The 57,671-nt window shown below is 56.7% G+C and carries 48 protein-coding genes (1 of these 48 running past the window's edge); 20 read left to right on the top strand and 28 right to left on the bottom strand.

The window, feature by feature from the left end; all coding sequences use genetic code 11:
* The 3 genes from arnC to AA74_RS0100500 all read right to left on the bottom strand — a co-directional run.
* Positions 1 to 534: the 5' portion of an undecaprenyl-phosphate 4-deoxy-4-formamido-L-arabinose transferase gene (arnC, locus tag AA74_RS0100510; protein ID WP_008503101.1), read on the bottom strand. It extends 450 nt beyond the left edge of the window; only the first 534 of its 984 coding nucleotides appear in the window; the start codon lies at positions 532 to 534; its stop codon lies beyond the left edge, outside the window.
* 1 nt (position 535) lies between these two features.
* Positions 536 to 1,675: a UDP-4-amino-4-deoxy-L-arabinose aminotransferase gene (gene arnB, locus AA74_RS0100505; protein WP_025910240.1), complete on the bottom strand. Its 1,140-nt coding sequence runs from the start codon at positions 1,673 to 1,675 to the stop codon at positions 536 to 538.
* A gap of 326 nt (positions 1,676 to 2,001) precedes the next feature.
* Positions 2,002 to 2,505, bottom strand: coding sequence for a phenolic acid decarboxylase (locus AA74_RS0100500; protein ID WP_008503103.1), 504 nt, complete (start codon positions 2,503 to 2,505; stop codon positions 2,002 to 2,004).
* A 99-nt stretch (positions 2,506 to 2,604) separates the two neighbouring features.
* Between AA74_RS0100500 and AA74_RS0100495 the strand changes: the two genes are divergently transcribed.
* Together AA74_RS0100495 and AA74_RS0100490 are read left to right on the top strand one after the other, a co-directional pair.
* Positions 2,605 to 3,486, top strand: coding sequence for a LysR family transcriptional regulator (locus AA74_RS0100495; RefSeq protein WP_025910236.1), 882 nt, complete (start codon positions 2,605 to 2,607; stop codon positions 3,484 to 3,486).
* Between the two features lie 32 nt (positions 3,487 to 3,518).
* On the top strand, positions 3,519 to 4,313 hold the full coding sequence (locus AA74_RS0100490; RefSeq protein ID WP_021242161.1) for an SDR family NAD(P)-dependent oxidoreductase: 795 nt from the start codon (positions 3,519 to 3,521) through the stop codon (positions 4,311 to 4,313).
* Between the two features lie 5 nt (positions 4,314 to 4,318).
* Here the strand turns inward: AA74_RS0100490 and AA74_RS0100485 are convergent, their stop codons facing one another.
* On the bottom strand, positions 4,319 to 4,765 hold the full coding sequence (locus AA74_RS0100485) for an NlpC/P60 family protein (RefSeq protein ID WP_008503106.1): 447 nt from the start codon (positions 4,763 to 4,765) through the stop codon (positions 4,319 to 4,321).
* A 321-nt stretch (positions 4,766 to 5,086) separates the two neighbouring features.
* Here AA74_RS0100485 and AA74_RS0100480 point away from each other — a divergent pair, with 321 nt between their 5' ends.
* Positions 5,087 to 5,746 carry an HAD family hydrolase gene (locus AA74_RS0100480; RefSeq protein ID WP_023294747.1) on the top strand — a complete coding sequence of 220 codons (660 nt, stop codon included), beginning with the start codon at positions 5,087 to 5,089 and terminating at the stop codon, positions 5,744 to 5,746.
* Between the two features lie 84 nt (positions 5,747 to 5,830).
* Here AA74_RS0100480 and AA74_RS0100475 read toward each other — a convergent pair whose 3' ends face one another.
* Both AA74_RS0100475 and AA74_RS0100470 read right to left on the bottom strand, forming a co-directional pair.
* A complete protein-coding gene (locus AA74_RS0100475; protein WP_025910228.1) occupies positions 5,831 to 6,856 on the bottom strand; it encodes a TerC/Alx family metal homeostasis membrane protein in 1,026 nt (341 codons plus the stop codon).
* A gap of 163 nt (positions 6,857 to 7,019) precedes the next feature.
* Entirely contained in the window at positions 7,020 to 7,418 is a 399-nt protein-coding gene (locus AA74_RS0100470) for a potassium channel family protein (RefSeq protein ID WP_008503110.1), read from the bottom strand.
* Between the two features lie 315 nt (positions 7,419 to 7,733).
* Here AA74_RS0100470 and AA74_RS0100465 point away from each other — a divergent pair, with 315 nt between their 5' ends.
* A complete protein-coding gene (locus AA74_RS0100465) occupies positions 7,734 to 9,071 on the top strand; it encodes an MFS transporter (protein WP_025910226.1) in 1,338 nt (445 codons plus the stop codon).
* A gap of 34 nt (positions 9,072 to 9,105) precedes the next feature.
* On the opposite strand, the gene AA74_RS0100460 is transcribed toward AA74_RS0100465, so the two are convergent.
* Complete coding sequence (locus AA74_RS0100460) at positions 9,106 to 9,843, bottom strand: IclR family transcriptional regulator (protein ID WP_025910224.1); 738 nt, start codon at positions 9,841 to 9,843, stop codon at positions 9,106 to 9,108.
* 169 nt (positions 9,844 to 10,012) lie between these two features.
* On the opposite strand from AA74_RS0100460, the gene AA74_RS0100455 reads away from it, so the two are divergent.
* Complete coding sequence (locus AA74_RS0100455; protein ID WP_025910222.1) at positions 10,013 to 10,705, top strand: RraA family protein; 693 nt, start codon at positions 10,013 to 10,015, stop codon at positions 10,703 to 10,705.
* Positions 10,705 to 11,643, top strand: coding sequence for an NAD(P)-dependent oxidoreductase (locus AA74_RS0100450; protein ID WP_008503114.1), 939 nt, complete (start codon positions 10,705 to 10,707; stop codon positions 11,641 to 11,643). Before AA74_RS0100455 ends, AA74_RS0100450 begins: the two co-directional genes overlap by 1 nt.
* Positions 11,644 to 11,675: 32 nt before the next feature.
* Here AA74_RS0100450 and AA74_RS0100445 read toward each other — a convergent pair whose 3' ends face one another.
* Positions 11,676 to 12,872 (bottom strand): NAD(P)/FAD-dependent oxidoreductase, encoded by a 1,197-nt coding sequence (locus AA74_RS0100445; protein ID WP_025910219.1) that lies wholly within the window; start codon positions 12,870 to 12,872, stop codon positions 11,676 to 11,678.
* Between the two features lie 228 nt (positions 12,873 to 13,100).
* Here AA74_RS0100445 and pitA point away from each other — a divergent pair, with 228 nt between their 5' ends.
* Positions 13,101 to 14,600 (top strand): inorganic phosphate transporter PitA, encoded by a 1,500-nt coding sequence (pitA, locus tag AA74_RS0100440; protein WP_008503116.1) that lies wholly within the window; start codon positions 13,101 to 13,103, stop codon positions 14,598 to 14,600.
* Positions 14,601 to 14,654: 54 nt separating this feature from the next.
* Here pitA and uspB read toward each other — a convergent pair whose 3' ends face one another.
* Entirely contained in the window at positions 14,655 to 14,990 is a 336-nt protein-coding gene (gene uspB, locus AA74_RS0100435) for a universal stress protein UspB (protein WP_003861224.1), read from the bottom strand.
* A gap of 283 nt (positions 14,991 to 15,273) precedes the next feature.
* Between uspB and uspA the strand changes: the two genes are divergently transcribed.
* The gene (gene uspA / locus AA74_RS0100430) at positions 15,274 to 15,711 is read left to right on the top strand and encodes a universal stress protein UspA (protein ID WP_003861223.1); all 438 of its coding nucleotides are present in this window, start codon (positions 15,274 to 15,276) and stop codon (positions 15,709 to 15,711) included.
* Positions 15,712 to 15,802: 91 nt separating this feature from the next.
* Here uspA and rsmJ read toward each other — a convergent pair whose 3' ends face one another.
* Entirely contained in the window at positions 15,803 to 16,555 is a 753-nt protein-coding gene (rsmJ, locus tag AA74_RS0100425; RefSeq protein WP_025910206.1) for a 16S rRNA (guanine(1516)-N(2))-methyltransferase RsmJ, read from the bottom strand.
* Between the two features lie 7 nt (positions 16,556 to 16,562).
* Positions 16,563 to 18,605 carry an oligopeptidase A gene (gene prlC, locus AA74_RS0100420; RefSeq protein ID WP_021242152.1) on the bottom strand — a complete coding sequence of 681 codons (2,043 nt, stop codon included), beginning with the start codon at positions 18,603 to 18,605 and terminating at the stop codon, positions 16,563 to 16,565.
* 207 nt (positions 18,606 to 18,812) lie between these two features.
* On the opposite strand from prlC, the gene AA74_RS0100415 reads away from it, so the two are divergent.
* The 3 genes from AA74_RS0100415 (at position 18,813) to AA74_RS0100405 (ending at position 22,912) form a co-directional block, all read left to right on the top strand.
* Positions 18,813 to 19,655, top strand: coding sequence for a 23S rRNA (adenine(2030)-N(6))-methyltransferase RlmJ (locus tag AA74_RS0100415; RefSeq protein ID WP_021242151.1), 843 nt, complete (start codon positions 18,813 to 18,815; stop codon positions 19,653 to 19,655).
* A 71-nt stretch (positions 19,656 to 19,726) separates the two neighbouring features.
* The gene (gorA, locus tag AA74_RS0100410) at positions 19,727 to 21,079 is read left to right on the top strand and encodes a glutathione-disulfide reductase (protein ID WP_023345065.1); all 1,353 of its coding nucleotides are present in this window, start codon (positions 19,727 to 19,729) and stop codon (positions 21,077 to 21,079) included.
* Between the two features lie 183 nt (positions 21,080 to 21,262).
* Positions 21,263 to 22,912, top strand: a complete 1,650-nt coding sequence (locus tag AA74_RS0100405) for an alpha,alpha-trehalase (RefSeq protein ID WP_008503121.1) — start codon at positions 21,263 to 21,265, stop codon at positions 22,910 to 22,912.
* A 47-nt stretch (positions 22,913 to 22,959) separates the two neighbouring features.
* Here the strand turns inward: AA74_RS0100405 and AA74_RS0100400 are convergent, their stop codons facing one another.
* Complete coding sequence (locus AA74_RS0100400; protein WP_025910201.1) at positions 22,960 to 24,549, bottom strand: STY4199 family HEPN domain-containing protein; 1,590 nt, start codon at positions 24,547 to 24,549, stop codon at positions 22,960 to 22,962.
* Between the two features lie 147 nt (positions 24,550 to 24,696).
* Here AA74_RS0100400 and AA74_RS0100395 point away from each other — a divergent pair, with 147 nt between their 5' ends.
* Together AA74_RS0100395 and AA74_RS0100390 are read left to right on the top strand one after the other, a co-directional pair.
* Positions 24,697 to 25,236 carry a GNAT family N-acetyltransferase gene (locus AA74_RS0100395; RefSeq protein WP_025910199.1) on the top strand — a complete coding sequence of 180 codons (540 nt, stop codon included), beginning with the start codon at positions 24,697 to 24,699 and terminating at the stop codon, positions 25,234 to 25,236.
* Between the two features lie 71 nt (positions 25,237 to 25,307).
* Positions 25,308 to 25,646, top strand: a complete 339-nt coding sequence (locus tag AA74_RS0100390) for a lysozyme (RefSeq protein WP_008503124.1) — start codon at positions 25,308 to 25,310, stop codon at positions 25,644 to 25,646.
* Here AA74_RS0100390 and AA74_RS0100385 read toward each other — a convergent pair.
* A complete protein-coding gene (locus AA74_RS0100385; RefSeq protein ID WP_025910195.1) occupies positions 25,625 to 26,227 on the bottom strand; it encodes a response regulator transcription factor in 603 nt (200 codons plus the stop codon). The genes AA74_RS0100390 and AA74_RS0100385 overlap by 22 nt on opposite strands.
* A gap of 154 nt (positions 26,228 to 26,381) precedes the next feature.
* Positions 26,382 to 27,140, bottom strand: a complete 759-nt coding sequence (locus tag AA74_RS0100380; RefSeq protein ID WP_025910193.1) for an SDR family NAD(P)-dependent oxidoreductase — start codon at positions 27,138 to 27,140, stop codon at positions 26,382 to 26,384.
* A gap of 119 nt (positions 27,141 to 27,259) precedes the next feature.
* Here AA74_RS0100380 and AA74_RS0100375 point away from each other — a divergent pair, with 119 nt between their 5' ends.
* The 3 genes from AA74_RS0100375 (at position 27,260) to AA74_RS0100365 (ending at position 30,818) form a co-directional block, all read left to right on the top strand.
* On the top strand, positions 27,260 to 28,159 hold the full coding sequence (locus AA74_RS0100375; protein ID WP_025910191.1) for a LysR family transcriptional regulator: 900 nt from the start codon (positions 27,260 to 27,262) through the stop codon (positions 28,157 to 28,159).
* Between the two features lie 50 nt (positions 28,160 to 28,209).
* Complete coding sequence (yhjD, locus tag AA74_RS0100370) at positions 28,210 to 29,235, top strand: inner membrane protein YhjD (RefSeq protein ID WP_025910189.1); 1,026 nt, start codon at positions 28,210 to 28,212, stop codon at positions 29,233 to 29,235.
* 260 nt (positions 29,236 to 29,495) lie between these two features.
* The gene (locus AA74_RS0100365; protein ID WP_025910187.1) at positions 29,496 to 30,818 is read left to right on the top strand and encodes an MFS transporter; all 1,323 of its coding nucleotides are present in this window, start codon (positions 29,496 to 29,498) and stop codon (positions 30,816 to 30,818) included.
* 93 nt (positions 30,819 to 30,911) lie between these two features.
* Here the strand turns inward: AA74_RS0100365 and AA74_RS0100360 are convergent, their stop codons facing one another.
* Complete coding sequence (locus AA74_RS0100360) at positions 30,912 to 32,954, bottom strand: AsmA family protein (protein ID WP_025910185.1); 2,043 nt, start codon at positions 32,952 to 32,954, stop codon at positions 30,912 to 30,914.
* Between the two features lie 65 nt (positions 32,955 to 33,019).
* Positions 33,020 to 33,793, bottom strand: coding sequence for a cyclic-guanylate-specific phosphodiesterase (gene pdeH, locus AA74_RS0100355; protein ID WP_021242143.1), 774 nt, complete (start codon positions 33,791 to 33,793; stop codon positions 33,020 to 33,022).
* A 229-nt stretch (positions 33,794 to 34,022) separates the two neighbouring features.
* On the opposite strand from pdeH, the gene AA74_RS0100350 reads away from it, so the two are divergent.
* Positions 34,023 to 34,952, top strand: coding sequence for a sugar kinase (locus AA74_RS0100350; RefSeq protein WP_025910181.1), 930 nt, complete (start codon positions 34,023 to 34,025; stop codon positions 34,950 to 34,952).
* A gap of 57 nt (positions 34,953 to 35,009) precedes the next feature.
* Here AA74_RS0100350 and AA74_RS0100345 read toward each other — a convergent pair whose 3' ends face one another.
* The 9 genes from AA74_RS0100345 to bcsR form a co-directional block, all read right to left on the bottom strand.
* Complete coding sequence (locus tag AA74_RS0100345; protein ID WP_008503229.1) at positions 35,010 to 36,503, bottom strand: pitrilysin family protein; 1,494 nt, start codon at positions 36,501 to 36,503, stop codon at positions 35,010 to 35,012.
* Positions 36,504 to 36,730: 227 nt separating this feature from the next.
* Positions 36,731 to 38,017 carry a dicarboxylate/amino acid:cation symporter gene (locus AA74_RS0100340; protein ID WP_021242141.1) on the bottom strand — a complete coding sequence of 429 codons (1,287 nt, stop codon included), beginning with the start codon at positions 38,015 to 38,017 and terminating at the stop codon, positions 36,731 to 36,733.
* A gap of 159 nt (positions 38,018 to 38,176) precedes the next feature.
* Positions 38,177 to 40,183, bottom strand: a complete 2,007-nt coding sequence (gene hmsP / locus AA74_RS0100335) for a biofilm formation regulator HmsP (RefSeq protein ID WP_023345069.1) — start codon at positions 40,181 to 40,183, stop codon at positions 38,177 to 38,179.
* A gap of 119 nt (positions 40,184 to 40,302) precedes the next feature.
* Entirely contained in the window at positions 40,303 to 43,785 is a 3,483-nt protein-coding gene (bcsC, locus tag AA74_RS0100330) for a cellulose synthase complex outer membrane protein BcsC (protein WP_025910175.1), read from the bottom strand.
* Complete coding sequence (gene bcsZ, locus AA74_RS0100325) at positions 43,767 to 44,873, bottom strand: cellulose synthase complex periplasmic endoglucanase BcsZ (protein ID WP_025910173.1); 1,107 nt, start codon at positions 44,871 to 44,873, stop codon at positions 43,767 to 43,769. Before bcsZ ends, bcsC begins: the two co-directional genes overlap by 19 nt.
* Positions 44,874 to 44,879: 6 nt before the next feature.
* Entirely contained in the window at positions 44,880 to 47,300 is a 2,421-nt protein-coding gene (gene bcsB / locus AA74_RS0100320; RefSeq protein WP_025910171.1) for a cellulose biosynthesis cyclic di-GMP-binding regulatory protein BcsB, read from the bottom strand.
* A 10-nt stretch (positions 47,301 to 47,310) separates the two neighbouring features.
* Positions 47,311 to 49,926: a UDP-forming cellulose synthase catalytic subunit gene (gene bcsA / locus AA74_RS0100315; protein WP_025910169.1), complete on the bottom strand. Its 2,616-nt coding sequence runs from the start codon at positions 49,924 to 49,926 to the stop codon at positions 47,311 to 47,313.
* Positions 49,923 to 50,675 (bottom strand): cellulose biosynthesis protein BcsQ, encoded by a 753-nt coding sequence (gene bcsQ, locus AA74_RS0100310; RefSeq protein WP_025910167.1) that lies wholly within the window; start codon positions 50,673 to 50,675, stop codon positions 49,923 to 49,925. The genes bcsA and bcsQ overlap by 4 nt, the downstream gene beginning before the upstream one ends.
* 11 nt (positions 50,676 to 50,686) lie before the next feature.
* Positions 50,687 to 50,875, bottom strand: a complete 189-nt coding sequence (gene bcsR, locus AA74_RS0100305) for a cellulose biosynthesis protein BcsR (RefSeq protein WP_008503237.1) — start codon at positions 50,873 to 50,875, stop codon at positions 50,687 to 50,689.
* A gap of 174 nt (positions 50,876 to 51,049) precedes the next feature.
* On the opposite strand from bcsR, the gene bcsE reads away from it, so the two are divergent.
* The 3 genes from bcsE to bcsG are packed head-to-tail and all read left to right on the top strand — an operon-like array spanning position 51,050 to position 54,475.
* Positions 51,050 to 52,612 carry a cellulose biosynthesis c-di-GMP-binding protein BcsE gene (bcsE, locus tag AA74_RS0100300; protein WP_025910162.1) on the top strand — a complete coding sequence of 521 codons (1,563 nt, stop codon included), beginning with the start codon at positions 51,050 to 51,052 and terminating at the stop codon, positions 52,610 to 52,612.
* The gene (gene bcsF, locus AA74_RS01000000121870) at positions 52,606 to 52,803 is read left to right on the top strand and encodes a cellulose biosynthesis protein BcsF (protein ID WP_024908822.1); all 198 of its coding nucleotides are present in this window, start codon (positions 52,606 to 52,608) and stop codon (positions 52,801 to 52,803) included. The genes bcsE and bcsF overlap by 7 nt, the downstream gene beginning before the upstream one ends.
* On the top strand, positions 52,796 to 54,475 hold the full coding sequence (bcsG, locus tag AA74_RS0100295) for a cellulose biosynthesis protein BcsG (protein ID WP_008503239.1): 1,680 nt from the start codon (positions 52,796 to 52,798) through the stop codon (positions 54,473 to 54,475). The genes bcsF and bcsG overlap by 8 nt, the downstream gene beginning before the upstream one ends.
* A 54-nt stretch (positions 54,476 to 54,529) precedes the next feature.
* On the opposite strand, the gene AA74_RS0100290 is transcribed toward bcsG, so the two are convergent.
* The 3 genes from AA74_RS0100290 to murB are packed head-to-tail and all read right to left on the bottom strand — an operon-like array spanning position 54,530 to position 57,526.
* The gene (locus AA74_RS0100290) at positions 54,530 to 55,522 is read right to left on the bottom strand and encodes a glycosyl hydrolase family 8 (protein ID WP_025910160.1); all 993 of its coding nucleotides are present in this window, start codon (positions 55,520 to 55,522) and stop codon (positions 54,530 to 54,532) included.
* Positions 55,523 to 55,538: 16 nt separating this feature from the next.
* Positions 55,539 to 56,501 (bottom strand): bifunctional biotin--[acetyl-CoA-carboxylase] ligase/biotin operon repressor BirA, encoded by a 963-nt coding sequence (gene birA / locus AA74_RS0100285; protein WP_008503241.1) that lies wholly within the window; start codon positions 56,499 to 56,501, stop codon positions 55,539 to 55,541.
* The gene (gene murB, locus AA74_RS0100280; RefSeq protein WP_025910154.1) at positions 56,498 to 57,526 is read right to left on the bottom strand and encodes a UDP-N-acetylmuramate dehydrogenase; all 1,029 of its coding nucleotides are present in this window, start codon (positions 57,524 to 57,526) and stop codon (positions 56,498 to 56,500) included. Before murB ends, birA begins: the two co-directional genes overlap by 4 nt.
* Positions 57,527 to 57,671 lie beyond the last annotated feature (145 nt).

Raw genomic sequence — 57,671 nt, 5'->3', positions numbered from 1 at the left:
GTGGCAATGCAGCATGGCGTCGACGATATGGCGGCGGTAGGCGCGCAGCATGCAGCCGTAATCGCCCATCGCTTTACCGGTCGTACGCTGGATCAGACGGTTGATGGTGCGCGAGGCCAGCTTGCGGAACAGGCTGTCCTGACGGTTCTGACGGACCGTGCCGACCACGTCATAGCCTTCGTCGGCTTTGGCCACCAGGCGCGGGATCTCTTCCGGCGGGTTTTGCAGATCCGCGTCCAGGGTGATAATCAGATCGCCCGTGACGTGGCTAAACCCCGCCATAATCGCCGAGTGCTGGCCGTAGTTACGGTTGAGCAGCACGGCAACGATGTGGCTGCCTTCGGCCTGCGCGGCTTCGGTCATCATCAGCGCGGAATTATCGCTACTGCCATCATCCACCAGCAGAATTTCGTAGGCCTTGCCCATCGTGTCACAGGCGGCCGTTGTGCGGCGGATCAGTTCGGGCAGGCTCTCCTGCTCGTTATAAACCGGGATGACCACGGATACTTTTTGTACAGGCGGTGCGCTGAACATATCAATGTCCTGCAAGCTGATGGAGCGCGGTAATGACGCGGGTTGTGTCGTCATGAGTCATGTCCGGGAAAAGAGGGAGAGAACAAATACGCGCGCTGTTCCATTCCGAATTCGGAAGCGATACATCAGGAAAACGCTCGCGGTAGTATTTTTGGGTGTGCGCCGCGCGGAAATGAAGGCCGGTGCCGATGCCTTGCTCCTTCAGTGCCGCCATCAGGTTGTCGCGTGAGATCCCGCAGCGCGCTTCATCAACGCGAATAATAAACAGGTGCCAGGCGTGAACGTGTGGCCATGACGGAATGCTCAGCGGCTGGAACGGCGTATCGGCAAGCTCGCGCAGGTAGCGTTGTGCTATTTCCTCACGGCGCCTGTTGGCCTCTTTCAGTTTGCCTAACTGCACCAGCGCCAGCGCGGCGTTGATGTCCGCCAGGTTGTATTTATAGCCCGGCGCGATCACTTCCGCCTGCGGCGCGCGACCGTGCGTCTGGCGATCATAGGCATCTACGCCGAGGCCATGGAATTTCAGACTGCGGATCCGCTGTGCCAGCTGGGCATTATCCGTGACCACCAGGCCGCCTTCCGCGCAGGTCATGTTTTTAATGGCGTGGAAGGAGAAAATTGCCGTTCCTTTCCAGCCCACGTGACGGTTTTTGTAATACGTTCCGGCGGCATGGGCCGCATCTTCAATCACCGGAATACCGTGACGTTCACCGATGGCATGAATTGCGTCGATATCACACGGCGCGCCGGCATAGTGAACGGGAATAATGGCTTTAGTGCGCGGAGTAATAGCGGCTTCCACGGCTTCTGGCGTCACCATTAATGTATCTTTATCCACATCAATCATGACCGGCGTGGCGCCCAGCAATACGATCATATTCAGCGTGGAGACCCAGGTCTGGGAAGGGGTAATAACTTCATCGCCCGGGCCAATATCCAGCGCCATCAGCGTAACGTGCATGCCCGCGGTGGCGGAACAGACGGCAATCGCATGCTGATTCCCGGTAAGTTGACAGAATGCCTCTTCAAGTTGCTGATTCTTAGGCCCTGTGGTGATCCAGCCCGACATCAAAACGTCCTGAAGCGCCGCAATTTCCTCAGCGCCCATCGACGGCCGCGAAAAAGGCAGAAAATCACTCATTATTAATTTCCTTGCAATCAAAATGGCATGTTTTTGATATTAACCAAATGCCAGCCCGCTTATTTCAACGAACCATAAACTCATATCAAAGTAGCTCTCTTTCCTTAGGGAAAAATTAAGACAACGTTTACAACGTTATAAGACAACTAGCAGCCAATTGAAAAACAACAAGTTAATTTTATATTAAATATTTTTGATGTGATCTTCCGCAACATTTTGAAATGGAAACATTTAAACCAATCCTCAACAAACAAAAAAAATCCCGGCTATTTCAAAATAATATGAAATAGCCGGGAACTTTTCTATTTAGTTAATTGTCGCGCTTATTACAGGTTATCTGGAAAGTTTTTCGGTAATTCACTGGCCGCACAGGCGATCACGCTTTCATTATTGGCACCGCAGTCGCGTACAAAAGTGATTGTGGCAAATTCATCAATCACTTCGGTTGGATACGCCGGGCCCGCATCACGGTAGCTGTTCATCAGCGGAATATGATCGTTCTGGAAGCAGACGGTTTTTTCCGGGTTGTTCATGACCCAGCGCGGGAAGAAGATGGTGCCGTGGAACAGTTTGTCGCCCAGGTTCACAATCAGGCTGACGTCGGTACCGGTTGGCTCGGTCCAGGAAATTTTATAGATGCTCTCCCCTACCCGCACGATGTAAGCCTGCTGATCTTTCACCCAACGGTTTGCCACCAGACCGCTGTGAATACGGTAATCCAGGGTCGTCTCGTTTTTGACGTAAATCTCGTAGTTCCAGCCGTTGTCGTAGGTGTAAACAAGGTGTTTGCCAACGAAGCCGCTTAAGTCGTGTTTGTCGAAGGTGTTCATAAGATGTCTCCTTTGTTTTGATGAGACGATCGTACCCCTTCAAAAATTGAATGAATAACGCTATGTTTTAATAAAATTCATCCAAATTTTAGATAAATTATGCATAAGACGACGCTGGAACAATGGTCTTTACTGGAAAGAGTGGTCGAGGCGGGCAGCTTTGCCAAAGCCGCAGAAGAAACCCACCGCAGCCAGTCCTCGGTGAGCTATAACCTGTCGCTGCTGCAGGAGCGGCTGGGCGTGACCCTCCTGGTGCCGGAAGGACGACGGGCGGTGTTAACGCCGGCAGGAGAACTGCTGCTCAACCAGGTGAAACCGCTGCTGAAAGCCTTTTCGTACGTTGAGACGCGCGCAGCGACCCTTCGCAACGGAATGCGCACGCGGCTGGATCTGGTGGTGGATTCCATTTTCCCTCGCCGCCGCCTGTTTGCCATTCTGCGCCAGTTCCAGCAGCAGTATCCGCAAACCCAGGTACGCCTCACCGAGGTGCTGGAAAACACCCGGGACGATGCCATTAACGACGAAGCCGATGTGATGGTCCTCACCCGCCGCCAGGACATGACCGGGCTCGGCGAATGGCTGATGAATATCGACTTTGTTGCCGTGGCCCACCATCAGCATCCTCTCTTTCACCTCGACGCGCCGCTTAACGACGACATGCTACGCCCGTGGCCGCTCATTCAGATTGCGGACAGCCAGCCCGCCGCGCGCGCGGCCGGTGAGTCATGGACCTTCTCCACCATCGATGCCGCCATTGAGGCCGTCCTCTCTCAGGTCGGCTACGGCTGGCTGCCAGAGGAACGCATCCTGACCCAGCTGGATCAAGGCATCCTGAAACGCCTGCCGCTGAGCCACGGTGCACGCAGAGCGACGCCGCTTCACCTGATTGTTAAGCGCTCCCTCGCCCCGCTTGACGAGCAGGTGGAGACGCTGCTGCGCCTTTTTAGCCAGGAGCAGTCATCCTCACCTGCTACGCTTTAAGGTCCGAACGTTAAAACGATAAGGAGCGGATGATGAAAATCGACTTTACGGGGAAAGTGGCGCTGGTGACCGCCTCAACCGGCGGGATCGGGTTCGCCATTGCCAGAGGGCTGGCAGAAAGCGGTGCCGAGGTGATCGTTAATGGCCGCAGCACGGAATCGGTGAATAAAGGCATCCAGCAGCTGCAGCAGGTGGTGCCGGGCGTGCAGGTGCGCGCCGCGATTGCCGATCTCAGCACGGCGGAAGGGGTCGAGTCGCTGCTGAAGGTGGCGAATAACGTCGATATTCTGGTTAACAACGCCGGGATTTACGGCCCGCAGGATTTCTATGCCACCGACGATGAAACCTGGGAGCGTTACTGGCAGACCAACGTGATGTCCGGCGTGCGTCTTTCCCGCGCCCTCCTGCCGGGCATGGTGCAAAAGGGCTGGGGACGGGTGGTGTTTATCTCCTCCGAGTCGGCCTGCAATATCCCGGCGGATATGATCCACTACGGCGTGACCAAAACGGCGCAGCTCTCCCTGGCGCGCGGGCTGGCGAAGTTCGTGGCGGGAAGCGGCGTGACGGTCAACAGCGTCTTGCCGGGGCCAACGATGTCGGACGGTTTCGCAGAGATGATGAAGGATGAAATCGAAAAAACCGGTAAATCGCTGGAGCAGCTGGCGAAAGAGTTTGTGATGGCCAACCGCCCCAGCTCGGTGATCCAGCGCGCGGCCACGGTTGAAGAGGTGGCCAATATGGTGATTTATGTCTGTTCGCCCCAGGCTTCCGCCACCTCGGGCGCGGCGCTGCGCGTCGATGGCGGCGTCGTGGATGACATCATCTGAGGCTGTCAGGCTGCACTGCCTGCAACCCGACGGGCAGTAATGTAGTGCGCCTGCCAGTAAGCATCCGTCAGGGTTGATACCGTGACGCCCTGGCTGCTTGAGGCATGAATAAACTGGCTATTGCCAATATACACGCCGACATGCCTGCGGTTCGGACCCGTCTGGAAGAACACCAGATCTCCGGGCCTCAGGCGGTATTGCGTCACCTGCACCCCGCGGTGGATCTGCTCGCCGGTCGTGCGCGGTAAGTTAAGATGCGCCACATCGCTGAACAGGTGCTGCATGAGCGCGGAGCAGTCCACCCCGCGGCGCGTGGTACCGCCCCACTGGTACTGGGTCCCCTTCCACTTTTGGTATTGATCAAGGATGCGCGCGCGCAGCGGGCCCGTATCCTGTTGCATCAGTGCAGATTTCGCTGGCGAGACGGCCAGGTCACTGTTCATCGATAGCATCGACGCGGGGAGTTGAAAACTTAATGCAGAAAACGAAGCAAAACTTAACGTCAGGATTGAAATAAACGATCTAAGAGTCATATCAAGAAAGCAGTAGTGAGTGAGTTTTTCCTTACCTGTGGGGGCCAAAGGGTTCCCCTGAATATCGTGCGATGTGGCGATAATATAGACAGATCGTTTTTTCACCAATTCTTATCGAGGCCAAAAATGGACTCACTTTGAGATCGCAAGATCGAGAAAAAAATGGTGGTGATGTAAGGACTGTCCTGGTAAAGCAGGTAAACTGATCCACAGAATGTGTATTTCAGCTAAGACGTATTTATGACCAATATGATTGCCGACGAGACGGTGGCGAAATCCAGCGTGCTCTCTGTCTTTGACTTTGATGGGACGTTAACACACCACGACAGCTTTATTCCTTTCCTGCGCTTTGCCTTCGGGAAACGCTACTTCGCGGGCCGTCTGGTGCGTATGGCGCTGCCTACGCTCCACTGCGTGCGTCGCAAGCTGACGCGCGATGAGCTAAAGGAAGTGCTGATCAAAACGTTCCTGACGGGCGTGGATGAACGCTGGTTGCGCCAGCAGGCGGAAGCGTTTTGCGAAAAATACTGGAGCAAGCTGATGCGCCCCGAAGGGGTTCTGGCCGTGGCGGCCGAGGTGAATTCCGGTGCGGAGGTGACCATCTGTTCCGCGTCTCCGGCGCTGGTGCTTCAGCCGTGGGCTGACAAACTGGGCATTAAGCTGATTGGCACGCAGCTGGAAGTGAAAGACGGCAAGCTGACGGGGCGCATCACGGGCCACAACTGCCGCTGCGCCCAGAAGGTGGCCAGGCTGGAAAAAGTGTATGGCGATCTGAACGCCTATCACCTGCGCGCCTGGGGGGACACCCGCGGTGACCACGAGCTGCTGGCGGCGGCGCAGGATCCGCACTGGCGGCACTTCCACCCGCCGCGCAAGCGCCGGAATTCACCCATCAAGTAGCCTTTTTGCCGGGTGGCGGCTGCGCCTTACCCGGCCTACATTCGAACTGTAGGTCCGGTAAGCGAAGCGCCACCGGGCGGTACATCAGGCTTCTCGTTTCCCCGGGAACATCACGCTCGCAATAATTCCCAGCGCCAGCACGCCCAATACCACAAACAGGCTGGCCGTCGCGCCAATGCTGTAACCGTGATGCCAGAAGTGATCGGTGGCATTTAACCCCAGCTTGAACGCCACGAAGAACAGCAGCAGCACCACCGCTTTCTCGAGATGCACCAGATACTGCTTCAGCGCTTCCAGCACGAAGTAAAGGGTACGCAGGCCGAGGATAGCGAACATCATGGCGCTGTAGATAATCAGCGGCTCGCGGCTGACGGCGATAATGGCCGGCACGGAGTCAAACGCGAACATCACGTCTGAGAGTTCCACCACCGCCACGCAGAGCAGCAGCGGGGTCGCATAGCGCTTCGCCTTCTTCACGCGCCCAACCATCACGTCCTGGTTTTCCGGCTTTTCAAGCTCCACATCCACCTCTTTCTGCGTCAGAATAAAGGCGTTGCTGCTGATTTTCGGCCAGACCGGATAGAAGCGTTTTACCAGGCGATAGGCGAGATGACCCGAGTAATCTTCCACTTCGTCACTCTCTTCATTGCGTCGGAGCATCATCACCGCCGTCCAGCCGACGACCAGCGCGAAAATCACCTCGACGTAGGGCCCCAGACTTAACAGGCTGGTGCCGATAGCCACGAAAATACCGCGGAAGACAATCGCCCCCAGCACGCCCCAGTAGAGCACGCGGTGACGGTACTTATCCGGCACGCCGAACCAGGCGAAGATCGCCATCATCACAAACAGGTTATCGACGGAGAGCACCTCCTCCAGCGCATAACCGGTGAGGAACAGGCTCGCCATCTCGGCGCCGTGGTGAACGTACAGGAACCCGGCGAAGGCCATCGCCATCATGACCCAGAAGAGGGACCACATTGCGGCGCTTTTCAGCGAGATCGGTTTTTCGTGACGGTGCATAAAGAGGTCGATAAACATCGCCCCAACGGCCATCACCACAAAGACAACAACGGTTTCCGTCGGGAAACCGAGATGAGCAGCAGACATACAAAACCCTTTTATAGAGGCAAAGCACAGCACCATGCAGGCTGGCGTAAACCAGCAGAGAAAAAGGGTGGGCTGTTTATCACATCCACCCTCAAAACCGCAGCGCGACGGCCGCGTAAGGGGTGTACTTTACCTTACCAGATGGGGATTGCACATCTACCGTTTAGGCGCTCATGCCACGCAAACGCTGCAGCACTGCGACCAGAACCGCCACAGACCAGCCTACCATCAACGCGCCCACCAGTCCTTCCACCCCGCCGATGAGCCGCCAGTGCTGGGGTAACGTGACGTCGCCGTACCCTACCGTCGCATAGCTCACCAGCGAAAAGTAGAAGCTGGTGTTCCAGTCATTAAACGCGTCGATGACAAAATAAAAGGCAGCAAACAGCCCGGCCTCCAGGAGATGGGCGAAAATCATAGAGATAACGATACCGACATTGCGTAAAACAATGCGTACCGCAGAATCGACGTCTAACGTGATGAATTTTAAAACGCCAAACATCCACAGCGAATGAATGACCACGGTTAGGGTAAGCAAAATAATAATGCTGAGTAGCTGCATGGTACGTGCTCTGACCAAAAGGAGTATGGCCCCGCGAACGCGGCGTGGCATCTGGTCGAAGCTTAGTTGAATGGAGAGGAAAAGTTGGTGCAATAATTGCGTTACGTGATTATTTCTCTGCCAGCACGTCATGCTTGCGGCTGGTCAGCAGCCTTGAGCGATATCCGCAGCGCACTATCTGTGAGTCACCTCTTATTTACATCATTTAAACCTTCCATTAACTGGATAAAAAGAACGCACCGTCGCTATAGTGGTTTTGTTTAATAAAACCAAGTTGTACCTAATAAAACAAAGAACACACCCTGCGAGGATACAATGACAGAACATTTACGTAACGGCGCGACCGCCACCGAGGACATAGAAAGAGAGACGATGCGGAAGGTGATCTGGCGTATTCTCCCGTTTCTGATTGTCAGTTACCTGGTCTCGATTATCGATCGCGGGAATATCGGCATGGCTTCGCTGCAGATGAATGAGGACCTTGGCCTCAGCAAAGCGGCGTTTGGCTTCGCCAGCAGCCTTTACTTCGTGGCCTATTTCCTGTTTGAGGTGCCGAGCAACCTGGCCATGCAGAAAGTCGGCGCCCGGCTGTGGATCCCGCGCATTATGATCAGCTGGGGCATCGTCTCCATGGGCATGGCGCTGGTTCAAAATACCACGTCGCTCTATATCGTCCGTTTTCTCCTCGGGGCAGCGGAAGCAGGCTTCTTCCCCGGCGTCGTGCTGTATCTGACCTGGTGGATCCCTGCCCGCTACCGCGCGCGCATTATTGCGTCCTTTATGGTCGCCATCCCGCTCGCTAACTTCATCGGCTCCCCGCTTTCCGGATTGATACTGTCGCTGGATGGCTGGCTGGGTCTTCGCGGCTGGCATCTGCTGTTCATTATTGAAGGCTTACCTGCGGTGCTGCTGGGTATTGCGGCCTGGTTTATTCTCCGGGATCGCCCTCATCAGGCGAAATGGCTCAGCGATGAACAGAAAAAGTGGCTGGAAACCACCCTTGAGACCGAGCGTAGCCAGCAAAAGAACATTGGACACCAGACGACGTGGCAGCTGCTGAAGCATCGCCAAATCTGGCTGATGGCGCTGATTTACGCGGGCGCATCGTCCGCGGGCACCACTATTAGCGTCTGGTCTCCTCAGCTGCTGAAATCCTTCCATCTTGATAATCTGCAAACCGGTCTGTTTAACGCCATTCCTTACGGTCTGGCATCGGTTCTGATGATTGTCTGGGGACGACACTCCGATCGCACCAATGAACGCCGCTGGCATACTGCGCTGACGCTGTTCATGATTGCTGCCGGTGTGTTCGCTGCCTTTGTCAGCGTCTCGCTCTTTGCCACTATTGTGATCCTGAGCATTATCCTGACGGGCGCATATTCGATGAAAGGGCCTTTCTGGGCGCTGGCGTCCGGCTGGATGAGCAGCTCCTCGGCGGCGGCAGGGCTGGCCGCAATTGGCGCCATCGCGAACCTGATTGGCGGGGCGGTCATGGTAAATGCCTACGGCATGATCAGCGAGCAAACGGGCAGCTACACGTTGGCTATGCTTCCGCTGGCCGCGCTGTGCCTGGCCGGGGGTATCGCGGTACTCATTATGGGACGACAGGCACGCAACGCTCAGCTACACGAAAAACAGGTCACACATTCGTGATGACAGAAGCGGGACACATGTCCCGCTTCTGCGTTTAAAGATTTTCTTCCGCCGCGTCGCTCGTTTCACCAAAGAACTGCTGACAGAAGGGCTTACTGGCTCCCATTTTCTGCGACAGACGGCTGGCCGCCACCTTCATCAACGGGCCTATCTCCTTCTCACGACGATCTTCCGTCAGCCGTGAGATGGGGCCGGTCAGGGCTAACGCCGCAACCAGCTTGTCGTGAACGCCGAAGACAGGCATCGCAAACGCCGCGGTGTGGGGATCGCGTGCGCCTGACGTGTAGAAAGGGAGTTCAGCGTCTCCCTCTGGCAGGCTCTCATTGAGCCCCCAATGGCGCAAGACCTTACTGATGGCCGAATTATCGAGCGGGAACTGGCTGCCGGGAAGATTGCTGTGTCGCAGGCCGTGCGACGCTTCCGCGCGAAACAGGCAAAGGCGCTGCCCACCCTCCAGCACATACCAGCTGGCGCTCTCCTGAGACGCCAGGGAGAGCGCCTGAAGCTCTGGCTGAACCACCCGCGAAAGATGGAAAGATTGTTCATACAGCTTACCGAGGTAAAGCAGACGTGGGCCAAGCGCATAATTGCCGTCTTCATGCCTGACGACGTAATTCATCCGTTCAAGAGAATTCATCAAGCGGTAAACCGTGGTTTTGTGATAACCCGACAGCTGTGCCAGCGCGGTCAGCGTCAGGCTCTCATCCCCAGGACGGAAGCAATCCAGTAAAGCCAGCGCTTTTTCAACCGCTACAACGCCTTCATTCCCCATCATTATCTCCTTGTTAGCCCGGCAGTGAGTGTACCTCAAATTTTGTGAGTCACTTCGTGTTTACATCACAAACGCCACCTCGGGTCTGGCTAAAAGGAAAGCAACACCGCTATAGTTGTTTTGTTCTGTACACCTGCATTGTACTCAGTAAAACAATATGGAGGCATTCATGTCCGTTCCTGAAAAAAAACCGATTAATCGCCAGTTCGAACGCGTTTCTGCCGAGGACGTTCGTCGGGCTGCCGAGTATCAGGCAGCCATTCTGGCCGACGTGGCCGGTCGCCGCGGTACGCTTCACGGCCGCATCAAACCGCTGGCTCCTCACATGTCCGTTGCGGGTCCGGCCATCACCGTGGAAGTCCGTCCGGGTGATAATCTGGCGATTCATGCCGCGATGGCGGTTGCGCAACCCGGCGATGTCCTGGTCGTCGATGGCAAAGGCGACCTGAGCTGCGCGCTGCTGGGCGAAATCATGGCCACTCAGGCTCAGGCGAGCGGCATTGCGGGCATCATTATTGACGGTGCTGTACGTGACGCCGATTCCCTGAGTAAAGGTCACTACCCTGTCTTTTCTGCCGGTCTGAACCCCTGCGGCCCGACAAAGTTAATTTCTGGCCGGGTTAATCATCCCATTTCAGTCGCCGGGGCGACGGTTCAGGCCGGGGATCTGGTTGTCGCGGATATCGACGGCGTGGTCGTCATCCCGCGCGATGAGGTTCAGCAGGTTATCGCGCTGGCAAAAGAAAAGCTGGAGATGGAGACCCGGCGTCTTGCCGCCATCCGTGAAGGCGATTTGCGTCCACACTGGCTTGATGACGCGCTTCGTAAGGCAGGTATGTTAGCTGACGGGGAGACGCTGTGATGGGGGGCAAAGACGTAATTCTGGTTACCGGAAGCGACCTGGCGGAGCAGGCCATGGTGATGCTGCAGGGCTTTGAGGTGGTGTTTGCGGGCCGCCAGCCGACAGAAGATGACCTGATCGCGCTGTGTGAACGACACAATCCCGTGGCGATTCTGGTTCGTTACGGCCGGATCACCGCGAAAGTCATGGATGCCGCCCCGGCTCTGCAGGTTATTTCCAAGCACGGAAGCGGGATCGATGTGATAGACCAGACGGCAGCGGCCGAGCGCAATATCGCCGTCCGCGCTGCCCCAGGCGCAAACGCGGCGGCAGTGGCTGAACATACCTGGGCGCTGATCCTCGCCTGCGCAAAGTCCGTGGTGCCTCTGGACAAGCGGTTACGGGACGGGCACTGGGATAAGGCAACGCATAAATCCATTGAGCTGGAGGGATTAACCCTGGGGCTAATCGGATTGGGCGCTATCGGCTCGCGCGTGGCAACTATTGGTCATGCCTTCGGCATGAAGGTGCTGGCTTACGATCCCTATGCTAAATCGATGCCTGCCCTGTGCGAACGTGCAGAGACGCTGACCGGACTTCTTTCCCGTTCCGATGTCATCTCTTTGCACTGTCCGCTAACCGATGAGAATCGGGGAATGATCAATAGCGAGGCGCTCGCACACTGCAAGCGGAACGCCATTCTGGTCAATACGGCACGCGGTGGACTGATCCACAGTGAATCGTTACTGGCGGCGCTCCGGGATGGCACGCTGCACAGCGCAGCGCTGGACAGCTTTACCCAGGAGCCGCTGACGGCGCCGCACCTCTGGCAGTCCGTAGAAAACGTGGTGATTTCACCGCATATTGGCGGCGTTACCGCCGCGTCATACATCAAGATGGGGACCGTGGCCGCGGGCAATATTCTGGCCGTGACGGATGCCACCACCGTCAGCTCGTAAAGCCAAGCGTGACGAGTGGCAGCACGCTGATGTCACTTGTCTTCTGCCAGCGCCTGAGCACACGCCCAGGCACTTGCCCAGGCCCACTGGAAGTTGTACCCGCCGAGCCAGCCGGTGACGTCCATCACTTCACCGATGAAGTAGAGCCCCGGCACGTTCCGCGCTTCCATGGTACGGGAAGAGAGTTCATTCGTGTCGACTCCGCCCAGCGTGACTTCCGCCGTGCGGTAGCCTTCCGTGCCGTTTGGCTGCACGCGCCAGTTTGTTAGCGTCTCGACCAGCGTTTCCTGCTCGCGGCTGTTAAGCTGCTTGAGCGACACGTCGGGGATCTGCCCCAGCACCTGCAAACATTCTACCAGACGCTTCGGCAGCTGCATTGCCAGGGTGTTTTTCAGGCTCTGATTCGGGTGCGCCGCACGCTGCTCGTTGAGGAAGGCATCCAGATCGCAATCGGGGAGCAGGTTAACCGTGACAAACTCCCCCGGCTGCCAGTAGCTGGAGATTTGCAGGACCGCCGGGCCGGAGAGGCCGCGATGGGTAAAGAGCAGGTTTTCGCGAAACACCGTGCCGTCTTCGGCGGTGATAACAGAGGGAACAGACACGCCAGACAGCGTCTGAAGCTGTTCCAGAAGCGGTTTATGCAGCGTGAACGGCACCAGCCCGGCGCGCGTAGGCAGGACTTTCAGGCCAAACTGTTCGGCAATCTTATAGCCGAACGGGGAAGCGCCCAGCCCCGGCATAGAGAGGCCGCCGCTGGCGATCACCAGATTATCGGCACTGACGGTTTCGCCGTTGAGCTGCAGCGTGTAGCCCTGGTCGTCACGGGAAACCTCCAGCACCTCGGTGCGCAGGCGCATGACCACGCCGCCCTTCTCGCACTCGGCCACCAGCATATCGACAATCTGCTGCGCGGAGTCGTCGCAGAACAGCTGGCCCAGCGTCTTCTCATGCCATGCGATACCGTGCTTACCCACCAGGTCGATAAAGTCCCACTGGGTATAACGCGCCAGCGCAGATTTACAAAAATGACGGTTTTGGCTCAAATAGGCCGCGGGTTCAACATACAGGTTAGTAAAGTTGCAGCGCCCGCCGCCGGACATCAGGATCTTGCGGCCTGGCTTTTTACCGTTATCTAGCAGCAGCACGCGACGACCCGCCTGTCCGGCCATTGCCGCACAAAACATACCCGCCGCACCGGCGCCAATTACCACGGCATCAAACCTTTCCACGTCAAAACCCTCTTTGTTAACTGCCGCGGATTGTAAAGTTTCCTCTGTGGTCACACCAGCGTAAAAAGATATTACAAAGCCATTCCATTGAAATTTAAAGAATATCCTTTCAGGCACTTTTCTCAAATCAGGTGGTATGTCAAAAAAAGTCTATATTTCACTTTGCCCGTTGCGCATTTGTCCTGGATAATGCGCCGCGTTCATGTCCTCAAAATGGCGTAACGTCCTATGCTACATTTGTTTGCCGGCCTGGATTTACATACCGGGCTTTTACTCTTGCTTGCTCTGGTTTTTGTACTGTTTTACGAAGCGATCAACGGCTTCCACGACACTGCAAACGCAGTAGCGACGGTTATCTACACTCGCGCAATGCGATCGCAGCTTGCGGTTGTTATGGCGGCGGTATTTAACTTTTTTGGTGTCCTCCTGGGCGGACTGAGCGTTGCGTATGCCATTGTGCATATGCTGCCAACAGATCTGCTGCTTAACGTAAGTTCTGGCCATGGCCTCGCTATGGTGTTCTCAATGCTGCTTGCTGCAATTATCTGGAACCTCGGTACCTGGTATTTCGGCCTGCCTGCATCCAGTTCTCACACCCTCATCGGCGCGATTATCGGTATCGGGTTAACCAACGCCCTCATGACCGGTACATCGGTTGTTGATGCGTTAAATATCCCGAAAGTACTGGGGATCTTTGCCTCTCTCATCGTCTCCCCTATCGTGGGTCTGGTGGTGGCGGGCGGGCTGATCTTCATCCTGCGTCGTTACTGGAGCAATACCAAAAAACGCTCCCGTATTCACCTGACGCCGGCAGAGCGTGAAAAGAAAGACGGCAAGAAAAAGCCGCCATTCTGGACGCGTATTGCCCTGATCATTTCCGCTATCGGCGTGGCTTTCTCACACGGCGCGAACGATGGTCAGAAAGGCATTGGTCTGGTGATGCTGGTACTGATCGGTGTTGCTCCGGCAGGCTTCGTGGTTAACATGAACGCCTCCGGCTACGAAATCACCCGTACCCGCGATGCGGTCAACAACGTTGAAACTTATTTCCAGCAGCACCCTGAGCTGCTGAAAAAAGCGACCGGCGTTGACCAGTTAATTCCGTCTCCGGAAGCCGGTGCCACGACTGCGCCTGGCGAATTCCACTGCCATCCGGCAAACGCGATTAACGCGCTGGAACGTGCCAAAGGCATGCTGGGCAATATCGAAAGTTATGACAAACTGACCGTTGAGCAGCGTGGTCAGCTGCGTCGCATTATGCTGTGCATCTCTGATGTGACGGATAAAGTGGCGAAGCTGCCAGACGTGAATGCTGACGACCAGCGTCTCCTGAAGAAACTGAAAGGCGATATGCTCAATACCATTGAGTACGCGCCAATCTGGATCATCATGGCGGTCGCACTGGCACTCGGTATCGGTACGATGATTGGCTGGCGCCGTGTGGCGACCACCATCGGCGAGAAGATCGGTAAGAAAGGCATGACCTATGCGCAGGGTATGTCCGCGCAGATGACGGCGGCAGTGTCTATCGGTCTGGCGAGCTACACCGGTATGCCGGTATCCACCACCCACGTACTCTCCTCGTCCGTGGCAGGTACCATGATTGTTGACGGTGGCGGTCTGCAGCGCAAAACCGTGACCAACATTCTGATGGCCTGGGTGTTCACCCTTCCGGCGTCCATCCTGCTGTCTGGCGGGTTGTACTGGATTTCGCTGAAGCTGATTTAATCGGTTAAAGGCGACAAAAAAGCGGGTCAGGTAACTGACCCGCTTTTTTTATGCTCAGTGCCAAATCATCAATGCAATCATGCTGACGACGACCAGCCCGCACAGGGCACTGGTCAAAATGAACTGACGACGCAGGCGCTCGCAGCGACGGATAAATTCTTCATCGTGATGATCGCGGTAGCGCTGGTAGTAGATATATCCCACCAGACGCATCTGTTTGCTGGGCTGTCCATGCGAGGTGAAGAACCCTCCACCGTCCACATACTGATAAAGCAACGGATCGCAACCACGAAGTACCACTAACAGCGCACGTAACGATGAGAAGTAGCGCGCCATATTCACTATGCAAACTACGCATAACGCCCAAAACAATGCGACGGTGCTAATCATACATCCTCCCCGGCGTCCGCCCACGAAGCAAGGCTTCTGAGCTACCGCACCCCAATGCCCTGACAGACAGTTCAGTGAAAGAATGACCAAAAGTCGATCCGGTTCGCGTTTTAATATCCGAACGGCTCATTTAATAGTGTAGGAGATCCGTTAATTTTTTTGCCACAAGGTTAATCGTTATCAACACCAAAGCTTGAAAAATATGTTTAACTGGGCCGTAATGAAAGCATCAGACGACGGCTTTTCCATTTAGTCATCGATAACTTAAGGAAGGAGTAACACTATGGCTTACAAACACATTCTCATCGCGGTAGACCTCTCCCCGGAGAGCAAAGTGCTGGTTGATAAAGCGGTATCCATGGCACGTCCCTACAACGCGAAAGTTTCGCTGATTCACGTTGATGTGAATTACTCCGACCTCTACACCGGTCTGATCGACGTCAATCTGGGCGATATGCAGAAGCGTATCTCCGAAGAGACGCACCATGCCCTGAGCGAACTGTCCACCAACGCGGGCTACCCGATTACCGAAACCCTGAGCGGCAGCGGCGACCTGGGCCAGGTATTGGTTGATGCGATCAAGAAATACGACATGGACCTGGTGGTGTGCGGTCACCACCAGGACTTCTGGAGCAAGCTGATGTCTTCCGCTCGCCAGCTGATTAATACCGTTCACGTGGATATGCTGATTGTTCCGCTGCGTGACGAAGAAGACGAGTAAGTGCAAAAAAGCCCGGTGGCGCTAACGCTTACCGGGCCTACAGGCGGCACGAAATGTAGGCCGGGTAAGGCGAAGCCGCCACCCGGCTTTTTTATTCCGGTGTTCCCGAATAAATATCAAACCGGTGCCCTTTGGTGGTCACCGCGTTGGTCGTGGCAACGTCCGCCAGGGGCGGCGCATAGTCAGGGCGCTTCACCACCACCCGCTTCGTCGCCAGCTGACGAGCCGGTTCCAGCAGGCCATCCGCATCCAGATCAGGCCCCACCAGAGACTGAAACACCCGCATCTCTTTCTTCACCAGCGCGCTTTTCTGCTTGTGCGGGAACATCGGGTCGAGATAGACGACCTGCGGGCGCGGGGTGATATCGGTCAGCGCCGTCAGGCTCGAGGCATGGATCAGCTGCAATCGTACCTGCAACCACGGGCCGATTTCCGGGTCCGCGTAGCCACGCGTCAGACCATCGTCCAGCAACGCGGCCACCACCGGATTACGCTCCAGCATCCGCACATGACAGCCGACAGACGCCAGCACAAACGCATCGCGCCCCAGCCCCGCCGTGGCATCCACCACGTCCGGCAGATAGCTTCCTTTAATCCCAACCGCTTTCGCCACCGCTTCGCCGCGACCGCCGCCGAACTTGCGCCGGTGCGCCATGGCCCCGCCGACAAAATCGACAAAAATCCCGCCGAGCTTCGGTTCGTCGCGCTTACGTAATTCGAGATGTTCTGGTGTCATCACCAGCGCCATCAGGTTATCTTCATCGTGCTCCAGCCCCCAGCGGGCGGCCAGAACAGATAAGGCGCCGTCTCCGGCGCCCGTTTCATCCACTAAGCAGATCTTCACGTAACAATCAGCCTTTGATCCCGTAATGCTCAAGCATCGCGTCCAGCTGCGGCTCGCGCCCACGGAAGCGTTTGAACAGCACCATTGGCTCTTCGGAACCACCGCGGGTCAGGATGTTATCGAGGAACGACTGGCCGGTTTCGCGGTTAAAAATCCCCTCTTCTTCGAAACGAGAGAAAGCATCCGCCGCCAGCACGTCGGCCCACAGGTAGCTGTAGTACCCCGCCGCATAGCCGCCTGCGAAGATGTGGCTGAACGCGTGCGGGAAACGACCCCAGGTTGGCCCAGGGATCACCGCGACCTGCTTTTTAATCTCGGCCAGGGTTTCAAGGATTTTCGCCCCCTGCTCCGGGCTGAACTCGGCGTGCAGGCGGAAGTCGAACAGGCCGAACTCCAGCTGGCGCAGGATAAACATCGCCGCCTGGTAGTTCTTCGCCGCCAGCATTTTATCCAGCAGTTCTTTCGGCAGCGGTTCGCCGGTCTCGTAGTGGCCGGAGATAAACGCCAGCGCGTCCGGCTCCCAGCACCAGTTTTCCATAAACTGGCTTGGCAGCTCGACCGCATCCCACGGAACACCGCTGATGCCTGCCACGCCTGCGGTTTCGATGCGGGTCAGCATGTGGTGCAGGCCGTGACCGAACTCGTGGAACAGGGTGATCACTTCATCGTGGGTGAACAGCGCAGGTTTGCCGTTCACCGGACGGTTGAAGTTACAGGTCAGGTAGGCGACCGGCTTCTGCAGGGAACCGTCTGCTTTACGCATCTGGCCCACGCAGTCGTCCATCCACGCCCCGCCGCGCTTGTTCTCACGCGCGTAGAGATCGAGGTAGAAGCTGCCGCGCAGTTCGTTTTTCTCGTCATACAGCTCGAAGAAGCGCACGTCCGGATGCCAGACGTCGATATCGGTACGCTCTTTGGCGGTGATGCCATAGATGCGCTTCACCACTTCAAACAGGCCGTTAACGGCTTTGTTTTCCGGGAAGTACGGGCGTAGCTGCTCGTCGCTGATGCTGTAGAGGTGCTGCTTCTGTTTTTCGCTGTAGTAAGCAATGTCCCACGGCTGCAGCTCGTCCACGCCGAACTCCGCTTTCGCGAAGGCGCGCAGCTGGGCCAGCTCTTTTTCACCCTGCGGACGGGCGCGTTTCGCCAGATCGGTCAGGAAGTCGAGCACCTGCTGCGGGTTTTCCGCCATTTTGGTGGCGAGAGATTTGTCGGCGTAGTTTTCAAAGCCCAGCAGCTGCGCCAGCTCGTGGCGCAGGGCGAGGATTTCCGCCATGACCGGGCTGTTGTCCCACTTACCGGCATTCGGCCCCTGATCGGAAGCGCGGGTGCTGTAGGCGCGGTACATCTCTTCGCGAAGCGCCTGGTTGTCGCAGTAGGTCATCACCGGCAGATAGCTCGGGATATCCAGCGTTAACAGGAAGCCGTCCTGCTCTTTCGCTTCGGCCTGCGCTTTTGCCGCCGCCAGCGCGCTTTCCGGCATGCCGGAAAGCATAGCTTCGTCGGTAATCAGCTTCGTCCAGCCCATGGTGGCGTCAAGGACGTTGTTGCTGTACTGGTTGCCCAGCTCGGACAGGCGCGCGGCGATTTCACCGTAGCGGGTCTGCTTCTCTTTTGGCAGGCCAATCCCGGACAGCTCAAAATCACGCAGGGCGTTATCGACCGATTTTTTCTGCGCGGTATTCAGCTCGGCGTAGTGATCGCCGTCGCGCAGGTCGCGGTAGGCTTTGTAGAGCCCTTCGTGCTGGCCGACCCAGGTGCTGTACTCAGAGAGCAGCGGCAGGGTTTGCTCGTAGGCTTCGCGCAGCTCCGGGCTGTTTTTTACCGAGTTCAGGTGGCTCACCGGGGAGAAGATACGCCCCAGCACGTCGTCCACTTCGGCCAGCGGCTGACACAGATTTTCCCAGGTGTACGGCCCGCCCTGCGCGACCACGCTTTCTACCGCCGCGCGGCAGTTGTCCAGCGATTGCGTAACCGCTGGAACCACATGCTCGGGGAGGATTTTAGAAAACGGTGGCAACGAAAAAGGCGTCAGTAATGGATTGGTCATAAACGCTGTCCTGTTGAAAGAGGTGAATGAAGCGCGCATCCGGCGCTGTGCATATGCGATCTAGAATGGGGTTAAGTGTAGAGGATTTCAATGCCAGACGTGGCGGAAAAGAGCCCGGTGGCGCTGCGCTTACCGGGCCTGCGGGTAATCTACGCCGTTCTGCTGTAAACTGTGGCAAATCGTCAATTCAGCGGAATATCATTACCCATGCTCAGTTATCGCCACAGCTTCCACGCAGGCAACCACGCCGACGTCCTTAAACACACCGTTCAGAGCCTGATCATCGAATCGCTCAAAGAGAAAGAAAAGCCGTTTCTCTATCTGGACACGCACGCGGGCGCGGGCCGTTATCAGCTGAGCGGCGAGCATGCCGAGCGTACCGGTGAATATCTGGAAGGGATCGCCCGCATCTGGCAGCAGGACGACCTGCCTGCCGAGCTGGAGCCGTACATCGGCGTGGTGAACCACTTCAACCGCAACGGCCAGCTGCGTTACTACCCGGGGTCCCCGCTGATTGCCCGCCAGCTGCTGCGCGAGCAGGACAGCATCCAGCTGACCGAGCTGCATCCGAGCGACTTCCCGCTGCTGCGTTCTGAATTCCAGAAAGACAGCCGCGCCCGCGTGGAAAAAGCCGACGGCTATCAGCAGCTGAAAGCCAAGCTGCCGCCGGTTTCCCGTCGTGGCCTGATACTGATCGACCCGCCGTACGAAATCAAAACCGACTATCAGGCGGTGGTGACGGGTATTCACGAAGGCTACAAACGCTTCGCCACCGGGACATACGCCCTGTGGTATCCGGTGGTGCTGCGCGCGCAAATCAAACGCATGATCAAAGACCTGGAAGCCACCGGCATCCGCAAAATCCTGCAGATCGAGCTGGCCGTGCGTCCGGACAGCGACCAGCGCGGCATGACCGCCTCGGGCATGATCGTCATTAACCCGCCGTGGAAGCTCGAAGCGCAGATGAACAACGTGCTGCCGTGGCTGCACAAAACGCTGGTGCCAGCCGGTACGGGTCATACCTCCGTCAGTTGGATCGTGCCGGAGTAATCGCAGCCATCGGTGGAAACTATTGATTTCAGGTATACAATCGCGGCAATTCACGATTAAGGACAAAAGCTATGACTAAGCATTATGACTACATCGCCATCGGCGGTGGCAGCGGCGGCATCGCCTCCATCAACCGCGCGGCCATGTACGGCCAGAAGTGTGCGCTGATTGAAGCCAAAGCGCTGGGCGGCACCTGCGTGAACGTGGGTTGTGTACCGAAAAAGGTGATGTGGCATGCGGCGCAAATCCGTGAAGCTATCCATATGTATGGCCCGGACTACGGCTTTGACACCACCATCAACCACTTCGACTGGGACAAACTGATCGCCAGCCGTACCGCCTACATCGACCGTATTCACACCTCGTACGACAACGTGCTGGGTAAAAATAACGTCGACGTTATCCACGGTTTCGCCCGCTTTGTGGACGCGAAAACGATCGAAGTGAACGGTGAGACGATCACCGCCGATCACATCCTGATCGCCACCGGCGGCCGTCCGAGCCACCCGAATATCCCGGGCGTGGAATACGGCATCGACTCCGACGGTTTCTTCGAACTGCCTGCCCTGCCTAAGCGCGTTGCCGTGGTGGGTGCGGGTTACATCGCGGTGGAACTGGCCGGGGTGATTAACGGCCTGGGCGCTGAGGCGCACCTGTTCGTGCGCAAACACGCGCCGCTGCGCAGCTTCGATCCGCTGATCGTTGATACGCTGGTTGAAGTGATGAACACCGAAGGTCCAACCCTGCATACCAACGCCGTGCCAAAAGCGGTCGTGAAAAATGCAGACGGCAGCCTGACCCTGGAGCTGGAAGATGGCCGCAGCCAGACCGTTGATTGCCTGATCTGGGCGATTGGCCGCGAACCGGCTAACGATAACTTCAACCTGGGCGTGACCGGCGTGAAAACCGACGAAAAAGGCTATATCGTCGTCGATAAATTCCAGAACACCAGCGTACCGGGCATTTATGCGGTCGGCGATAATACCGGTGCGGTTGAGCTTACCCCGGTTGCCGTTGCGGCGGGCCGCCGTCTCTCCGAGCGCCTGTTCAATAACAAGCCGGACGAGCATCTGGACTACAGCAACATCCCGACCGTGGTCTTCAGCCACCCGCCAATCGGCACCGTCGGCTTAACCGAGCCGCAGGCGCGCGAGCAGTATGGCGACGACCAGGTGAAAGTGTATAAATCGGCGTTTACCGCGATGTATACCGCCGTCACCTCTCACCGTCAGCCGTGCCGCATGAAGCTGGTCTGCGTCGGTCCGGAAGAGAAGATTGTCGGTATTCACGGCATCGGTTTCGGTATGGATGAGATCCTGCAGGGCTTTGCGGTAGCGCTGAAGATGGGCGCGACCAAGAAAGACTTCGACAACACCGTGGCGATCCACCCAACGGCCGCCGAAGAGTTTGTCACCATGCGTTAATGCATAAGCCCCTCTCCGGAGGGGCTTTTTTTATTCACATTCATAAATCGTTGCAAAACGAATGCTCCGAAAAGAGTGATCTACCGCACATATCCCTCCACATCTACCGAAGCGAATGTCTACGCTTATAAGACGCCCGGATAAACCTGTCTTTTGAACACACAACCGGAGGTCCCTATCACCATGTTCAACCAGAAACTACAGGCTACCGAGAACATCGAATTCGAGATTGCAGAAGAGCTGCGCTACGAGACCGATCCCTGCGAGTTGAAACTGGATGAAATGATTGAGGCGGAGCCGGAACCCGAGATGATCGAGGGGCTACCCGCCTCCGATGCACTGACGCCCGCAGACCGCTATCTTGAACTGTTTGAGCACGTGCAGTCCTCGCGCCTGTTCACGGACAGCAAAACCTTTCCCGACTGCGCACCGAAGATGGATCCGCTGGATATCCTGATCCGCTACCGCAAGGTCAGACGCCACCGGGATTTCGACCTGCGCCAGTTTGTGGAAAACCACTTCTGGCTGCCGGAGACCTACAGTACGGAATATGTCTCCGACCCCGGTCTGTCCCTCAAAGAGCACATTGACAGCCTGTGGCCAGTGCTGACGCGCGAGCCGCAGGATCATATTCCCTGGTCTTCCCTGCTGGCGCTGCCCCAAGCCTATATCGTTCCCGGCGGACGATTCAGCGAGACCTACTACTGGGATTCCTATTTCTCCATGCTGGGGCTGGCGGAGAGCGGTCGTAACGATCTGCTGAAATGTATGGCGGATAACTTCGCCTGGCTGATTGAACGCTACGGGCATATTCCCAACGGCAACCGTACCTATTATCTCAGCCGCTCCCAGCCGCCGGTCTTTGCGCTGATGGTGGAATTGTTTGAGGAGGACGGCGTGCGCGGTGCGAAACGCTATCTGGAACACCTCAAAATGGAGTACGCCTTCTGGATGGACGGCGCGGAGTCGCTCCTGCTTAACCAGGCCTACCGCAGCGCCGTGCGTATGCCGGACGGCTCGTTGCTCAACCGCTACTGGGATGACCGTGATACCCCGCGCGATGAATCGTGGATTGAGGACGTGGAAACTGCCCGCCATTCGGGCCGTCCGCCAAACGAGGTGTATCGCGACCTGCGCGCCGGGGCGGCGTCCGGCTGGGACTATTCCTCCCGCTGGCTGCGCGATCCGTCGCGGCTCGCCAGCATCCGCACGACGCAGTTTATCCCCATCGACCTGAACGCCTTCCTGTACAAGCTGGAAAGCGCCATCGCCAACATCTCGGCGTCGAAAGGGGATAAAGAGACGGCCGACCTGTTCCGCCAGAAAGCCAGCGATCGCCGCGAGGCGGTGAACCGCTATCTGTGGGACGAGGAGAGTGGCTGTTACCGCGATTACGACTGGCGACGCGAAGAGCTGGCGCTGTTTTCTGCCGCCAGCATTGTGCCGCTGTATGTCGGCATGGCGACCCATGAGCAGGCCGAGCGCCTGTCTGATGCGGTCAAAGCGCGACTGCTGACGCCGGGCGGGATTCTGGCGACCGAGTACGAAACCGGCGAGCAGTGGGATAAACCCAACGGCTGGGCGCCGCTGCAGTGGATGGCGATCCAGGGGTTCAAGCAGTACGGCAACGACTCGCTGGGGGATGAAATCGCCTGGAGCTGGCTGCATACGGTGAACCATTTTTATCAGACGCATCATAAGCTGATTGAGAAGTACCACATCGCCAGCAGCACGCCGCGCGAAGGGGGCGGGGGTGAGTATCCGCTGCAGGATGGTTTCGGCTGGACGAACGGCGTGGTGCGGCGGCTGATTGGGTTGTATGGGGAGCCTTGAATAGGGTGCGGTCTGGTGCCCTCTCCCACGGGGAGAGGGAGGAGAAATCAGCGAATCACCTCATAAATGGCGCTCTGAATAGACTGCCATTTTTTGGTGGTGGCATCCGGCTGTGACTTCGCACGGCGTGTGGCCATGTCGAGATCGTGCTGCTGGCGTTTCACCACCGCTGGCACGGTGCAGAAAGCTTTGAGGTACTCTTTACGCACCGAGGTCAGAGACTCGCCGTTCGACATCGCGTGGCTGAGCGTGTTGATGAAGCGCCGACACGGCTTCTCCTCCACCATGTTTTGCCGGTAGCGTAGCATCAGCTCCAGCACGTCGTCATAGCCTGCCGACATCGCCTCTTCGGTCCAGGACAGCTTCCAGTCCATACCGCCCTGCAAAAAAAGCTGGGTCACGCGGGTGTCGTTGCGGTTAATGGCCGAGCGGAAATTATTCTCGTCCCAGGTCACTCCCATGCGCGTGAGCGTTTCGCGCGAGGAAGGGGTCTCACGCATTTCCTGTGGCGGCGCCGCTTCAGCCGCGCTGACGGCCGCAGGCTGCGGTTTACTGCTGGTCACCAGCCAGAAGCCTCCCGCCACGATGGCAATCACCATAACGCCAACCGCCCCCCATAACGCACCGGAAATGAGCTGCTCGCGTTGTTCGGGGGTGCGCGGCGCGCGCTGGGTCGGCTTTTCAATGGTGTCACGGACTTCAAACAGATCCCCACCCGTGACCCGATCCATTTTCTGCGCCTTTTCCCAGAAGGTATGCAGTTCGCTGGCATCTACCGCCATGAATCCCGCCGGATTGACGCGCGTTCTCCCCTCTTCAAACGCGCGTTGAACGGGCCGCGCGATCTGCGCGTAGTAGTTATCCAGCAGCTGGATTTGCGCCGAGCTTAACGTTTTCTGGACGGTGATGTTGTTACGGATTTGCCGAATGTCATCGAGGAAGGTTTGCAGCGTTTTACGCGGTTCAACCAGCAGCGTCAGCATGGACGGGTCGCTGAACAGCGAAGCGTGATAGCGGCTGAACTCTTTTTTATCCACCAGCATTTGCGCCAGTTCACTGAACATCATGCCGCTCAGGACATCGTTGATTTCGCCCAACTTCAGCCAGCGCCGTACGCGATCGGCGTTAAACAAAGTCTTGAGATGGTTATTCAGCCTTACCTGATCGGGCCAGGCCTGCTGGATGAGCCCTTTTATCATGAGCTCTATCGCCCGCACCTGCTTATGCGCCTGCTGCTGCTGAAGTTCGCTGCCCGGAGTCAGCTCCGTGCTGTAGGTCAACAGCGGCTGCTGCAGGCGAAGGTGCTCCAGCGCGGTGACAAACCGCATCGCCGCAATCAGCTGGTTTTCACTCACATCCTGTCCGCTTTCATACTGCGGCACGCGCTGCTGCAGCAGGCGCAGCTGGAGCGTAAATTCCGACATCTCGGCATCATTCAGGTTGAGTTTTTTCGCTACGGCTCCCCAGCCGCCCAGGGCTAATCGCGCGCTGTCCAGTTGTTCCAGAAACCAGCGTGGATCTTTGCCCTCAGAAGCATGTACATTCAGAAGAAGCAAAATTTCCACCGACGCATGGCGAATGACCGCCAGACAGTGTTCGAACTGTTCGCGAATATGATGTGATGTGCTGAGAGTCATTGTTTTCCTTAAGCGACAACGAAGACATCCGGATTGGCACGTAACGGCCTTTTTTCTTTTTATTTATACGCGGTTAACCATACCTGACTTTCTGTTGAAATAAAGTGACAACCCTAAAATCATTTAAAATGTTTCAGGAGAATCTGAATGCCGGTTTTAATTACCCCTCGCCTGAACTGCTCGCCTTTACAAGAAGAAGACTGGCCCTTTTTTCTGGCGCTACAGCAGCATCCCGACGTCATGCGCTTTGTGGCGGAAGACCGCCCCGTCGCGGCGATCCGCGAGGCGTTTGATTCGCGCCTGACGCCCTGGACGCCAGGGAGCGCGCACTGGCTGTGCCTCGTCGTGCGTGACGCCGCTTCCAGGGCTCCGTTGGGCGTCACCGGGTATATTCATCGGGAGGAGGATTGCGCTGAGGTCGGTTTTCTTTTCGCTCCCGAGGCACAGGGGAAAGGTTACGGCTTTGAATCCCTGAAAGCGCTTTGCGATTACGCTTTTCATCAGGGCGGTATACGTCGACTTACCGCCACCGTCACCGCCGGGAATGTCGCCTCACGACGTCTGCTGGAAAAAGCCCGCTTTTGCCTGGAGGGCGAATTACGCGAGAGCTATTACCTTGCGGGACGTTGGCATAATGACTGGTTATTTGGTTTATTGCGGCAGGAATATCTGAATAACAATCCCTGATCAATAGCCATTTGGCGGATATTTCTCGTACCTCATTTCCTCTACAGTGTCGCCATTAAGAGGAAATGAATATGAAAGAGCATGCGCTGAAAATATCTTCTGCCGCCATCGCGTTGATAAAGAAACATCAGGGTCTTTCTCTGGAAAAATATCGTGACGAAAAAGGATTATGGGTTATCGGCTATGGCCACGTTATCCGCGATCAGGAGCATTTTCACGGCCCTGTCACACCTCTGGAGGCTGAGACTTTGTTGCGCGAAGATATCCGGTTGTGTGAAGCGCTGCTGCGGGAAAATATGACACGTCCATTAACCCAACAGCAGCATGATGCGCTGGTGATGATGATATTCAGTTTCGGAGAGATAACGTCGCTCCCAAACGCGCTTTTTCAGGCCGTCGCCCGGGTATAATACATGGCTGCCTGCGTTCTGTTTTTCACGTCCAGCCGCCGGAAAAGCGCCTCGAGGTGCGCTTTTACCGTGGCCGCACTGATGTTCAGATTGCGGCCAATCTCTTTATTCGACTCCCCCGCCGCCAGCAATTTCAAGACTTCGCGCTGGCGCTCGCTCAAGGATAATAATGCCTGAGGCGACGTCGGCTCTCTGACCCACTCTCCGGGAAAACAGACCATCCCTCTGGATACCGAATCCAGTACGGCGGAAAACCGTTCGGGATTGGCGTTTCGGGGAACAATGGCCATGACGTTTCGCTGCCGCTGCTGCTCAGCACATTTGGCCTCTTTTTTCGCCAAAATCAGAATCACACGTATTGCCGGAAAGCGATGCAGGATCGCTTCCAGCAAAGTGCTCCCTTCGTCCTGAATTAAATTCCCATCAATCATGACGATAGCCGACGGTGAAGCAGAAATCTGAGTCCATAAATCTTCTGCCTGACAGGTCCCAGTTATATTTATTTCCGGAATCAACCTCTGAAGACTGTGTATCGCTCCGTGAATAAAGAGTGACTGCCTGTCAAACATGATTACTCGCATCGTTTTTTCCCCTCTGAGAATAGCGAAGGGGGATTCTACAGAGGCATTATTTAAGAAAAAACTCAACGAATGGATACGTTACAAATCCCCGGGGTTCTTTATATCTGTCAGTATTTAGACACATTTATCTTAAGGATTTACTCAAGCGCATACATCACAGGAACATACCGCCTGATACTTCAATACGTTGCGCATTCATCCAGCCCAGTTTGTCGCTGAGCAGTGCCGCAATGGCATCGCCGATATCGTCAGGCAGCCCCACCCGCCCCAGCGCCGTCTGGGACGCCAGCATCTGGTTGAGCTCCGCGTTGTCGCGCACGTGTCCGCCGCCAAAGTCGGTTTCTATCGCACCAGGCGCAATGATATTGACGGAGATGCCGCGCGCGCCCAGCTCTTTCGCCTGATAACGCGTCAACACTTCCATTGCTCCTTTCATCGCCGCGTAGGTCGCCGACCCCGGCTGGGTAAAACGGGCCAGCCCGCTGGAGACGTTGAGGATCCGTCCGCCGTCGCTAAGCAGCGGCAGCAGGCGCTGCGTCAGGAAGAAAGGTCCTTTGAAATGAACGTTCAGCGCCTCGTCAAACTGGGCTTCCGTCGTGTCGGTATAAGGCGCATATAAACCCGTCCCGGCATTGTTCAATAAATAGTCAAACGTTTCACGCTGCCAGACGCTCTTAAGGGTCTCCTGAAGCTGTTGGGCAAAATGCTCAAAACTCGTGATATCCCCGACGTTGAGCTGCAATGCCGCCGCGTTGACGCCTTTTTCCTGAATTTCATGCACAACGTCCAGCGCTTCCTGCTGGCTGCGGTTGTAGGTCAGCACAATTCCCGTGCCGTCTGCCGCCAGCTTTAAGGCAGCGTTTTTACCCAAACCACGGCTACCACCCGTCACTAATGCGATACGTTCAGTCATCATAAACCTCGTTTTGGCTGTTATGGAGATTGAGTAAGAGCTTATTAGGTGATAGAAAATCAATAAAGATGAGTTAAAACGCTCCACTGTTTCAGCACAAACAACAATGAGCTACATCTATGGATAAAATTCACGCAATGCAGCTGTTTGTTCGCGTCGCGGAACTGGAGAGTTTTTCCCGCGCGGCAGAAACATTAACGCTGCCGAAAGGCAGCGTGTCACGACAGATTCAGGCCCTCGAAAACCGGCTTGGCACCCAGCTATTGCACCGCACCACCCGCCGCGTCAGCCTGACGCAGGACGGTATGGTCTATTACGAACGGGCAAAAGATCTGCTGGCAAACCTCGATGAGCTGGACGGTATGTTTCTGCACGATCCCTCCAGCATCAGCGGACGGCTCCGCGTGGATATGCCCGTCGCCGTTGCTCGAAATTCAGTCATCCCCAAACTGCCTGCTTTTCTGCAGCATTATCCGGGCATCGAGCTGGAGCTCAGCAGCAGCGATCGTCTGGTGGATGTGATCCGCGAAGGGTTTGACTGCGTGGTACGCGTCGGCACGCTGAAAGATTCAGGGCTTATTGCCCGACCGTTGGGCAAGCTGTCGGTGATTAACTGCGCCAGCCCGGATTATCTGGCGCGTTTTGGCTACCCGGAAACGCTGGACGATTTAGGCTCGCACGCCGTCATTCACTACACCGCTACGCTGGGAACTCGCCCACAGGGCTTTGAGTTTTATAACGGCAGTACGACGCAGTGGATAAAAACGGGAGGGGTGTTAACTGTTAACAGCACCGAAACTTACCAGGCTGCCTGCCTCGCCGGGCTGGGCATCATTCAGGTTCCGCGGGTTGGGGTGCGAGATTTACTGCGCGCGAAGAAACTGATTGAAATTCTCCCGCAATACCGGGCCGAACCAATGCCTGTTTCCCTGATTTATCCCCACCGGCGCAACCTCTCCCGCCGGGTACATCTGTTCATGGAGTGGCTGACCGAACTCACAAAAGCTTACGTGGACTAGTCGCAAGCTATAATTCAGTAACATCCAGCCAAACGAAAAGGAAAAGACGCGTGACGCCGGAAAATAACCCGCAACGACCCACCCAACATTTAGAGTATGAACCCATCAAGAAGATGGAGACCGAGCCTGAAGAGACCAGGTCTCCGGGTACCGCCATCAAAGCGCTGGGGACCGTCACCGGCATTATCGCCAGAATTCAGCAGTTTCCCATGATTGCGCATCTGATACGTGCGACCGAACGCTTTAATGACCGCATGGGAAACCAGTTTGGTGCCGCCATCACCTATTTTTCCTTCCTGTCGATGATCCCGATCCTGATGGTGTCGTTTGCGGCGGCCGGTTTTGTGCTCGCGTCGCACCCGACGCTGTTGCAGGATATCTTTAACAAAATCCTGAATAACGTCAGTGATCCAACTCTTGCCAGCACGCTCAAAAGCACCATCAATACCGCCGTCCAGCAGCGCACTACCGTCGGTATCGTCGGTTTGCTGATTGCCCTTTACTCCGGCGTTAACTGGATGGGCAACCTGCGCGAGGCCATTCGCGCCCAGTCGCGCGATGTCTGGGAGCGTAAGCCGCAGGACCAGGAGAAGATTTGGGTGAAGTATCTCCGCGACTTTGTTTCGCTGATTGGCCTGCTCGTCGCGCTCATCGTGACGCTGTCCATTACCTCCGTGGCGGGCTCGGCGCAGCAGATGATCATCTCCGCGCTCTACCTTGATTACATCGAATGGCTGAAGCCCGCCTGGCGCAGCATTGGGCTGGCCATTTCCATCTTCGCCAACTACCTGCTGTTCTTCTGGATCTTCTGGCGCTTGCCGCGCCATCGTCCGCGCAAGAAGGCGCTGATCAGAGGGACACTGATCGCGGCGATAGGCTTTGAGGTGATTAAAATCGTGATGACCTACACCCTGCCCTCGCTGGTGAAATCCCCTTCCGGCGCGGCGTTCGGCTCGGTGCTGGGGTTAATGGCGTTCTTCTACTTCTTCGCACGGTTAACCCTGTTCTGCGCCGCGTGGATCGCCACTGCCGAGTACAAAGACGACCCGCGAATGCCGGGCAAAACGCACCGTTAACCCCTCTCCCGGGCTGAAATTTCAGCCCGATTCATCATTTCAGCATATAAATCCAGTCCGTAACTTTTATTTAACCTAAAACCAGTTTTATTGACTGATATTTAAAATATGTGAAGCATTTCATAGACGTGTTTTGGCTGGCCTGAAAATTATCCGCTCTTTGTTGCTTTTATCACCAGGTCGCGGCTTTGTTACAGATTGAAATGTCGCTTTTGCTGTGCGTAATATGGCCTTTCGTTCGACAAAAATAAGAAAATATTATGCAAGCAACCGCCACCACACTCGACTCAGAAACGGAAAACGTTCCGGTAAATTCGCGAAATAAAGTTGTCGTCGCCTCGCTGATTGGCACCGCCATCGAGTTCTTCGACTTTTACATTTACGCCACCGCGGCGGTCATCGTCTTCCCGCATATTTTCTTCCCGCAGGGCGATCCGACGGCGGCCACGCTGCAGTCTCTGGCGACCTTTGCTATCGCGTTTGTTGCGCGTCCGATTGGCTCTGCGCTGTTTGGACACTTTGGCGATCGCATCGGACGTAAAGTGACGCTGGTGGCCTCGCTGCTGACGATGGGGATCTCCACCGTGGCCATCGGCCTGCTGCCGACGTATGAGACCATCGGCATTCTGGCGCCGGTCCTGCTGGCGCTGGCGCGTTTTGGTCAGGGTCTGGGCCTGGGTGGTGAATGGGGTGGCGCGGCGCTGCTGGCCACTGAAAACGCCCCGGCGCGCAAGCGCGCGCTGTATGGTTCTTTCCCGCAGCTTGGCGCACCGATTGGCTTCTTCTTCGCCAACGGGACGTTCCTGCTGCTCTCCTGGCTGCTGACGGATGAACAGTTCATGAGCTGGGGCTGGCGTATCCCGTTTGTCTTCTCAGCCGTGCTGGTGCTGATTGGCCTGTACGTGCGTGTTTCTCTGCATGAGACCCCTGTTTTCGCGAAAGTGGCCGCGGCGAACAAGCAGGTGAAAGTGCCGCTGGGCACGCTGCTGACCAAACACGTCCGCGTGACCGTACTGGGCACGTTCATCATGCTGGCCACCTACACGCTGTTCTACATCATGACCGTCTACTCCATGACCTTCAGTACCGCCGCCGCGCCGGTTGGGCTGGGTCTGCCGCGTAACGAAGTGCTGTGGATGCTGATGATGGCGGTGATCGGGTTTGGCGTGATGGTGCCGATTGCGGGCCTGCTCGCGGATAAGTTCGGTCGTCGCGCAAGCATGATCACCATCACCACGCTGATCGTTCTGTTTGCTCTGTTCGTCTTCCCGCCGCTGCTGGGTTCAGGCAGCCCGGCGCTGGTGATGGCCTACCTGCTGATTGGCCTGAGCCTGATGGGATTGACCTTCGGCCCGATGGGCGCGCTGCTGCCAGAGCTGTTCCCGACGGAAGTGCGTTATACCGGCGCGTCGTTCTCCTACAACGTCTCGTCTATTCTGGGCGCCTCCGTTGCGCCGTATATCGCCACCTGGCTGCAGGCAAACTACGGCCTGTTCTATGTGGGCGTTTATCTGGCGACCATGGCGGCACTGACGCTGATTGCGCTGCTGCTGACGCACGAGACGAAACACCAGGCTCTGTAAGCTAATGCCGGGTGGCGGCTACGCCTTACCCGGCCTACGATTCAAATGTAGGCCATGTAAGCGCAGCGCCACCCGGCAAAAACAGGCCGCACCTTACTTCTTCATTTGCGACAAAATGGTCCGGCACTGATTCGCCTCGCCTTCTGACGGCGAAATCAACGCCAGCAGCGCTGCGGCGGGGGTAACCAGCGTCGCAAGCGCCGCAGCCACCGCACCACGCGCAATCAGCGGTCCGGGCTTCACGCCCGCCTGCGGATTATTGAAGGTTCCGCGCACGTACAGCGGCGAGCGCAGGGTGATGATTCGGACACCCTTACTTTCCGGGTCAATCGTCAAATCAAGCTGCTCCGAGGCCATGCTGGCGGTACCGGTCACGTTAATGACCGCGTTTTCCGTGTCGAAGGCAAAAATCTGCGGACGCGCCACGCCGTTAACCAGATCCAGATTTGCCGCCGCGCAGTTCACCCGCACCTCATCATCACCGAAGATTTGCCCGATGATATAGTTCCCGACGTTCAGGCCCAGAATTTCCATCAGGTTGCGGCTCACCAGCCCGTCGTTCATCAGCAGCTTCAGGTTGCCATTACCGCTGCCCAGCAGCGCCGCCACGGAGTTCCCCACGCCGCGGATGTCGGCATCGCCGTTCATCTCGCCGAGCGTCTTCTGCATCAGCTCGACGTTCGGCATCAGCGCTTTCAGCTTAAGCCTGCGCGCCTGAATCTCCGCCCGGCCCTGCATCGGCTTTTTATCGCCTTCCAGGTGAATGTTGGAGGAAATCGTCCCGCCCGCCATGCCAAACTTCAGCGGCTGCAGGCGCAGATCGGCATTTTTCAGGATGATATGCGTCGACAGATCGCTCAACGGCAACGTGCTGCCATGCTCAATTTTACGCCCTTTGAAGCGCACATCCGCATCCATCACGTTCCACTTATCGGTTTCAAAGCGATCGTAAGGCAGCACTTTTCCCGCAGGCTGAATGTCCTTTTTCACCTCTTTTGATTTTGTGCCTTTGCCGGAATCTACGCCGATCAGCGGGCCGAGATCGGCCAGACGCAACTGGCGGGACTCAACGTCCCCTTCCAGCTTCGGTCTCGGTTTTCCGGTGGTGTAGGTCAGCGAGCCGTGGATATCGCTGTCGCCGATGCGGCCGTTAAAATCACGGTAGTCAAAAACCGACGATTTTTCGGTATCGATTTTGGCGACCAGATGCCCGTCCGTTTCGAACGGCGGCGTATCCGGCAGCAGCACGCCGGTCAGCTCATACAGCTCGCCCAGCGAATCACCGGCAAATTTAAGCTGAAGATCGACGCCGCCCATGTTCATCGGGTCGTTGACCGTCCCCACGAACGCCACGCGGGTGTTACCGGAGCGGAAGTCCGCCTGCACCGGGAACGGCGTGCCTTCGCTCCGGAGCGCCAGCATGCCGCCTATTTTCCCTTTACCGCTGAGCGGCTGGTCGTTGTAGCGTCCTTTTGCCGTCAGGCCGAAGACATAGTCGCCCACGCTTGCCGTGTCACCTTTGGCTTTCGTCCCCGTGACCTCGCTAAACGGCAGTGGCTTGCCGAGCGGATCGACCAGGATCTCCACGTCGGCCTTGCTGACCTTATCGTCGATGGCGATCCGCCCGCGATCGAAGAGAATATTGTCGAGACGGAATGACCAGGAGGGAGGCTGGGCGTTCGGATCCTTTTCGCCATCGCTGGCAAGGTTAAACGTCCAGTTGTTGTTTTTTTCAGAGAGGCGGATCAGGCGCGCGTCGGGCTGCTGAAGTTTGATCCACGGCAGATAGACCGTTTTGGTCAGCAGCGCGAGCGGGGCCAGCGTGGCCTCAACGCGCGGCAGGTGGATCATGGTGACGTCCGGGATATCCGGCGGGTTACCGAGAATGATGTCGTCGGCGTGGACGTGCGGCCAGGGGATCCAGCTTCGCCAGCCGGGCTCCTCTTTCTGACGCTCCCACACGACCCCTAAATCACCGCGTATGGCGAAGGGGCGGTTCAGTTCGGTTGAGACTTTCTGGTTGATGGTCGGCTTAAGACGGTTCCAGTCAAACGTCGCAATAATGATGGCGACGACCACGATCAACAACAAGAAAATCCCTGCTGTCCAGGAGATCACCCTGGTTGTTCTTGTCATTTTTATCCCCTTTCCTGATGACCTGTCCTGTAAAACTATAGTCCAGACAAAGGGAAGCGGGCTTATCAGAGGGTAGTTATCACGCTATCGAGGCGATCCATGGGTACCGGTCGGGAGAGAAAATAGCCTTGCGCCGCCGCGGCAGGCGAGCTTTGCACATCACGCCACTCTTCCAGCGTTTCCACACCTTCAACAATCACGCCCTGGCAATAGCGGTTCATCAGCTGTAATAACAGCGTAAACAGGTTCCGCCCTTCCGGGGTCTGACGCAGCATAATGAACAGATCGCGGGCCACTTTAATGTAGTCATAACGCACTTCACTCAGAGCCGAAAAGTTCGCCATGCCGGTGCCAAAGTCATCCAGCCACAGCGGGCCGTATTCGCATATGGAGGCAAACGAGGAGTCCTGCGGCAGGCGGACATGCTCCACCAGCTCAAAGCGCACCCACGGCAGGGTGGCGATCAGCGCCTGCAATTTCGCGTTCTGACGCAGCGCCAGCAGAGTGGGGCCATCAACATTCACCGAGGCGAGGATATCGTGCTGTTCGAAAAAGGGCTGCTTCGTTGCCAGCATACGGAGCTGCTCTTCCAGCACGTCAAGACGCTGTCGAACGGCCACTTCGGCAAAATAGCGATCCGGTGCGATGCGCTGGGAAGGGTTTGAGGGATGCGTCACGACGGTCAAAATTTCAATGGCCATCAGTCGACCGTCTGTTCGGTATATCGGCTGATAGGTATACGCACGCTCACATTGCAGCCAGTAGCGATGCTCCTGCAAGTTCTCAATACTTGCCTCAGGCGTGGTGCTCAGCCGCTGGATAACCTGCTCTGACTTCATTTCAGATGTCCTGTTGTTGGGATGGCCTTTCTGGACTCGTCACAGGATTATCGGCGCGACAATTGAGAACTTTATGTTCAATTCACCGGGAAAATGAAATTAAGATGACAGAAATGCGCAGGAACACGCGCTGGCTCAAATAAAATAATGGAACGTTGTTTTAATATAGTTGACCTGTTAATTCACTCAGCGCACACTGCTGATCATTCTTCTGTTCAGGTTCACGATTATGTCTAAAAAAATTGCCGTGATTGGCGAATGCATGATTGAGCTGTCACAAAAAGGCGCGGAAGTGAGCCGCGGATTTGGTGGCGATACGTTAAACACCTCCGTTTATATTGCCCGCCAGGTTGCGCCTGAGGCGCTCACCGTGAACTACGTTACCGCTCTGGGGACGGACAGCTTCAGCCAGCAGATGCTGGAGGCCTGGCAAAGTGAACATATTGATACCTCGCTGATCCAGCGTATGGAAAACCGCCTGCCGGGTTTGTATTACATAGAGACCGACGACACCGGCGAACGCACGTTTTATTACTGGCGTAACGAAGCCGCGGCCAAATTCTGGCTGGAGAGCGAGGCCGCCGCGGCCATCTGCGAAGCGCTGTCGACCTTCGACTATCTCTATCTGAGCGGGATCAGCCTGGCGATCCTGAGCCCCACCAGCCGTGAAAAGCTGCTCTCGCTGCTGCGCGAATGCCGTGCCAACGGCGGCAAGGTCATTTTCGATAACAACTACCGCCCGCGCCTGTGGGCCAGCCGTGAAGAGACGCAGCAGGTCTATCAGCAGATGCTGCAATGCACCGACATCGCCTTCCTGACGCTCGATGATGAAGACGCCCTCTGGGGGGAGAAACCGGTAGAGGACGTGATTGCACGCACGCAGGCGGCTGGCGTGAGCGAAGTGGTGATTAAGCGCGGTGCGGAGTCGTGCCTGGTCGCGATTACGGGTGAAGCGGCGATTGAGGTCCCGGCTGTGAAGCTTGCCAAAGAGAAAGTGATTGATACCACGGCGGCGGGTGATTCATTCAGCGCGGGCTATCTGGCAGTACGCCTGACGGGCGGAACGCCGGAAGCGGCGGCACAGCGTGGACATCTGACGGCCAGCACGGTGATTCAGTATCGCGGGGCGATTATTCCGCGTGAGGCAATGCCTGTTTAAGTAGGGTGCGGGCTGATGCCCTAACCCTCTCCCACAGGGAGAGGGTTAGTCTACGCATTACTGCCCTTGCGGGATATCCGTCGCGTCAGGGTGTAAATCATCAGCCGTCGCGGCCTGCGTCGGCTGCGGCGCGGTCGCCATGATGGAATCCCAGGTCTTCTGAAGTTCCTTCATGTCATATTCCGGTTCGCCCTTCGGCTGCAGAAGGATCAACGCCATCTCCTGCGACAGCTGCTGACGGAGATCCTGGTTGAGCATTTCGACGGTCAGACCGTTCAGGAAATCCTGACGGAGCTTCTGGTACTGTTCCGGCGCAATATCCACCACCTGATTCTGCAGGGAACGAATACGCTGGCTGATCAGTATATCGGTATCGGCGCGCGCGTAGGTCGCAAACAGCTTCTGCAGCTCGAGTTTTTTCTGTGCCACAAGCGCGTTGAATTCCTCTTCGGAAAGCCCCTCTTTACGCACTTTTGCCAACTCTTTCGCGACGACACCCAGATTGGCATTCAGCTTATCGCCCGGTGATTCAACGTTAATGGCGCATTGCGCACGCTGGAACAGCACGCGGCAGTCAAAGCCAAGACCGATATTCTTCACGTTGTTCTTACTGAGCGTCTGCTGAACGTGCCAGAACAGCGCTTCACGCGCCAGGTCGGCACGCCAGTAGCGCAACAGCGCGGCGGACTCACGGATGGGCTGCCAGGCGTTATCCCACATCACGGAGAGTCGGTCCTGACGCACGGTGTCCGTCATAATGCTGACAGGCTCTGCACGCAGCGGGGAGAGTGTCGGAACAGGGGCAGGCGATTCACGCTTGCCTTTCAGATCGCCAAACGCTTTGTTGATCTGCTCCACCACCGCGCGGCTGTCCACGTTACCCACCACGATCAGCGTCATCGCGTCCGGGGTGTACCACTTCTGGTAGAACGATTTCACCTGTTCGGCGTCCACCGGCTGTTTTAGCGGCTCGGCAGGGTCATGTCCCAGCAACGTCGAGCCTTTCAGGCGGTAACGCCACCAGCCCTCTTTGGTATCACCAGGCCAGGTCGCCACCATGTCGCTGTTGCTCAACGCATAGTTGACGGTGTCCGGCGTAATCGCCAGATTGCCGGAGGCATCGGAGAGATACGTCAGGGCTTCTTTAAGCAGATCGTTGCGGTTATTAGGCAGGCTCAGGTTAAACATGGTGTAGTCATACGAGACCACAGCCGGAGGAAGCGGGCGCTTCGGATCGATGGCCTGTTGCCAGAGCGAACGCACCTGAACCGCTTGCAGGCTGCCGCTCTGCGTGAGCGCCAGCCGGGGAATAAAGTGGCTGAAACCGGTTTGCTGGGTGCTTTCCGTGAGGGAACCGGTATTAACAGACAGACGGATTTCAATACGGTCACTGGGACGTTGCGGCGTGGCTAACACCTGCCACTGAAAACCGTTCGCTAGTGTCCCTTGTTGCCAGGCCGGGTCTGGCTGGAGCGCATCTGCCTGCACATAACTGGCTGCTGCCATCATCAGCAAACCGCCGGTTAAGAGTCGAATTTTTGTGCCCTGCATGTGAACCCCTGATCAACATTCCTGGTTAAAAAAGAGTGCCTCGCGACGCGCTTCACTCTTAAAGATGACGATGAAAACACGTCGATTAGACCGCGCGTTCGGCAAAACGTCACGGTCCGAAGTGAAATATACCCAAAAAAAATCTTGTCGAATTATGACAGGTATGAACAGTTATTATGCGCAGGAGCCCGCATCCCCACAAGGGAATACGGGCATTTGTGACAAGATTAAGAGGATAAGCCAGGATTTTTGCTGTCAGTTGAACGATTATTCAGAGTATCGTCGAGCTTTTTGTGATCCAGCTCTTTCACCCATTTCGCGACCACTACCGTTGCCACGCCGTTACCCACCAGGTTGGTTAACGCACGCGCCTCTGACATAAAGCGGTCAATACCGAGAATCAACGCCAGGCCCGCCACCGGCAGGTGCCCCACTGCAGAGATAGTGGCAGCCAGCACGATAAAGCCGCTGCCCGTTACGCCCGCCGCGCCTTTAGAGGAGAGCAGGAGCACCACCAACAGGGTGATCTGATGGAAAATATCCATATGGCTGTTGGTCGCCTGTGCGATAAACACCGCCGCCATCGTCAGGTATATCGAGGTGCCGTCCAGGTTGAAGGAGTAGCCCGTCGGGATCACCAGCCCCACCACCGATTTACGACACCCGAGTTTCTCCATCTTATCGAGCATGCGCGGCAGCGCCGATTCTGACGAGGAGGTTCCCAGAACAATCAGCAGCTCTTCGCGGATGTAACGGATAAATTTGAAGATGCTGAAACCGGTCGCGCGGGCGATGGAGCCCAGCACCACCACCACGAAAAGAATACAGGTGATATAGAAACAGATAATCAGCTGACCCAACTGGACCAGCGTACCGACGCCATACTTACCGATGGTGAAGGCCATCGCACCGAAGGCACCGATAGGCGCCAGGCGCATGATCATATTGATGATGCCGAAGATGACCTGCGAGAAGCTTTCGATCACGTTAAAGATCAGCTGGCCTTTGCTGCCCAGACGGTGCAGGGCGAAGCCAAACATCACGGCGAACAGCAGCACCTGGAGGATGTTTCCGCTGGCGAACGCGCCAATGACGCTGCCAGGAATGACGTCCAGCAGGAAGGCCACCACGCCCTGATCCTTCGCCTGCTCGGCATAGACCGCAACCGCTTTGGCATCCAGCGTCGAGGGATCGACGTTCATCCCCGCACCTGGCTGCACCACGTTAACGATGACCAGACCAATAATCAGCGCAAGGGTACTGACCACTTCAAAATAGAGAAGCGCCACTGCACCGGTACGGCCAACCGCCTTCATGCTTTCCATGCCAGCGATGCCCGTGACGACCGTACAGAAGATCACCGGCGCGATGACCATTTTAATGAGCTTAACGAACGCGTCGCCAAGCGGTTTCATTTGCGCGCCCAGTTCAGGGTAATAGTGACCCAGCAGAATACCGATGGCGATGGCTGTCAGGACCTGGAAATAAAGACTTTTGAAGAGTGAGGTTTTCATAAGGTGTCCTTGGGAAGAAAAACCACAGGCTTTGTAAGGTTATGGTTAACCTGCGGCTTTAAAATAACACCCGCATAACAGGACAGAAATAAACTCAGTTCAAATTTGAAACACAAATGTTAAGAAATTTGAGCTGGCTCGCACAAGCCAGCAACAAAATTACACTTTTGCGTTATTGTCAGCACCAGAAAGGTATCGTTCTTCAAAGACATCCGAAGGCACTGCGGGGGCAAACAGGAAACCCTGCCCGCTCTCCACGCCCGCCTCTGCCAGCCAGGCGCGTTGCGCGTCGGTTTCAATACCCTCGGCAATAAGGTGCAGGTTAAGGCTGCGCGCCATCTGGATAATCGCCTGCACCATGCTGCTATCGTCCGGCAGACCGTCGACAAACGCTTTGTCAATTTTTAGTACATCCACCGGAAGCGTCTTCATGTGCTGAAGCTGGCGCAGCCCGGCGTAGCCCATGCCAAAATCGTCCAGGGCAATGCGAATGCCGGCATTACGCAGCGGCTTAAGAATCGCGACCGCCTCATTGGGGTCGTCAATGCGTCGACTCTCCGTCACTTCCAGGGTCAAGGTATCCGGTTTGATGCGGTAACGATGGATCAGCTCCAGCATCTCAGAAACCATGGTCGGGTGCATAAGCTGCATGGCAGACAAATTGACCGACAGCGGCAGCGTTATGCCGCGCTCCTGCCAGGCGGCAAGCTGACGACAGGACTCTTCGAGCACCCAGTAGCCGACGGTGACCATCAGGCCGCAGGACTCGATGCGCTCAATCAGCCCTTCCGGCAGCTCCCATGTGCCATCCGGCTGCTGCAGACGCAACAGAGCCTCAGCGCTTTTTACCTCTCCCGTCCGCAGATCCACCTGCGGCTGCAGCCAGAGGGCAAACTGGCGGTTATCCAGCGCGGTCAGGATGTCGCTCTCTTCCGTCAGGCGCTGCTGCGCCTTTTCCATCTGCGCCGGGTCGAAGAACTGGATTTGGTTTTTCCCTTTGCGCCGGGCGGTAAAGGCCGCCGAGAAGGCGCGGCGATAAAGCTGTTCCGCGGTCAGGTCGCCATAGAACATGGCAATCCCGATACTGGCACTCGGGCGAAGCTGGATACCCTGAATCGGCAGCCGCTCATTAATGACAGTGAGTACTTGCTGACCTAACGTGATCGCATGCCAGGGTTCTTTTACGCCGTTGGCAATCACCACCAGGTCGTAACCGCTGACCTGGGTCAGCACCATGCGCGGGGCAAGGACAGATTTGATCTTTTCCACCAGGGTGAGCAGCAGCATTTCGCGCTGGCTCTCCTGAAGCACGCCAGCCGTGTCCTGCAGGGTTTCACAGGCAATGACCATCAGCGCGGTGGTTTGCTGGCGCTCAACGGTTTGCTCCAGCATCGCCATCAGGAACGCTTTATTGGGAAGCTCCGATACCGGAAAACGGGTGGCGCTACTGTTCATCTCATCCTGCTGACGCTGGATGCGCTGCTGGTTGAGGTTGTAGCTGCGCACCAGCATGCCGATCTCATCGTCATGATGCAGACGCGGCAGCTCAAGCTGGTGTCCCATCTGATCCTGCGGCGCAAGCGTGTTCAGCTCGCGGGCGATACGGCGCAGGGGATGGACAATCAGCCGGTTAATGCACCAGGTCAGCGCCACGCTGAGAATAAGCGTCATAAGTAAGCAAGTGGTCACTAACGTAACCACCCAACTCATGACGAATTTATACATGCGGTAGGAGTCTGCCTGTAACACCAGGTAGGCCAGAGGCTGTGGATTCGCAGGGCGCTCAAGCGAATAAACGGGAAGCGAAATTTGCACCGGCAGCTCAAACAGGCGCATCACCATCATCGGGACGGGACGCTCCGGGATAAAGCTCATCCGCAGCGCCTGAAACTGATTGGGTAGCACGACGTCCGCCCGGCTCACAACACCGGCCGGCTGAATACGTTTCAGAATGGTTTCCGCTTCGGGGATATCCCCTTTCAGGATGGAGGCAGACAGCGGGCCGCGTACCGAGCGGGCGATACTTTCTAATTGCGAAGCCGTGTTATAGCGATTCTGCTGTACGGAATGAAACAGCAAAATTACGCAGAAGAGCAGGACAAACAGCATGGTGACGGCAGAGACCATCGCCATCTGTTTGATTGTTAAGGAACGGCTGACACGCAAAATGACTCTCCACAAAACTCGAAGCGCAGGGCGCGCCAGGGTGTAAACCTGGCGCGCCTGAGTATACCCGATTGCTGCGCTGTTAAGAGAGACTTACAAATGGATTAAGGAAAATCCGATTACCAGTCCGCGTAAGGGATGAGCGGTTGCGGCGGTAAGTCCATATCGCCCTGCCAGCCTGCAGCAGAGTAGCGCACATAGATCAGCGCATGGCTTGGGGTATAGTCTTTCGCTTCCTGAATGTCCACGCCCATGCCAACAAACCAGTTGGACGTAACCCGGCGCTCAATAATGGCCCGCGCGGTATAACCCGTGCCTGAGGAGCTGCTGCCGGTTTCCATCGCGCCCCGATCGGTATAGCGGTCTGGCTCATCGGTCGGGATCAGATTCTGGATCGGGTAGCGCAGCTCGTCTTTGGTTTTGGAGTGAGACCAGGAGACCGAGCCCCCCAGCTCCCAGGACCAGTTTTCCGTGCGCTTACGCCAGGTCACCGGCAAGGCGAAGGAGACATACTCCTGCGGGCTGTAATAGCCGCCCTGACCCAGGGTATAACCGCTCAGGTCTTTGTCGTAGTGCCAGAGCATGTTGGAGACGCCGACCGTCAGGCGCTCATTGTTTTTATTAATGAGCTTGTAGTAGTAACCCGTCATCCAGCGGACGCGCCAGTTATCCTCCACATTTTTACCCGTCAGCGTTTCCGCGTTCAGGCTTGACCAGACGCCGTTCGCTTCCCCTTTGTCATAGCTGATGCTGACGCCGCCACCGGTCGCGCGTACGCCGCCCCAGGTGGTGCCGGTGTTGGTGTCTTTTTGCCCGCCGAAGGCCAGCAGAGAGCTGGAGATTGGCCGACGATGGGCGTTAACGGTATAGCCGATAGGGCCCAGATCGCTGCTGTAGCTGATGCCGCCCACCACGTCGACGACGTCAAAGCCCATCGGCGTGGTGCCAATATCCATCGCCCAGGTTTTATTCTGCCAGCCGACAGCGACGCTTGCGCCATTGTCTGACTGATGGGTGTTACCGCTACACGGCGTTTCGTAGCAGGTTCCCCATTTAGGGTCGTAAGTCCCGTTCCTGGTATCGAATGATCCGACGTCCATATTGACCAGATCGCTTCTGAAGAACATGCGCCCGTCAGAGAGCGGCGCATCCACCTGCAGCATGGTGGTATGCGCTTTCAGATCGGAATAGCCGCCCGTGCCGCTGGAGCCCCAGTAATCGTGCTGCAGCGTGACGTTAACATCCTGCTGGCGGTACAACTCACCGGCATCACTGCGCACGCCGCGCTTCAGCCAGTCGTCTTTTTCATCGTTACGCGTCAGACGGGTGAAACTGTCGTTATCAGCCGGACGCGTCGTGGTGATACCCGTCGATACCATCGCATCTTTATAGGTTTCCAGCGCCTGCTGAGGCTGCCCGTTCTGCGCCTGGAAACGCGCGGCATCACGCAGCACCAGCGCGTTTTCCATGGATCCGGGCTGCGATTTAGCCTGCGGGATGATTTTACTGAAGGTCTGTTCTGCCGCGGCGGAATCACCCAGCCCCGCCTGCGCCATCGCGATGCGGCGCTGCATATTGAGCGACAGCGGCTGGCCGTTCTGCGCGGCGGGCAGCTTCGCCAGCTCCGCGCGCGCGGCATCTTTGTTACCCTGGGCGCTGTAAATCTCGGTCAGGCCGAGGATCGCGTCTTCGTTCTGCGGCTCACGCTGCAGGACGGCGTTGTACGTCGTTTTCGCGGCGTTCAGATCGCCACGCTGCTGTGCCCAGTCCGCCAGCGTCAGGTCGATGCGGGTGGAGGTTGGCTGCTGGCGAAGAAGATTCTCCGCCTCCTGCTCTTTACCGCTGTCCCGCAGGCGGTTGGCGGTTTCCAGCACCTGATTGCTTTGCAGGCGGTCGGCAAGTTCCTGAATATTGCTGTTCCACTGGCTGCGCGGCAGCGTGTCCAGATGCGCCAGCGCGGCACGGTCCTGATCGTTTCCGGAAAGGTAGAGCCCGCTGGCATAGACCTGATCCGGGTCGGACGGTTTCTGGTGGGCAAGCTGACGCATCAGGGTGTCCGCCTGGCTGCGCTGACCCGCGCTGTAGAGATCGCGCGAAAGACGATAGGTTATCCACACGTCGCCGGGAGAGAGCGCCAGACGACGACGCTGGATTTCTGCTGCCTGGGCGTATTTCCCCTGATTTTCCAGCTGTTCGGCCTGGGCAGAGAGCTGCTCGTTGGTCAGACTACGCTCGATATCATCAATGCTCCGACGCTGGCTGGCGGAGAGCGACTGGATAAACTGCGAGGCTTTCTCCGGGGACTGCGCGCGGTAAATATTGGCCAGGCCGCGAACCGCGTTGCTGTTGCCGCTGTCCATTCGCAGCGCCTGACGGTAATAACGCTCCGCCGCGTCGTTATCTTTACGCGCCGCGGCGGCGTCGCCCAGCCCCAGCACCGCGTAGCTGTCGGTATTGTCGATGTTACGCGCCTGCTGATAGTAACGCTCTGCCTGCGCCGGGTTATTCGCCTTCAGCGCCGCATCGCCCTGCTGGATCAGCAGCCAGTAGCGGTTAACCTTCAGAAGACTGTCCCATTTACCCCGGTTATCGCTCTGCGGATCGAGGGCAATCGCCTTTTCAAACTGGGCTACCGCGCGGGCACGATCGCCCTTCTGGGAATACGCCTGCCCCAGGGCACCCACCGCTTCACTGTCGGCATGGTTGGCGCTGACGGCTTTTTGCAGCTCGGCCACCGCCTTACTGCCCTGCCCGGCGTCCACCGCCGCGAGCCCTTCCGCTTTCGCGCGGAACGCCGGATCGGCGAGCTGTTTTTGCTGCGCTTCAAGCTGGGCACGCGCCGCAGCGACGCTATCCCCGTCGCTGAATACGCTCAGATATTTTTGCAGCGCGCTGACGCTGGCGCTGCTGGCAGGCTGGTCTTTGATTTGGTCGTACCACATATCAGACGCCTGGCCGCGGCCATTGGTGGATTTGGCCATCTCCTGCAGTACCGCAAAGCCTTCATCACGTCGTCCGCTCTGGAACAGAAGCTGGGCAAGCGTTGTCTGCAGCTGCGTATTCCCGGGGCTGCTGCTGTTAATTTTTTTCAGCTGGTTAATGGCCGCACCGCGGCGAGCTGGATCTTTCGCCACGACGTTCCAGTATTCCGTCGCCACATCGCCACCCGGCGGGTTGCCGTCAAACAGCTTGTCATAGGCGGCAATCGCTTCCTGCGTGTGCCCCGTAGTGGCGAGCAGTCGCGCCTGCTGGAGCTGCTGTCGGCCATCCGGAGTAGAAAGCAGCATGGTGTTGCGTGAGGACTGGTAAGCGCTCGAACCCGGGGCGATCCCTTTCAGACGATCCAGCTCTTTTTGCGCGCCGGCGTTATCGCCCTGACGCAGCAGGTAGCGAAAGCGCGCGGCAATGACGTCAGGGTTGTTGGGGTCAATCAGCTCAAGGCGATAGAGCGACTGACGAACCAAATCCTCACGCTGTGTCGATTCGCCCAGCCTGACCTGCTCCAGCAGCTGTTTCTGCTGCGGAGAGTTGGCGGCCTGTGCCCACGGCATAAGCGCCAGGCCAAGCGATAAACTGAGTAGATTTACTGTGAACTTGCGCATTCCTGGCCCCAATCCGGTATTAATTCACCTTTTGCGGTGAAGCGAAAACGATGCTGATCCCATCCTTGCCCAAAAAGCGTCAGCACATAGCTGTAATAGGCATTGTTATCGGGAAAATGGTCTGCAACGCGCTGGCGCTGAACCGCCTGGGCATCACGTTGTTGTAAAAACGGCAGCATAGCGGCAGAGAACCCGACCGGGCCGTCGCCGATACGTTTCCCCGTCGCCACATCCACTTTCTCCGGCGGCACACCCCGTTTCATGGTCTTTGCCGCCATCGGCTGGAAGCGCGTCAGGAGCCGGGCTTTCTGAGGATCTTTATCACTCATCATGCCCACCCAGAGATACACGCGGATGGCGTCGTAGCCGCCCACCAGCGCTTTCTCCTGCTGTAACCGCCAGCCTTTGTTTTTCTGATACTGCACCCAGTCCGGCGAAAAACCTTTCGGCGCACTCTCAAGCAGCAGGCGCAGGTTAGTTTCACGAAGCTGGGTCCACGGGGAACCAAAGCGCGTGAAATAAGCCGCTAGCTGCGGAGGAAGATAGCTGGGGTTAAAACGCCAGGCGTTCTCATCGGCAAAGCCGACTCTACCAGGAAGCAGCATTGCGCCGAGCCCCGGGACGTTGACCACTTCCTCGCTGACAATGCGTTTCAGCAGCGCCTTACCCGTGCGGGTATAGTCCCGATCTTTCCACAGCCGACCTGCTTCGAGCAGTGACCAGGCGATCCAGACATCGGCATCAGAGGCGGAGTTGGTATCAATCACCGCCCAGGCGTCTTTATCTTTCTGACCCCATAGCCAGGCAGGCAGATGGGCGTTGAGATCGCCGCTGGCGAGATTATCGCGCGTCCACGTCAGCAGCAGGTCAAAGGCTTTGCGATCGTTCGCCGCCAGGGCAAAGAACAGGGCGTAGCTTTGCCCTTCCGAGGTCGTAATTTTGCGCGTGTCACTGGGGTCAATGACACGCCCGCCCTCGCTGATGTAGTCCTTTTTAAACTGCTCCCAGGCAGGCCAGGTACAGGCGGCGCGAAGAGGAAGCGCCGCCAGCATCACCGCTGCTAATACACACCAGCGAAAGGCTCTCATCACATCTTACTCATCCGGGTTCAGACGACGACGGCTGATGATTCGCAGCAGACGCCACAGCACCCATGCCAGCAAGACCACGCTAACCGCAGCCAGAATAGCGAGCAGAACCGGATGGTTAGCCAGCGCATACCACAGGCGTTCAAACCACGGCAGATGGCCCACGTAGTACACATCCCCCACGCGCAGGCTATTGACGCCGGACTCACGGATCACCGACACGGAACCAAACATCGCGGCACGTTTACCGCTGTCGTTCATGGCCGTATTGAGCAGTTCATACCCGCGCGGGCTGTCCGCGAGGAGAGCCACCACGCTGCGCTGTTCGTTGTAAGGCGACTGGAAGCCCACCACCGCGGCCATCGCCCCCTGAGACGTTACCGTCGTCTGCGCGCTGGCCTGACGATCGTTCACATCCGGCATAATGCTCGGGAACTCGGTCTGTCGCAGCGGCGTATTAACCCAGGACTGGGCCGCTTTCACCAGCAGATCGATACGTTTGTCATCCTTCAGCTTATCCGGGATGGTCCCGATCACCATGATGTCAGCATCTTTGTTCTGAATCTGGCTGCCATCGTCCGTCAACGTGACGTTAATGGCCGGTAATCCTGTTTGTCCTCCAACGGTCGCCATGGTGTCGAGCAGGGTCGTAACCTGACCTTCGTTTGGCGTTTTTGGCATTACCACAATGGACTCAGAGAGATCGGCCATACGGCTGAACGGGAAGCCCGCGTTAGCAAAGGCGCGCAGGTCCGGCATCGCCAGGAAGTGATAGTACTTCGAGAAGTCGATGGTCGACTCATCGCCAATCACCACGTGGTTCTGCACCGGCTGGAAGGTGATGCAGTTTTCCGCCGAGCCGCCAGGCATTGGGTTCATGTACTGGAAATCAAAGCGCAGCTGGTTTATCGCACCCAGCTTCAGTGCCGGAATAGAGACATCCGTTTTACCGTCCAGCAGCCCCTGCAGCACCGGCAGGCGAAGCATCAGGCGGTTCGTATCCTGCGTGCTTTGCAGGCTGAAGGATTGCAGGAACTGGTTGTTCAGGCTGATATCCATGCGCGAGCTGTCTTTGGTGGCTGGCGCGGTATAGCGGTAGTTCAGATTGATATCAATGCCGTTGGTACGCAGCAGGTACAGATCCGGCGGCAGATTCAGCGACAGGCTAATCGGCGCTGGCTCAAGCCCCGTCGCCTGCAGCTGTTCTTCATAGGTTTTCAGCTCGCCAAAGGTGACCGCACGGTCGGTACGCACCCAGTTTGGCGCATCATAAGGTTTACGCGCCAGCAGCGGCTTGACCTCATCTATCACGACGCTGTTGCCGCGGAAAAGGACGTTGCCCTGGGCAATGGCTTTTGCTGCCTGCACCAGATCTTTATCATCACGACCAAAGACCACCAGCAGCTTCACGTACGGGTTTTCCGGGTGGCTTATCATCTCAACGGTCGGCGCGTTGACGTCCGGATGATCGCGCAGGAAGGCCGGACGTTTTGCATTGGTGGCAAACACAATGGCATTTCTGTCCGGCAGTTTGTCATACATCGCCGGGAAGCTCTGACCGCGCCAGCCCGCGCGTGAACCAAACCAGGAGGCCACAATGGTGGCCGCCAGCTGCTCGGTCACGTCCGGGGACGATGCGAACACCATCGGCAGCGTGAGCGGGCGGTTATCACGCGGATCGAAGAACGGAACCGGGAAGGCCGAGAGATCGTTTTTCAGCGCCAGCGACTGGTAGGTCATCTGCAGCGAGGAGTTACGCCCGACGTCCATCCACAGCGTGTTGCTGGCCGGGTTTTCGCAGACATCGCGGTAGTGGCCGACAAACTCCAGGCGGATACGGTTAAAGTCGGTGATGAACAGCGGGTTGATCGGCACCTGCGCCTGCGTTTTCTTGCCGAGCTGCTCTTTCGTGACCGGCAGAACGTCCATCAGCTCGTCATTCAGATAGACCTTCAGCTGAGACTGGGTCGGCAGCAGCGATGGCGACGGCGTGTATTCGAGATTCAGCACCGCATTAGAGACGACCTCGTCGCTGCGCATGCCAAATTCAATGCCGCCGTTAGGGTTGATGCCGCGCAGCACCATGCTGCCCGGAGGCGGCGCAATTTGCGCGAAGGTCAGCTTCACGTCACGCGACGGCGCATTGTCCGCAACGACGGGCGCATTCGCCCCCCGGACGCCCGGCATTACCTGCCCGATGACCTGGCCGTCTGCCGGCAGGGTGTTCCCCTCCATTGGCTGGTTCGGCATGATGTTTTCAGTTTGACCCGGTGCCGCGGTGACAACCGGATCGGTTGCTTGCGCGACGACAGGTACGGTTGGCGCAGGCGTTGCCGCTGCGTTACCCGGGGCTGCGTTAGCCATTGTTGCGGGGATCGCATTCATCCCCATTGCCACTGCACATAACCAGGAAAGTTTTGTTTTCATCGCGTTATCATCATTGTTGAGCCATAACCGGGTCCGCCTGCTTCGCCTCATCCCGCTCAGGACGACGAGGAATGAACGACACGACCCAGGAAACCAGCGAAGTAAGTGACCGGAAAATTAATTTCACCGACGACGGGGCAAATTCTGCAAGGTGACGATAGCCACGGAACCCCAGCTTCAGAATATCCAGCAGGCTTTCCAGAGGCTTATCCTCCGGGAAGCTGTCCTGCCAGAGAGCCCACGTATCCGCGCGGGCAAACGTACACTGCACAAAATCGATATGTTGCTTTTTGGTCAACGGCATCAGCTGCAGGCCGACTTCATTGCCCACCACGCGAACGACCTGCGTCGGGAAGACATACTCCTGCTGGCCGCGCTTAAGCAGCAGGTTAACTTTTTGCCCTTCCAGCACCTTCGCCTGGCCGTTGATTTTGATCCCCAGACCGCCGTCAGAGAAGTCGTGCACGGTACATGAGAAGAGATGGCCATCTTCACGGGCGATCGCCGCTGGCATGCAGATTTCCACGCGATGCGCGCGACGAACCTGTTTGCTCTCCACCGACACCGCCACCGCGCCGCCGAGGATAATCAGGTTGTAGAAGACCCAGGCCATACTGACGAAGACGGTCAGGATTTCGTTTTCCGGGCCGTAGAAGTAGCGCCAGATACCCGCAATGACGCCCACGATATTCAGCAGCACCAGGAAGATATACGGCCGGGAGATCACCCAGTCGACGTACTCCTCCTCCACCAGCCCGCCCTTCGCGGTGACGTTGAATTTCCCTTTATGCGGGTTAATCAGCGCCACCATCGTCGGCGGCGCGATGTACCAGGCCAGCACCGTTTCGTAGATTTCACTCCAGAAGGAGTGGCGGTATTTCCCCTGAATCTTCGAGTTCGTCAGGCTCGCGTGGATCATGTGCGGCAGAACAAACAGCGCAATCATCAGCGCGGGGGCGTAGATGATATAAGCGTGAAGGAGCAGAAACGCCAGCGGCGCAGTCAGGAAGATCAGCCGCGGAATGCCGGACAAGAAGTGGAACATGGCGTTGACGTAGCAAAGACGTTGCGCCAGCTTGAGTCCTTTCCCGATCAGGGGGTTATCAAGACGGAAGATCTGCACCATGCCGCGCGCCCAGCGAATACGCTGACCAATGTGCGCCGACAGTGACTCGGTTGCCAGACCGGCCGCCTGCGGGATACGCATATAGGCAGAGGTATAGCCACGACGGTGCAGGCGCAGAGAGGTGTGCGCATCTTCGGTGACCGTTTCGACGGCGATACCGCCAATTTCATCCAGCGGCTTACGGCGGATAACGGCGCATGAGCCGCAGAAGAAGGTGGCGTCCCACATGTCGTTTCCGTCCTGTACCAGCCCATAGAACAGCGTGCCTTCGTTCGGGGTTTTGCGGAAGCGGCCAAGGTTACGTTCAAACGGGTCCGGCGAGAAGAAGTGGTGCGGCGTCTGCATCATCGCCAGCTCTTTCTCCTTCAGGAACCACCCCATGGTCATCTGCAGGAACGAGCGCGTCGGCACGTGGTCGCAGTCAAAAATCGAGACAAACTCCCCGGTGGCATACTTCAACGCGTTGTTGATATTCCCGGCTTTAGCGTGTTCGTGCGTCGGACGGGCGATGTACTCGACGCCAACCTCCTCCGCGAACTGGCGGAATGCCGGGCGGTTGCCGTCATCCAGGATCCAGACCTTGAGCTTGTCTTTCGGCCAGTCGATGCCCAGCGCGGCATAGATGGTGTTCTTCACCACGCTCAGGTCTTCGTTGTAGGTCGGCACGAAGAGATCGACGGTTGGCCACTGGGTCGTGTCCTTTGGCAACGGAACCGGCTGGCGGTTGAGCGGCCAAATCACCTGGAAATAGCCCAGCACCAGCACAATCCAGGCATAGGTTTCAGCAAACAGCAGCACCAGGCCGCACACCAGACTCACCGGGTCGTCCCAGTTCAGCGTCGAGGTATAACGCCACCAGATGTAGCGGCAGGAGACGGTCAGCGACAACACGATCAGCATCAGCGCCGAGAAGCGACCCGGAATTCGGCGCACCAGCAGCGCCACGCCCCACAGCAGGATCAGGAAAGTGAACTGCGCCAGAGGGTTGAAAGGCTGCGTAATACAGACCAGCGCCAGAATGAGCGAAAACACGACGATTACGCCGAGGATAAAACGCCGCAAGCCCGGGTGGAGATGCCCGAGCTCTTTATGGTTATCCAGATGGCTGGTCTTATCGCTCACGCTGTCGGGCAGTCTGTCCAGCCACTGATGGTAGCGTTCACGTAACTGCTGCACGCGGGAGAAGCTCCGCCAGTGCGGTGTTTTTGTCTCCGCGCGGGATGAGGTCGCCACCAGCCAGATGGCCTGAATGAGATAGCGCGCCGGATCCAGTGGACGCGGCCGGTCAGGATTAATGTGCGGATATAGCTCGCTGTGCCGGGCACGTATGCGCTGCCAGCGCGGGTGTTCAAGCGGTATAAATATCCAGGCCAGAATCATCCAGAAACAGCCGAGCGCGGCGCTAAATGCCGACGCACCGTGACGGCGAAAATGCCGGTAATGTTCGCTCAAACGCGAACTGACCGGTGGGATGAGTAACCAGCTGGCGAGACGACTCATACAGCACTCCCTGCATGCTCCGCCCTGTTGGCGAAGTTCAGCAGACACCAGTTAGCCAGCGTCAGGATCTCTTCTGCCGCCAGTGAATCGCTGCGGTATTCACCGAGCGGTTGCTTAGACGCAAGGCATTCCGCCATTCCCTCATCACGATGGATGACAATCGGAAGCAGGCGGCGCTGGCTTTGCAGCCAGACCTGATAGAGATCGTCCTGGATCTGGCTGCCAATGCGCAAATCGTTAATCAGGATATGGCCATTTTGAGGCAGTCCCTGCTGGTGCAGGCGGATATGGCAGTTCGCATCGACGTTAACGATCGAGAGGACATGATCGCACTGGGCGATAAGCTGTCGTGTCAGCGTGCCGGCACCGTGCGGCAGATCCAGCAGGATCCACTTGTAGTGCCCCTTTTCCCTCAGGCTCTGCATCGCCAGCGTGAACTGTGAAAACAGGCGCTGGTACGCGGCTTCATTCTCGCGTTCCGTAGTGGTCAGTTGACCAAACGGCAGCAGGTCAAGAAGGGAGGTATAGCGCATACCTGCATCCTGCCAGTCTTTATCGTCAAGCAGCGCGCGGGCCCAGCCCTCTTCGCGAGTAAAGTCGACGTTAAACGACATACGCAGCAAATTATCGGCGCAGGCGTCAATAACCAGCACCGATTCACCTAAAAGCTGTAATGACCACGCCAGCGCCGCGGTAACAGATGTGGTACCCACACCCCCACGGACACCCTGTAATCCGAGTATGGCCATCAATGGCTCCCTTATTGTTGATGGGCGAATTCAGCTAATAACGGCCAGCGTTTAATAGCCGCAGCCAACTGTTCCCGCTGGGAAATATCGGTGTAATCTATTTCAGGTAAAGAAAAGGCCTGCGTCAGCGCCAGAAAATCGTTTTGGAATGTGTAACCCAGGGTCGAGTCGACTGGGGTTCCGGGTTCGTTATTATCCATTCTTTTTCCATCCCTTTGCGTAAAATCGCCAGTTCAGAAGTAGCGAGGCATCCTGCCCTATGAAATTTCATTTACATGCTAAATCTGATGTTCTTTAATTTCAATGTTAGGTTTATTTCTACGCTTTCGCTAGTAAACTGAGATACAGATAAATTAGACGAAAAGAGGGACACCGTGGACTCCATATTTTCTATTGGCATCCAGTCATTATGGGACGAATTGAGCCACATGCCAGTCGGAGGAGTCTGGTGGATTAATACGGACCGTAATGAAGATGCTATCAGTCTGGTAAACCAGACAATTGCTGCCCAGGATAAGGATTCCCGCGTGGCTGTCATTAGCATGGGCGAAGATCCGAAGAAAATTATCACGCTGGAAAACGATCGCGGCCCTCAGACGGTGCGATTATTTTCCATGACATCGGAAGCCGATAGTCTATACTTTTTGTCCCGCGACGTTCAGTGCACTATTGATCCGGATCACTATTTAGTGATTCTTAAATGTGCAAATAACGTCCTGCAAAATATCCCTGCTGAAAAACTGCTGCCCTGGCTGGAAAAAATCAATAAATGGGCAAAATTTCAAAATTGCACGCTACTGATAGTCAATCCCGGCAGTAATAATGACAAGTTGTTCTCACTTTTAATGGGTGAATATCGTTCTCTGTTCGGTCTGGCAAGCGTTCGTGACCAGGTGGGCAGCTATCTCTACGATATTGCATTCTGGTGTAATGAAAAAGGCGTGAGCGCCAGACAACAACTTACGCTGAAACATATCGAGGGTAAGTGGCACCTGGCACAGCAGGAAGAAACCGTGGTGCAACCGCGCAGTGATGAAAAAAGTATCCTGAGCCATATCGCGGTTTTAGAGGGGGCACCGGCCCTGTCGGAAAACTGGTCGCTGTTTGAATCTAACGAAGACCTTTTCCACGAAGCCCGCACAACCCAGGCGGCGACCCTTATTTTCTCATTGATGCAAAATAACCAGATTGAGACGCTGGCAAGGCAAATCCACACCCTGCGCCGCCAGCGCGGAAGCGCGTTAAAAATCATCGTGCGCGAAAACAATACCAGCCTGCGCGCCACCGATGAGCGCCTGCTTCTTGGGTGCGGGGCAAATATGGTTATTCCGTGGAATGCGCCGCTGTCACGCTGCCTGACGCTGATCGAAAGCGTTCAGGGCCAGCAGTTTAGCCGCCATGTACCGGAAGACATTTCCACGCTGCTCTCTATGACGCAGCCGATGAAGCTGCGTGGATATCAAAAATGGGATACCTTCTGCGACGCCGTCGGCAACATGATGAGCAATACGCTTCTTCCTGCAGACGGAAAAGGGGTTATGGTTGCCCTGCGTCCTGTACCGGGTATCCGCGTTGAACAGGCGCTCACCTTGTGTCGCCCCAACCGTACGGGAGATATCATGACCATTGGCGACAATCGCCTGGTACTGTTTTTGTCCTTCTGCCGGGTCAACGATCTCGATACGGCGCTAAACCATATCTTCCCCCTGCCTACCGGGGATATTTTCTCGAACCGTATGATTTGGTTCGAAGATAATACGATCAGCGCGGAGCTGGTACAGATGCGTGCGCTCCAGCCTGAACAATGGGCTAAACCGCTCGCAATTAAGAGCGATGCGAAACCGATCCTCAATGCCAGACATGATGGCCATATCTGGCGCCGGGTTCCGGAGCCCCTTCGCTTATTAACGGACAACGCGGAGAACGCACCATCATGAATATCAGCGATATCATCCAACTGGTTATATTCTGTGCGCTGATTTTTTTCCCGCTTGGCTACTATGCACGCCATTCCATACGTCGTATCCGTGATACGGCCAGAGTGCTGTTTATAAAACCTCGCTATGTAAAACCAGCCGGAACACTGACACGGGCATCACACGTCAAGGCAGACCGAAAACATGACTAATTCTACCTATACCGCTTCGTCACCCTCGCCGCTCTGGCAATACTGGCGCGGCCTTTCCGGCTGGAACTTCTACTTTCTGGTGAAGTTTGGTCTGCTGTGGGCAGGCTATCTGAATTTCCATCCCCTTCTCAACCTGGTGTTTATGGCCTTCCTGCTGATGCCCCTGCCGAATATCAGGCTGCATCGCTTGCGTCACTGGATAGCCATCCCTGTCGGCTTTGCGCTGTTCTGGCATGATACCTGGTTACCGGGGCCGGACAGCATTATGAGCCAGGGGTCGCAGGTGGCAGGCTTTAGCGCCAGCTATGTCCTCGATCTGACCGAGCGGTTTATTAACTGGCAGATGATTGGCGCGGTATTTGTGCTGCTGGTTGCCTGGCTGTTCCTGTCACAGTGGATCCGCATCACGGTGTTTGTCGTCGCGATTATGATCTGGCTGAACGTGCTGACGCTGGCTGGTCCGGGCTTTTCGCTGTGGCCTGCTGGTCAACCGACCACCACGGTGACCACCACAGGGGGAAGCGCAGCAGCAACCGTTACCACGGCTGGCGATACGCCTGTAGTGGGCGATATCCCAACCCAGACCGCACCGCCGACCTCCACAAATCTGAACGCCTGGCTCTCCAGCTTCTACACTGCGGAAGACAAGCGACAGACTAAATTCCCGGACGCGCTGCCGGCGGATGCTCAGCCGTTTGAATTGCTGGTGATCAACATCTGCTCTCTCTCATGGGCCGACGTGGATGCAGCCGGTTTGATGTCCCATCCGCTGTGGTCGCATTTCGACATTCAGTTTAAAGATTTTAACTCTGCCACCTCGTACAGCGGCCCGGCAGCAATCCGCCTGCTGCGTGCAAGCTGCGGTCAGGCATCGCATAAGAATCTGTATCAGCCTGCCGGCAATCAGTGTTATCTGTTTGATAACCTCGCCAAACTGGGCTTTACGCAGCATCTGATGCTGGGACATAACGGCCAGTTCGGTAACTTCCTGAAAGAGGTGCGTGAACAGGGTGGTATGCAGGCACCGTTGATGGATCAAACTGGTCTTCCCGTTACTCTGCTGGGCTTCGACGGCTCGCCGGTTTATGACGATACCGCCGTGCTGCAGCGCTGGCTTCAGACCATCGAGAAAGACAGTAATCCGCGCAGTGCGACCTTCTTTAACACCCTGCCGCTCCACGACGGTAACCATTTCCCGGGCGTGAGCAAAACGGCAGATTATAAAGTGCGTGCGCAGAAGTTCTTCGACGAGCTGGACGCGTTCTTCACGGAGCTGGAAAAATCAGGCCGTAAAGTGATGGTGGTTGTGGTACCTGAGCACGGCGGCGCGCTGAAAGGCGACAGAATGCAGGTGTCGGGTCTGCGTGATATCCCAAGCCCGTCCATCACCAACGTGCCTGCTGGCATTAAATTCTTTGGTATGAAAGCACCCCATCAGGGCGCACCGATTGAAATCACCCAGCCGACCAGCTATCTGGCGATCTCTGAACTGGTTGCCCGTGCCGTTGACGGGAAGCTGTTTGTGGAAGATAGCGTGAACTGGGATCAGCTCACCAGCAACCTGCCGCAAACGGCAGAAGTCTCCGAGAACGCCAACGCGGTCGTCATTCAGTATCAGAACAAACCGTACGTTCGCCTGAACGGCGGGGATTGGGTACCGTATCCGCAGTAACTGATTTACCCCTAACCCTCTCCCCATTAGGGAGAGGGGATAGTCAGTGCGTTGTTATTGCGCCGAAATCCACACCAGCATTTTCAGACTTGCCGAATAGTAGTCGTCTTTAGAGGTGATTTCGGGTTCTCCGGAAGACTGTCCCATCGTTAAATCGCGTACAGCCAACAGGCCGCCTTCCATCATGTAGGGCGCATATTCGTTGGTCGTGACGTTAACCCAGGCGGGCGTTTGTTCCCGGGGGAACTGACCAAACCAGGCTTTCCACGGCGCCAGGAGCGGGCTTTGCTTATCAGACCAGGCAAGGTACAGCGGAATACGAATCGCGTCATAGCTCATCCGCGGCGGCCAGCCTTTGGCAGGTTCCAGCTTGCCATCTGATGCCAGCGAGACCCAGTCAGCGGGCAGATTCGCTTTTCCCGAGCCCATTTTCCCCAGCAGGCGCTTCCCGTCCTTGATCAATTCACGCCAGACCGGTAAATGGCTGCGCCCGGCAAAAGCCTGCCAGGCCGGAAACACGAAGTAGGAAGGGTTAAGGATCGCTTCACCGTCAAGCTTAAATCCCTGGACGCCGGGCAGCATCACGCGGTAACCCGCATAGCGGATGACGCTATGGGCAACCAGCGCTTTTGTGATGGCATCCGATGCGGCACCGTAGCGTTTGTCATGCCAGCGGGCATCGGCTTTAAGCAGCGCCCAGGCAATCAGCACATCGCCATCGGCGGCATTGTTTTTGTCAGCGACCGGGTTGGACTCTGCGGGGTTATAGCGCCAGTAAAACAGACCGTTCTCTTTGTTCTTCAGCTCACGGTTTGTCCATTGCCAGAGCTTATCGAACGTGGCCTTATCGTCGTTGGCCACTGCCATCAGCATGGCAAACCCCTGACCTTCCGTATGCGACACGCCGCCATTGCCGGTATCGACAATGCGGCCTTCCGGTTTGAAAAAGCGTGCCTTATAACTCTCCCAGGCCTGACCCGCCTGAGAGAGGGGTGAGAACAACACGCTCATCATGACGGCCAGCGTCGCGCAGACGGTTTTTCGCATCATTCACTCCATCCGGTTATTCGGCACTCCGCAGGGAAATCTCACCGCCCATCCAGGGTTTGATCACACCATCTTGCTCCAGGAGCAGCGCGCCCTGAGCGTCAATACCGCGGGAAGTGCCGTAGATCTCTTTATCCCCAATCAGCAATTTCACCGGGCGGTTGATGAAGTTATCCAGTTTTTCCCAACGAGACAGGAACGGTGCCAGCCCTTCCTGCTCAAAAAGCGTGAGCGAGCTGCGCAGCTCTTTAATCATACGTACGGCAAGGGTGTTACGATCGATGACGATCCCCGCCTCCTGGAGGTTAGTCCAGGCCTGATTCACCACATCATTCTGGACATTGCGCATCACCATATTGAGGCCTGCGCCGATGACGATTTGCGCCGCATCGCCCGTTTTTCCCGTCAGTTCAACCAGAATGCCGGCAAGTTTACGATCGTTGAGGTACAGATCGTTAGGCCATTTAACACGCACTTGATCCGCACCCAGATCGTGAAGCACCTCCGCCATAACGATGCCGATGACCAGACTCAGGCCAATGGCAGCGGCCGGGCCCTGATCGAGTCGCCAGTACATAGACAGATAGAGGTTGGCACCAAAGGGGGAAAACCACTTGCGGCCACGACGACCGCGACCGGCCTGCTGATACTCAGCAACGCAGGCATCGCCGGATTTCAGCTCAGGCAGACGATCCAGCAGATACTGGTTCGTCGAATCAATCACCGGCAGCACCGCCACATTACCGTGTCCAATCTGGCTGCGGATCGTGTCTTCATTCAATAATTGTATCGGCTCCGGCAGGCTGTACCCTTTTCCGGGAACCGTGAACACATCAACCCCCCAGTCGCGAAGCGTCTGGATATGTTTATTAATGGCGGCGCGGCTCATGCCAAGCTGTTCACCCAGCTGCTCGCCGGAATGGAATTCACCATCCGCCAGGATACCAATCAGGGTTAACGGGACCGTATTGTCCTTCATGCGATAGTCTCCACGGCGTTGACTTCACCTGTGCGACCAATGAAGCGGACTTCTGGCTCCAGCCAGACGTTAAATTTTTCGCCCACACGCTGACGAACATAATGAGCCAGCTGTACCACATCGTCGCTGGTTGCATCGCGCTGGTTAATCAGCACCAGAGCCTGCTGTCGGTGAACGGCTGCCCCGCCGACTGAAGTGCCTTTTAGCTGGCATTGATCGATAAGCCATCCTGCTGCCAGCTTCACGCTGCCATCCGCCTGAGGGTAATGTGGCGCGGTTGGCCACTCCTCCAGAAAACGTCGGGCATTTTCGCCGCCGATCACCGGGTTTTTGAAGAAGCTTCCTGCATTTCCGTTAACTTTGGGATCGGGAAGCTTGGTCATCCGCATATGGCAAACCGAGTCAAAAACGTCGCGGGCGGTAACGGTAGCCGGATCGAGACGCGTTAAATCCCCGTAGGTCAAAACAGGCTGCCAGTTCTTCGACAGACGCAGGCCCACGGCGACAATCACGTAGCGATCCTGATATTCATGCTTGAAGATACTGTCACGATAGCCAAAACGGCACTGTTCTGCCGTTAAACGCGTGGCCGTTCCGGTCGCCAGCTCGATGCAGTCGACATAGTCACAGACGTGCTTCAGCTCGATGCCGTAGGCACCGATGTTCTGAATGGGTGACGATCCAGCGCAGCCTGGGATAAGCGCAAGGTTTTCAAGACCCGCCATCCCTTGTTCGAGGGTAAATTGCACCAGGTGATGCCAGTTTTCGCCAGCCCCCACGTGCAGATGCCAGCTATCGGCACGCTCTTCCACATCAATTCCCATGATGCGGTTAACGATCACCGTTCCCGCAAAATCGTCGAGAAACAGGACATTACTTCCTTCGCCCAGAATCAGTACAGGTTCGTTTTTTTCTGTTGCGCTTTGCCATGCATCCAGCAGCTGCTGTGCAGTATCGGCACGTACAATTTGATTAGCATTGCGTTGAATGCCAAAGGTATTCCAGGGCTTAAGGGAGTGGTTCATAGACGCTATCCTGATGCAAAAACGCAGGTAGTTTACCGTATAAGCAGGGTGTTGGGGGATCTGTTTGTGCAGCGCAGAAACGCAAAAAGGCCATCCTTTCGGATGGCCTCTTCACTTGTTTGATGCCTGGCAGTTCCCTACTCTC

The sequence above is a fragment of the Enterobacter sp. 5-4 genome (assembly GCF_000612205.1).
Taxonomy (GTDB): Bacteria; Pseudomonadota; Gammaproteobacteria; order Enterobacterales; family Enterobacteriaceae; genus Enterobacter; species Enterobacter roggenkampii.
This window is presented reverse-complemented; position numbering and strand designations above follow the sequence as displayed.

Excerpts from the sequence above, each read along its gene's own strand:
- arnB (WP_025910240.1), bottom strand. The coding sequence starts at position 1,675 with ATGAGTGATTTTCTGCCTTTTTCGCGGCCGTCGATGGGCGCTGAGGAA.
- AA74_RS0100500 (WP_008503103.1), bottom strand. The coding sequence starts at position 2,505 with ATGAACACCTTCGACAAACACGACTTAAGCGGCTTCGTTGGCAAACAC.
- AA74_RS0100495 (WP_025910236.1), top strand. The coding sequence starts at position 2,605 with ATGCATAAGACGACGCTGGAACAATGGTCTTTACTGGAAAGAGTGGTC.
- AA74_RS0100490 (WP_021242161.1), top strand. The coding sequence starts at position 3,519 with ATGAAAATCGACTTTACGGGGAAAGTGGCGCTGGTGACCGCCTCAACC.
- AA74_RS0100485 (WP_008503106.1), bottom strand. The coding sequence starts at position 4,765 with ATGCTATCGATGAACAGTGACCTGGCCGTCTCGCCAGCGAAATCTGCA.
- AA74_RS0100480 (WP_023294747.1), top strand. The coding sequence starts at position 5,087 with ATGACCAATATGATTGCCGACGAGACGGTGGCGAAATCCAGCGTGCTC.
- AA74_RS0100475 (WP_025910228.1), bottom strand. The coding sequence starts at position 6,856 with ATGTCTGCTGCTCATCTCGGTTTCCCGACGGAAACCGTTGTTGTCTTT.
- AA74_RS0100470 (WP_008503110.1), bottom strand. The coding sequence starts at position 7,418 with ATGCAGCTACTCAGCATTATTATTTTGCTTACCCTAACCGTGGTCATT.
- AA74_RS0100465 (WP_025910226.1), top strand. The coding sequence starts at position 7,734 with ATGACAGAACATTTACGTAACGGCGCGACCGCCACCGAGGACATAGAA.
- AA74_RS0100460 (WP_025910224.1), bottom strand. The coding sequence starts at position 9,843 with ATGGGGAATGAAGGCGTTGTAGCGGTTGAAAAAGCGCTGGCTTTACTG.
- AA74_RS0100455 (WP_025910222.1), top strand. The coding sequence starts at position 10,013 with ATGTCCGTTCCTGAAAAAAAACCGATTAATCGCCAGTTCGAACGCGTT.
- AA74_RS0100450 (WP_008503114.1), top strand. The coding sequence starts at position 10,705 with ATGGGGGGCAAAGACGTAATTCTGGTTACCGGAAGCGACCTGGCGGAG.
- pitA (WP_008503116.1), top strand. The coding sequence starts at position 13,101 with ATGCTACATTTGTTTGCCGGCCTGGATTTACATACCGGGCTTTTACTC.
- uspB (WP_003861224.1), bottom strand. The coding sequence starts at position 14,990 with ATGATTAGCACCGTCGCATTGTTTTGGGCGTTATGCGTAGTTTGCATA.
- uspA (WP_003861223.1), top strand. The coding sequence starts at position 15,274 with ATGGCTTACAAACACATTCTCATCGCGGTAGACCTCTCCCCGGAGAGC.
- prlC (WP_021242152.1), bottom strand. The coding sequence starts at position 18,605 with ATGACCAATCCATTACTGACGCCTTTTTCGTTGCCACCGTTTTCTAAA.
- AA74_RS0100415 (WP_021242151.1), top strand. The coding sequence starts at position 18,813 with ATGCTCAGTTATCGCCACAGCTTCCACGCAGGCAACCACGCCGACGTC.
- gorA (WP_023345065.1), top strand. The coding sequence starts at position 19,727 with ATGACTAAGCATTATGACTACATCGCCATCGGCGGTGGCAGCGGCGGC.
- AA74_RS0100405 (WP_008503121.1), top strand. The coding sequence starts at position 21,263 with ATGTTCAACCAGAAACTACAGGCTACCGAGAACATCGAATTCGAGATT.
- AA74_RS0100400 (WP_025910201.1), bottom strand. The coding sequence starts at position 24,549 with ATGACTCTCAGCACATCACATCATATTCGCGAACAGTTCGAACACTGT.
- AA74_RS0100395 (WP_025910199.1), top strand. The coding sequence starts at position 24,697 with ATGCCGGTTTTAATTACCCCTCGCCTGAACTGCTCGCCTTTACAAGAA.
- AA74_RS0100390 (WP_008503124.1), top strand. The coding sequence starts at position 25,308 with ATGAAAGAGCATGCGCTGAAAATATCTTCTGCCGCCATCGCGTTGATA.
- AA74_RS0100385 (WP_025910195.1), bottom strand. The coding sequence starts at position 26,227 with ATGCGAGTAATCATGTTTGACAGGCAGTCACTCTTTATTCACGGAGCG.
- AA74_RS0100380 (WP_025910193.1), bottom strand. The coding sequence starts at position 27,140 with ATGACTGAACGTATCGCATTAGTGACGGGTGGTAGCCGTGGTTTGGGT.
- AA74_RS0100375 (WP_025910191.1), top strand. The coding sequence starts at position 27,260 with ATGGATAAAATTCACGCAATGCAGCTGTTTGTTCGCGTCGCGGAACTG.
- AA74_RS0100365 (WP_025910187.1), top strand. The coding sequence starts at position 29,496 with ATGCAAGCAACCGCCACCACACTCGACTCAGAAACGGAAAACGTTCCG.
- AA74_RS0100360 (WP_025910185.1), bottom strand. The coding sequence starts at position 32,954 with ATGACAAGAACAACCAGGGTGATCTCCTGGACAGCAGGGATTTTCTTG.
- pdeH (WP_021242143.1), bottom strand. The coding sequence starts at position 33,793 with ATGAAGTCAGAGCAGGTTATCCAGCGGCTGAGCACCACGCCTGAGGCA.
- AA74_RS0100350 (WP_025910181.1), top strand. The coding sequence starts at position 34,023 with ATGTCTAAAAAAATTGCCGTGATTGGCGAATGCATGATTGAGCTGTCA.
- AA74_RS0100345 (WP_008503229.1), bottom strand. The coding sequence starts at position 36,503 with ATGCAGGGCACAAAAATTCGACTCTTAACCGGCGGTTTGCTGATGATG.
- AA74_RS0100340 (WP_021242141.1), bottom strand. The coding sequence starts at position 38,017 with ATGAAAACCTCACTCTTCAAAAGTCTTTATTTCCAGGTCCTGACAGCC.
- bcsC (WP_025910175.1), bottom strand. The coding sequence starts at position 43,785 with ATGCGCAAGTTCACAGTAAATCTACTCAGTTTATCGCTTGGCCTGGCG.
- bcsZ (WP_025910173.1), bottom strand. The coding sequence starts at position 44,873 with ATGAGAGCCTTTCGCTGGTGTGTATTAGCAGCGGTGATGCTGGCGGCG.
- bcsB (WP_025910171.1), bottom strand. The coding sequence starts at position 47,300 with ATGAAAACAAAACTTTCCTGGTTATGTGCAGTGGCAATGGGGATGAAT.
- bcsA (WP_025910169.1), bottom strand. The coding sequence starts at position 49,926 with ATGAGTCGTCTCGCCAGCTGGTTACTCATCCCACCGGTCAGTTCGCGT.
- bcsQ (WP_025910167.1), bottom strand. The coding sequence starts at position 50,675 with ATGGCCATACTCGGATTACAGGGTGTCCGTGGGGGTGTGGGTACCACA.
- bcsR (WP_008503237.1), bottom strand. The coding sequence starts at position 50,875 with ATGGATAATAACGAACCCGGAACCCCAGTCGACTCGACCCTGGGTTAC.
- bcsG (WP_008503239.1), top strand. The coding sequence starts at position 52,796 with ATGACTAATTCTACCTATACCGCTTCGTCACCCTCGCCGCTCTGGCAA.
- AA74_RS0100290 (WP_025910160.1), bottom strand. The coding sequence starts at position 55,522 with ATGCGAAAAACCGTCTGCGCGACGCTGGCCGTCATGATGAGCGTGTTG.
- birA (WP_008503241.1), bottom strand. The coding sequence starts at position 56,501 with ATGAAGGACAATACGGTCCCGTTAACCCTGATTGGTATCCTGGCGGAT.
- murB (WP_025910154.1), bottom strand. The coding sequence starts at position 57,526 with ATGAACCACTCCCTTAAGCCCTGGAATACCTTTGGCATTCAACGCAAT.